The following is a 56331-nucleotide window of genomic DNA, read 5'->3' as shown; positions in this document are numbered from 1 at the left end:
TGAAGTGTACGTATTCGAAGCATGCCCTCAGCCTTTGACAGTCGACGCGAGCGGAAACCAGACGCAGACTTCGAATCCTTCCGCTCGACCTGATGCCGGCGATACCAGCCGTATTCTCGCGTTGACTCCCTGCACAATGGTTTTGGCAATCGCCAACCCCAACCCTGAACCGCTGGTTTCACTGTTGCCCCGCACAAAGCGCTCGGTGAGCCGCAGCAACACCGGCTCGGGCACCGGCGGGCCACCATTGACCACCCGCAGCAGCGCCTGGTCGGTGAGGCTGACTTCGACCGGTTGATCCGCGGCGCCATACTTGAGCGCATTCTCGATCAGGTTGCGCAACAGGATTGCAAAGGCGTCCGGATCAATCGCCGAGTACACACTCGTCTGGGTTGGCAGGTGCAACTCGATCCGGTGCCCACTGCTGTGGTTCCACTCATCGACCACATGGGCCAGCAACGGAATGAGGTCCTGGGGCGTTTCGGACAACAACCCACCCCCCTCGGCCTTGGCCAGCTGCATGAGTTTTTCCGAGAGCCGCGTCAGCTCGCGCAATGAATTTTCGATTTTAGCCGCCCGTAACCGCAACGGGCCTTCAGGCGCTTCGTGACGCAAACGCTGGATCTGCGCCAGCGTCGCGGCCAGTGGCGTGCGCAGTTCATGGGCGCTGTTGGCAGTAAAGCTGCGCTCGGTCTCCAAGGCCTTGCGCAAGCGCTCCAGCAGATGATTGACCGCCTCGGCCAGTGGGGCGACTTCCGCCGGCAATCGCGCCACGTTGATCGGCGACAGATCACCCACGCCGCGAGCCTCCACGGCACGACGATAGGCCAATACACTGCGCAGGCTGATGCGCACAAACATCCAGGTGCCAAACAGGCTGATGGGAATCAACGCCAATAACGGCAACAACAAGGCAAGCAAAGCTTCCCGCGCGGCTTCACGGCGATGCTCAAGAGGTTCGGCGATTTCGATGAACACCGTCTCACGCAGCGCACTGGCGCCGTACAGACGGTATTTTTTAGTGGTTGAAAAGCCTTCGGCCGGTTGTTGATTGAAGATCTTCGGATTGGCGTCGTGGGACTGCATCAGGATCTCGCCCTTGGCATCACGCACCAGATAGGTCAGGTATTCCTTGTGCATTTTGAGGGTGGCGACATGTTGTGCCTCACGAGGTTTTTCCCGGTTGCTGATTTCCAGCACGGCCAGGGGCAGGATGCGCTGCGCGGTCTCTTCCAGCGCACTGTCGAACGCCTCGTTCAATTCATGTTGCACCACCAGCCAGGCGCCGACGGTCGCCGCCAGCCAAAGTAAGGTCGTGCCTAACGTTAATCCCAGGCCGAGACGTTTTTGCAGGCTTGATGACGGCTTCATGCGGACATCAACCGGTAGCCCATGCCGCGCACGGTTTCAATCAGGTCGCGCCCGAGTTTTTTACGCAGACGGCTGATATAGACCTCGATGGTATTGCTCTCGATTTCGGCGCCGAAGGCATACAGCCGCTCTTCAAGCTGCGACTTGGACAGCAGCGCGCTGGGGCGCTGCACAAACGCCTCGAACAGCGCCCACTCCCGCGCCGTGAGGTCCACCGTCGCACCGGCTCGCTGCACCGTACGGGCACTCATGTCGACCTGCAAATCACCGAGCCTGATCTGCGGATTGGGGTTGCCGCTATAGCGCCGAGCCACCGCCGCCACACGGGCCGAAAGCTCAAACAGGTCGAACGGTTTGACCAGGTAGTCGTCGGCGCCCGCGTTGAGGCCAGCGATGCGTTCGGAAATCTGATCCTGGGCAGTCAGGATAATCACCGGGGTCACGTCCCCTGCCGAGCGTTGCTGACGCAAAAAATCCAGCCCGCGACCGTCCGGGAGCATCAGGTCCAGCAGGATCAGGTCGTAAGGCGTGGTGCGCACGCTGTTGCGCGCATGGTCCAGGCGCTGCACCCAATCGACTGCGTGACCATCATCGGCGATCTGTTCGCGCACCGCCTCCCCCAAGCCTGGTGCGTCCTCGACCAATAAAACCCGCATCTGGCACCTCCTGTGATGGTTGTCATGCAGCACCTTAATCGCCTTACCTGACGTGAATCTGAAGATTCAGCTGATTGTCAGGAATGCACTTTAGGGTATGCCACAGACGCCGACCTCGGCAGGAGACAGATCATGAAATCAGGTTTTATTGCCAATGCCGCGCTGTTGAGCCTGCTGCTCAGCGGTTACGCCCCGGCCGATGACGACTGCCGCGACCCGGTGAGCGACTGGCAACCGCGCGAAACCTTGCGTCAGCAGGTAGAGCGGCAATACGGCTGGAGCGTACAGCGCATCAAGGTCGACGACGGTTGTTACGAGCTCAAGGGCTTGGACCGCAAAGGCAATGCCATCGAAGCCAGCTATTCACCGGCATCGCTGCGCCTGCACACACTCGAGATCCATTTCCGGGACGACGGCGATGCCAGGGATTACCTCGGCAGCCCGCTCACCGAATGACGCCCTATCTGTCGACGCGTTTTTCCTGCCTTCAGGTTGCTGTCAGCAAGCAGGTCCAGGCTCTCGACCTAACGATCAAAAGGACACTCCCATGAAAAAGATCATCGCAGCAACCTGCCTCGCCGGCGCCATTGCCCTGCCGGGGTTGGCCCAGGCCCGTGAAGTGACCTTGACCACACAGCTCAAGGACTACAGCGGCAATGATGCCTACCTGGCGATCTACGTCACCGACGCCAATGGCCAATACCAGAAAACCCTCTGGGTGGCCGGCAAGAAGGCCAAGTACTACAAGCACCTGGGCGACTGGGCCCGTGGCAGCGCAATGAGCCAGAGCGAGTTTGACGGGGTCAGCGGCGCCAGTGTCGGCAGTGGGCGCACGCTCAAAGTCAGCGTCGAACTGGCAGACACTCTGATTGATGCCGGGTATCAGATCCGCATCGACAGCGCCGTCGAGGACAAACGTGACGCCCGCGCCGATGTCAGCGTGCCCCTGACGTCCAAGGGCGCAGGCAAGCCGGCGACCGGCAGCACCTACGTCGACTCCTTTACTTACGATCTGTAGCACCTGCCATTTCTGGAGGCTGAACATGCTTCGCCAGTTCCATTCTCTACCTGGCCTGATCGCCGCCCTGTTGGTCATGTTGTTGGCCCTCAGCGGCGCGATGCTGTCTGTCGACCCGGCCCTGGAACGCTTGCACAGCACCGCCACCATGGCCGGGCAACTCAACGCCGGCCAATTGGCCGGGCGTGTGGCCAATCACTTCCCGGGCGTGGAGCAGATCCAGCGCACAGCGTCCGGGACGATCATCGTCTACTACAACCAGAACGGTCAGGCCGGCGCCGAAAAGGTCGACCCGCTGACCGGCCAAGGCCTCACGCCCTACGAGCCATCCGCGTTCTCACGTTGGGTGAAAGACCTGCACCGCTCGCTGTTCCTTGGCACGCCCGGCCATGGGGTATCGGGTGTCGGCGCGCTGTTCATGCTGATGCTGTCAGTGTCCGGCGCGCTATTGCTGGCCCGGCGCCTGGGTGGCTGGCGCAACCTGCTGCGGCCACTGCGGGGCACCTTCAGTCAGCGCTGGCATGCTGAAGTCGGGCGACTGGCATTGCTCGGGCTGCTGCTGTCGGCATTGAGCGGGCTCTACATGTCCGCCACCACCTTTGGTTTTATCGCCGACGGCAGTCAACGTGAACCCGCCTTCCCCGCCCACGTCAGCGCCGGCCCGGCCTTGCCGGTGGCGAACCTGCAAGCCTTGCAGGCCACCGACTTGAATGACCTGCGCGAGCTGGTCTTCCCGAGCCCCGGCAACCCGCACGATGTGTTTTCCCTGCGCACGGCCCAGGGTGACGGCTACGTGGATCAGGCCAGCGGCACCTTGTTGTCCTATCAAGCTCACGACTCGATGCACAACCTCTACGAATGGATCTATCAGCTGCACACCGGCGAAGGCCTCTGGTGGCTGGGCCTGCCGCTGGGGCTCTGCGCCCTCTGCGTGCCGTTGATGAGCGTGACCGGCATCCTGTTGTGGTGGCGCCGCCGCAAGGCTGGCCCGAACATCCGCCACAACAGCCCTGCCCACTCCGCCGACAGCGTGATTCTGGTGGGCAGTGAAAACAACAGCACCTGGGGCTTTGCCAAAACCTTGCACGACGCCTTGCACCAGAGTGGCCATCAGGTGCATAGCGCGGCGATGAATGAATGGGTGGGCGATTACCGCAATGCCCAACGGGTGTTCATCCTCACCGCGACCCACGGTGACGGCGATGCACCGGCCTCGGCTTCGCAGTTCCTGGCGCGGCTGGCCAAAACCGGCCTCAAACCCGGCCTGCCCTTTGCTGTGCTGGGCTTGGGCGACCGCCAGTTTGCGCAGTTCTGTCAGTACGCCCATCAGGTGCAGGATGCGATGTTGCAGGCCGGTGGCTCGCCGTTACTGGGGCTGGAAACCGTCAACCGCCAATCCTCTCAGGAGTTTGCGCGCTGGGGCCTCGCGTTGGGCGAAGTACTGGGGCAGGACCTGACGTTGGTTCATACCCCGCAGCAGCCGTGTACGCATCAATTGGAGCTGACAGAGCGCATTGCCTATGGCGAACAGGTGAATGCGCCGACCCACGTACTGCGCTTCAAAGCACCCGGCGAGCTGCCGGGCTTTCTGGCCGGTGACCTGGTCGGGATTGTGCCACCGGGCAGCCCGATTCCACGTTTCTACTCGCTGGCCAGCGGTTCGCAGGACGGCGTGCTGGAGATCTGTGTGCGTAAACACAACGGTGGCATGTGCTCGCAATTCCTTCATGGCCTGAACATCGGCGCGCAGATCGAAGCTTTTATCCAGCCCAACCCGCAATTTCGTCCGGCATCGGGCACGCACCCAGTGATCCTGATCGGCGCCGGTACCGGCATCGGTCCTCTGGCCGGTTTTATTCGCAACAACAAGGCCCGACACCCGATGCACTTGTATTGGGGCGGGCGCAACCCGGCCTCGGACTTTCTCTATGAACCGGAGCTCAACCAATACTTGTCGGACCGACGCCTCACGGCATTGCGCGCCGCCTTCTCTCAGGTTCAGGACCGCAGCTACGTGCAAGACCGGCTGATCGGCGATGCCCTGGCCTTGCGCCGGCTGATTGAAAAAGGTGCTCAGGTGCTGGTGTGTGGCAGCCGCGAAATGGCCAAAGGCGTGATGCAGGCCCTCGATGAAGTGTTGGCGCCTCTCAACCTGAGTGTGCTGACCCTCAAAGCACAAGGACGCTACCGTGAAGACGTCTACTGAGTTGCAGCGCTACAGCCTGAACGGCGAAACCATGGGCACCCGCTACACCGCCCTGTTTTATGCCGGGGCCGGGATCGATACCGACGAAGTTGGCCATCGCCTGGCGCGCGCCGTGGCCCGGGTGGACCAGCAAATGTCCACCTGGAAACCCGACTCGGACCTCAACCACCTCAACGCCGCCCCAGAGCAGGAATGGGTGTCAGTGCCCAAGGAACTGGCCGTGGTGCTGTCTGCTGCACTGCGTGTCAGTCAGCAATCCGGCGGCGCCTTCGACATCGCTGTCGGTGACCTGGTTAACGCCTGGGGGTTCGGCCCTGGCGAGCAGACGGTCACAGAGCAGTCGATCAGTACGATTTTGCCGCGCGCCCGACTGTTAGCCAGCGCCGCGTTGGTGGTTGACCCGCAACGCAATCAGGTGCGCAAGTGCGTGCCGTTGAACCTTGATTTGAGTGGCATCGCCAAAGGTTTTGGCGTGGATGAACTGGCGCGTTGCCTGGAGGGTTTGGGCATCACCCGCTACCTGGTTGGCATCGATGGCGAGATGCGCGCCCGGGGCGTCAAACCTGACGGCCAGTGCTGGGCCGTGGCCTTGGAAAAGCCCAACCGGGGCGTGCGTGAAGTCATGGGCGTGATGGAACTTAGCGATGCCGCCATTGCGACCTCCGGGGACTATCGACATTGGGTCGACGTGGCCGGTCAGTCCTATGCTCATACCATGAACCCGGCCACCGGCGCACCGCTGTGCAACCCGCTCGCCGCCGTCACTGTGGTGGCGGCCTCGTGCATGCTCGCCGATGCCTGGACCACGGCGCTGATGGTCTTGGGCGAAACCGAGGGCCCACGTCTGGCTCAGGAGCGCGGGATGGACGCGTTGTTCGTGCTGCGCGAGGGTGAGCAGTTCAAAGAAATATCCATTGTCGGCGGCCAGTTGCAGGCGCAGATTGAAACCCGTCCGATGTGAACCGGCTAATGACAGTGAGTCCCGTTAAACAATGAAGTTCATGCACAGGCACACCGAGGCACACCGAAGCGATCGTATCGGCTGGCTGCGCGCCGCCGTCCTGGGCGCCAACGACGGGATTGTCTCTACCGCCAGTCTGCTGATCGGTGTCGCGGCAGCCAACGCCAGCCACGCCACGTTGCTGGTTACCGGTATGGCGGGGCTGATGGCCGGCGCCATGTCCATGGCCGCAGGCGAGTACATTTCCGTACACTCCCAGGCCGATACCGAGCGGGCCGATCTGTCCCGCGAACGGGCAGAACTGGCGAGCGACCCGAAAGCCGAACACATCGAACTCGCCAACATCTACATGCATCGCGGCGTATCACCCGAACTGGCGCATCAAGTGGCCGATCAATTGATGGCCCATGACGCATTGGGCTCTCACGCCCGGGACGAGCTGGGCATCAGCGCCACCCTCACCGCCAAACCCTTGCAGGCCGCCCTAGCCTCCGCCGCCAGCTTCGTGGTGGGTGCCGCGTTGCCTCTGGCCGTGACTTTTTTCGCGCCGCAGCACAGCGTCGGGCCCTGGATATCGGTCATGTCATTGGTGTTTCTTGGAACACTGGGCGCCACTGCCGCCAAGGCAGGCGGGGCCAAGGTCCTGACCGGCGCCTGGCGGGTGACATTCTGGGGCGCACTGGCAATGGGTATTACAGCGCTGGTGGGATCGCTGTTCGGCGCGGTGGTTTAGTTCGCCGCACGCTCTCGATCGAGTAGGAGGCGGCTTCACAGCCGCCGTCCTCTCACACCACCGTACGTACGGATCCGTATACGGCGGTTCAAGTTATGCGATTAAGCCGAGTTATCGTATCCAGTATTGAGACCAGTCCAAGCCGATCCCACAGCTTCTTCGGTAGCGCGTGATTCAAATGTGCAGCTCCTGAGCTCCACCATGGACCACGACCGTTGAACGCGGATATGCAGGCGCGGTGCCTGCTGAGCCCCAGACGTATCAAGTTCCGAGCCCTTGTTGAGGGCCGTTTCCATTGACGCAATACGGCACAGCGCAGCTTACGACGCACCCAGCCATCCAACTCCTCAAGTGGCCGCTTGCTCTGACTTAGCTTGAAATAGCCTGCCCAACCCCGCAGCACGGGGTTTAATCGCACGATGACGGTTGCCATCTTGCAACCCCGCGCTCCGCGCAGCAGGTCTCTGACTCGGTCGCGCAAGCGCCCCAGGCTCATCGCCGCCACTCTTAGCCTCGGCTGTTGATGCCAGCTCATCCCATAACCCAGATAATCACAGACCCAAGGCCGTACCACACGGCTCTTTTCCCGGTTGAGCGTCAGTTTCAGACGCTGGGTCAGGAAACGCTCAACACTGACCATCACTCGTTCACCCGCGCGACGACTGCGCACATAAATATTCGCGTCGTCGGCATAGCGCACGAAGCGATGACCCCGCCGCTCCAGTTCGCGGTCGAGTTCGTTGAGCAGGATATTCGACAGCAACGACGAGAGCGGGCCGCCTTGCGGCGTCCCTTCTTGCCGTCGGCTGACGAGTCCGCCTGACATCGTTCCCGCTTCGAGATAGCGACGGATCAGTCTGAGCACCCGCTTGTCTTCGATTTGACGCGCCACGCAAGCCATCAGGACATCGTGATTGACCCGATCAAAGAACTTCTCGAGGTCGAGTTGCCTAGTGCGTCTGCACCTTAGGAGTAGTGGGCATGGACGAAATGATTATGCGTTGGCTTGAGCGAATATGTCGTGAGTGCCTCCTAACTCCACCTGTTTTGGGCCTCCCGATAGCACGACGCTGACGTGAAGAGCCGAGGTCGAGTTCAAAAATGAAACTGCCTCCGGATAGTCAGTAATCCGCTTTTGCTGTATCAAAAGCCGCTTTTAACACTGACCGTTAGAAGATCCTCCGCTTCTGGTGCAGGACGGCTTTTCCCTGATGCAAACGCATACCCAGCTTGCGCAACTCGCTAAACCAGAAGACTGCGCTAGCCATTGCCAAACACAGTCCCCACTGGCTCAGCGTCAATGCACTCGTGTCGAAAGCCTTGTTGAGTGGTGACCAGTGCACCACTGCAATCTGCAATCTGCAATCCGCAAGACCAATGCCAGCGCGATTGCGCCCCACAGCCATCGGTTAGCGAACAACCCGATGAACGCACTGGCCGACTCCGAGCGGGCACTCAGTGCATTGAATAGTTGCGCCAATACAAGGACCGTAAAACCGGCAGTGCGTGCCTGAAGCGATACAACGCTTGCCACGCTCATCGGTCTTACTCATTTCATCCCCTTTTGCCGGACTTAATTTTCTAGCGCCAATCCAGATAACGAAACAGTTCCTCCTCCTGATCAAAGTGCAGTCGCACGAGGGTATCCAGACGAATCAGCTGATGCTGAATCTCATCAGCAGGTGCCGTTGCGGGGTCGGAACTGAAGTCGCTACTCATGCGCGTCAGTAAATGGATAAGGCGAAAAATCTCCCGGTGAGCGTGGCTCATAGCCGACATCGGGTCCTCGCCCGGCATGCTTCGCGTCAGCAGCGGGTACAGTGTGTTTTCATCTTCCCGCTCATGCTGCGCCAGTGATGTTTGCAGCTTGTTGACCAGTTGCACCAAGTCGGTCTGTGCTTGCGCAAGTGGGCGCTGGGCAAAGTCATTGGCCAGTTGGTGCAGATCGCTCAGTACGGTGGAGAGTTGCTGGTGCTCATCTTGCAGGCGATCGATATGCTCTGCGGCAAGCTTTCGTTTCCTCAGCTCCCACGATGACCCCAGTGCCCGCAAGGCGTTAAGGATGATCACCACGTCGATGCCCTCCTGCACCACGGCGCCAATCAGCGGCGGCAGGTAACCGAGGGCCGCCACCGCCATGGCCAGCAACGACATCCCCATGCCGACCAGCACACCCTGGCGGGCGATGTAGCGGGTGCGTCGGGCAATGTCCAGCGCCTCGACCAGACGATCCAGACGATCCACCAGCAGCACAACACCAGCGGCTTGTGCAGAAGCAGTGGCACCGCTGGCCCCCATGGCCACGCCGACATTCGCCGCTGCCAGCGCGGGGGCGTCGTTGATGCCATCGCCAACCATCAATGTGCTAGTGCGCAGGCAACCTTGCTGTACCGCACGCACTTTATCCTCAGGGGTCAACCCGGCATGCAGCTCGTCAATCCCGGCAGACAGCGCAATCATCTCGGCGGTTTCCAGGCGGTCCCCGGTTAGCATGACGATCTTTTCGATACCTCTATTGCGCAGTCGACGCAGAGTCTGCGGAGTTTCGCGCCGAACGTTGTCCGAGAAAATCAGCAGGCCCGCGAGTTTCCCATCCACGTCGATGAAGCTTCCACTGCACGCCAGGTAATCCATGTGCCGTAGCATGGCGGCGACCCAGTCAGTTCCAGGGGCGACTTTGTGAGCAAAAGACAACGTGCCGAAACGCACCTGCACGCCATCGACATGCCCACAAAGTCCAGAGCCTGGGCTTTCTTCTACTTCCTGCGGGACGCTGAGAGGCAATTGACGCTGATGCGCCGCTTCAACAATTGCCTGGGAGATAGGATGCGTCGAGGCCTGCGCCAGTGAAGCGGCCAGGCCAAGCAGGCGCTGCGGATCGGCCAGTCCGTTGACCTCTATCGACTGCAGACGCGCATGGCCGCTGGTCAGCGTGCCGGTCTTGTCGAGGAACACCTGCTTGATTCCGGCCAACGCTTCCAGGGTCACGCCGTCCTTGATCAGGATCCCGCGCCGCGCTGCCCTGGAAATCCCCGACATGATGGCAATCGGTACAGCCAGAATCAAAGGGCAAGGTGTGGCCACCACCAGAACCGCCAGCGCTCGCAAAGGATCACCACTCAAATGCCAGGCCAATCCGGCAATCAGCAACGTCAGTGGGATGAAGAACAATGCATAGCGGTCGGCCAGGCGCACGAAAGGTGCGCGCGAACGACGTGCTTCCTCAGCCAGCCGCACTATGCCGGCATAGGTACTCTGCGCAGCCGTTCGCGTGGCGAATAGCAGGATGGGCGCACCGACATTGGATACGCCACTGGGCAGTTGCTCGCCCTCTCGACGGGTTACGGGCAACGACTCACCACTGAGCGCCGATTCGTCGAGAATGGCCGCATGACTCAGCAGGCGACCATCGACCGGTATCACCTCTCCCAACCGCACCAGCAATGTTTGATTTAGCTGGACCTGCTCAACGGGGATCTGGCGCAAGCCACCCTCCTCCTGCAACCAGGCAAAACGTGGCGCCCGGTCGATGAGCGCACGAAGCTCGCGGTCGGCGCGTTGCTTGGTGAAAAACTCCAGGGTTCGTCCGGTCGCCAGCATCAAGGCAATCACCGCCGCCACGAGTGTCTGCTCAAAGACCAGGGCGGCAGTGATCGACAGCAGCGCGATCAGGTCCACACCGGCCTCGCGTCGGGCCAGGCGCCTGACGATCTCAATGAGCAGGACCGCGGACATCACCAGACTGCCTGCGGCCCAGCACATCGATGCCCAATCAGGTTCTTGCGCAACATACGCAACGCCGCCGGCCAGCAGCGCCAGAGCGGTGAGCAGTAATAGAACGGGGTCCAGCCATTTGCTGAGCATCGAAGTGAGTTCCTCAAAAGCGATTTGCATGCCTCGCTGTAAAAACATCTGTCGCTCATCGAGGTAGAGCTTAGGACTCGAATGTCTTTCGTGTCCGGTGAGGCGCCACAATTGAGGCGTTGGACACAACGGAGGTCATGGCTGTGCCCGGACAAACCGGGTGTTTGCCCTCTTTCTGATCTAAATCAACCAGGCCTTGGACGTTCACGTAGAAATTAGAGTCAGCAGTCGCACCATCACATTCAATGGATGCAGAAACTCTCGTTTCGTGGAGGCTCCCATGGCTACGCACCTGCAAGGCACCCAACCGGTCGTCCCGCCGACTGCCCACCCACTTGCAGGCAGTTTGCGAAAGGTGGAACCCAAGCGCCTGTCCTTGAGCCTGCTGATTGCCCTGGTGGTCGGTTCGATGATCGGCAGCGGCATTTTCAGCCTGCCGCAAAACATGGCAGTCAGTGCGGGTGCCGGGGCGATCCTGATTGGTTGGCTGATCACCGGCGTCGGCATGCTGTCGCTGGCGCTGGTCTATCAGACCTTGTCCAACCGCCAACCGGCGCTGGACAACGGCGTGTTCGCCTACGCCCGCGCCTTGGGTGGCGAATACCTCAGCTTCAACTCAGCCTGGGGCTACTGGATCAGCGCCTGGATCGGCAACGTCAGCTACCTGGTGATTTTGTTCGCTGCGCTGAGTTATTTCTTCCCCCTGTTCGGTGAAGGCAATAACAAAGCTGCGATTGCCGGGGCGTCCGTGGTGCTGTGGTCGTTGCACTGGATGATTCTCAGGGGCATGCACACGGCAGCGCGCGCCAACGCGTTGACGACGGTGGCCAAGATCGTGCCGTTGCTGCTGTTTATTGGTGTGGTGATAGCGGCTTTCCAGCGTGAAACCTTCAGTGTCGACTTCTGGGGGGCGCCCGCGCTGGGCAGCACCCTCGATCAAGTCAAAAGCACCATGTTGGTGACTGTCTGGGTGTTTATCGGGATCGAGGGCGCCAATGTGTTCTCTGCCCGCGCAGCGGAGCGGGCCAATGTCGGCCGCGCCACGGTCATCGGCTTTGTCATCACCCTGTTGCTGTTGATTGCAGTGTCGTTACTCTCGCTGGGCATTCTCAGACAACCTGAACTGGCCGCACTGAAAAATCCTTCGATGGCCGGCGTGCTTCAGGCCGCAGCCGGGCCATGGGGCGCGGTGTTGATCAGCATTGGCTTGATCATTTCGGTGGGGGGCGCCCTACTCGCCTGGACGCTGCTGGCGGCGGAATCGGTGTTCACACCGGCCAAGGAAAAGGTCATGCCGGGCGCGCTGGCCGTGGAAAACACCCAGGGTGTGCCGGCCAATGCGCTGTGGATCACCAACAGCTGCATTCAACTGTTCCTGCTACTGACGCTGTACTCGAGCGCCAGTTACCTCGCGCTGATTTCCCTGGCCACCTCGATGATTCTGCTGCCGTACCTGTTCAGCGGGCTGTATGCGCTGAAACTGACCTGGCAGGGCCAGACCTATGCCGGCCACCGCGCCCTGCAACTACGCGACATGGCCATCGCCTCGATCGCCACACTGTATTGCCTGTGGCTGCTGTATGCCGCCGGGCCTAAATACATGTTGCTCAGCGCTTTGCTCTACGCCCCCGGTTCGTTGATTTACCTGGCCACCATGAAGGCTCGTCAGGGGCAACCGCTCAGCGGCCCCGAGACGGGACTGTTGATCATTATCTGGACGGCGGCAGCCTTCGCCGGCTGGATGCTGTGGTCCGGGACACTGGCGTTGTAGGGGCAGTGTCATGTGTTTGTTCTGTCGTGGTGGACCGCCAAACGGGGTGTTTGCGATCCATCTCTATCACCCAAGAGGAGAAATCAAAATGAGCAACAGCGAAAAAAAAGTGCCGGTTCATAGCGACAACAAAGCCAGTCAGCATCCGGTGGCAACAGACCTTTGGCGCCCCCTGGAAAAACTCCGCCAGCAGGTTGATCACTTGTTCGAAGACTTCAATCGCGGCTCTGGGCTGTCGCCATTCGGTCGCGGGCTGTTCGATGTCGAGCCGCTCTGGCGTCGGGAGTTGATTGGTCACAGCCTGCCTGCCGTGGACATCACCGAGAAAGACAAAAGCTTCGAAATCACTGCCGAACTGCCCGGCATGGATCAGAAAAACATTGAGATCAAACTGTCCAACGGCAGCCTGATCATCAAAGGCGAAAAGAAAGAGGACAAGGAAGAAAAAAGGAAGGGCTATCACCTCAGCGAGCGTCACTACGGTTCCTTCGAACGGGTGTTCAACCTGCCCAAAGGAGTCGATGCCGAGAAGATCGACGCGAGTTTCAGCAAGGGCGTGCTGAGCATCTCGCTTCCGAAAAAGCCCGAAGCCATGAAAGCTGACAAGGTCGTGCCAATCAAAGGTGACTGATTCTCAGGCTGTCCTGCCCCTGCCAGGAAACTGGCGGGACAGAATTGAGAGCGTCTCGCAACCGACCATACAGGGTCGGGGTCGGCACACTCATCGTGGCGTCGCCCACCACCGACCAGTGACGTATGTGCAAAGCAGCACCACAGGAAGCCGCCAGCGTCGAGGCCAAGTCGAGATTCGCTCAGTTCCGCCAGCTCATCTTTGATTTTCTCGAACCTGGGTCCGAAGCAGGCGCCCCCCTACTTCCGTTGGCGAGAAACTACGGGGGGGCGGGTTAATAAGCGCACGCCATGTTGCTGTTCAAGGCGGCCATGGTTTGGCTAAGGATATCCGCACAACCCGCCGCGCGCATGCCGTTTAAGTTTCCTGACCCTGTAAGCCCCTCGTTGTGTAGAGGGAATGAGTTGTCATCTGGAGGATCACTGCAATGACCACGGAAAAAGTTAAGTACGGCGTACATTCCGAAGCCGGCAAACTGCGCAAAGTCATGGTTTGCTCTCCAGGCCTGGCCCATCAGCGGCTGACCCCGAACAACTGCGACGAGCTTCTTTTCGATGATGTGCTGTGGGTCGCCCAAGCCAAGCGCGACCATTTCGACTTCGTCACCAAAATGCGCGAGCGCAATGTCGACGTACTGGAAATGCACAACCTGCTGACCGACATCGTCGCCATCCCTGAAGCCCTGAACTGGATCCTGGAGCGCAAGATCACCGCCAATTCAGTGGGCTTGGGCCTGGTCAACGAAGTCAGCTCGTGGCTGCGCAGCCTGGAGTCGCGCAAGATTGCCGAGTTCCTGATTGGCGGCGTGTCGGCGGATGATCTGCCGGACAGCTTCGGCGGCAAGACCATTCAGATGTTCCGCGATTTCCTCGGCCACTCGAGCTTCATTCTGCCGCCGTTGCCCAACACCCAGTTCACCCGCGACACCACCTGCTGGATTTTCGGTGGCGTGACTCTGAATCCGATGCACTGGCCGGCGCGCCGTCAGGAAACGTTGCTGGCCAGCGCCATCTACAAATTCCACCCGGAGTTCACCAACGCTGACTTCCAGATCTGGTATGGCGATCCGGATCTGGAACACGGCAACGCCACACTCGAAGGCGGCGACGTGATGCCAATCGGCAACGGCGTGGTCTTGATCGGCATGGGCGAACGGTCGTCGCGCCAGGCCATCGGCCAACTGGCGGTGAACCTGTTCAAGCACAACGTCGTAGAGCGCGTGATCGTCGCAGGCCTGCCGAAATCCCGCGCAGCGATGCACCTGGACACCGTGTTCAGCTTCTGCGACCGCGACCTGGTGACGATTTTTCCGGAAGTGGTCAGCCAGATCGTCGCCTTCACCCTGCGCCCTGACGACAGCAAACCGGGCGGTATCGACATTCGTCGCGAAGAAACCAACTTCCTCGACACCGTGGCCAAAGCTCTCAACCTGAAAACGTTGCGCGTGGTGGAAACCGGCGGCAACAGCTTCGCCGCCGAGCGCGAGCAGTGGGACGACGGCAACAACGTGGTGGCCGTGGAACCGGGCGTGGTGATCGGCTACGACCGCAACACCTACACCAATACGCTGCTGCGCAAGGCCGGTGTGGAAGTCATCACCATCAGCGCCGGCGAACTCGGTCGCGGGCGTGGTGGTGGCCATTGCATGACCTGCCCGATCATCCGCGATCCTATCGACTATTAATTCCTGTGCCCTGCTTCGCGCTCATAAAGCGGGAGGCCGGTGGATAACCCAAACTCAAGGAGATCCCATCATGGCTTTCAATATGCGCAACCGCAGCCTGCTCTCGCTGATGCACCACACGACTCGCGAGCTGCACTACCTGCTGGACTTGTCCCGTGACCTCAAACGCGCCAAGTACACCGGTACCGAGCGTGCGCACCTGCAAGGCAAAAACATCGCACTGATCTTCGAAAAAACCTCGACCCGCACCCGTTGCGCCTTCGAAGTCGCGGCCCACGACCAAGGCGCTCACGTCACCTACATCGACCCGGTGTCGTCGCAGATCGGCCACAAGGAAAGCATGAAGGACACCGCCCGCGTGCTGGGGCGGATGTTCGACGCCATTGAGTACCGCGGCTTCGAACAGGAAATCGTCGAAGAGCTGGCCAAGTTCGCCGGCGTGCCGGTGTTCAACGGTCTGACCGCTGAATTCCATCCGACGCAAATGATCGCCGACACCCTGACCATGCGTGAACACAGCGACAAGCCGCTGCACGACATCAGCTACGCCTACCTCGGCGACGCCCGCTACAACATGGGTAATTCGCTGCTGATGATCGGCGCCAAACTGGGCATGGACGTGCGCATCGCCGCACCGAAAGCCTTGTGGCCGCACGCTGATTTCATTGCTCAATGCAAAGCCTTCGCCGAAGACAGTGGCGCACGCATCACCATCACCGAAGACCCGAAAGAAGCGGTCAAAGGCGTGGACTTCATCCACACCGACATCTGGGTGTCGATGGGTGAGCCCGTGGAAGCGTGGGACGAGCGCATCGAGCAACTGCTGCCGTATCAGGTGAACGCCGCCATGATGAAAGCCTCCGGCAATCCGCGCGTGAAATTCATGCACTGCCTGCCGGCGTTCCACAACAGCGAAACCAAGGTCGGCCAAGACATCGCCGCGCGCTATCCGTACCTGGCCAACGGTATTGAGGTGACTGAAGAGGTCTTCGAATCGCCGGCCAACATCGCCTTCGAGCAAGCGGAAAACCGCATGCACACCATCAAGGCGATTCTGGTGTCGGCGTTGGCAGATATCTAACCGTATCGATCGTCTCCACGTATCGCGCGGAGCGATATTACTAAAAGGAATGCATTATGCGTATCGTCGTTGCTTTGGGCGGTAACGCCCTGCTCCGCCGGGGTGAACCCATGACCGCGGACAACCAACGCGCCAACATCCGGATCGCCGCTGAGCAGATCGCAAAGATCCACCCTGGCAACCAACTGATAATCGCCCACGGCAATGGTCCACAAGTCGGCCTGCTGTCGTTGCAAGCGGCGGCCTACACCTCGGTGTCCCTTTACCCGTTGGACGTGCTTGGCGCCGAAACCGACGGCATGATCGGCTACATCATCGAGCAGGAACTGGGCAACCTGCTGGACTTCGAAGTGCCGTTTGCCACGCTGCTGACTCAGGTCGAAGTCGACGCCAACGACCCGGCGTTCCAGCACCCGAGCAAACCCATCGGCCCGGTCTACACCAAGGCCGAAGCGGAAAAACTCGCCGCGGAAAAAGGCTGGGCCATTGCCCCGGACGGCGACAAATACCGCCGTGTGGTCGCCAGTCCAAGACCGAAACGAATCTTCGAAATCCGCCCGATCAAATGGTTGCTGGAAAAAGGCAGCATCGTGATTTGTGCCGGCGGTGGCGGCATTCCGACGGTGTACGGCGCCGATGGCAAACTCCAGGGTGTGGAAGCGGTGATCGACAAGGACCTGTGCTCGGCGCTGCTGGCCGAACAGCTGAACAGTGATCTGTTGGTGATCGCCACCGACGTCAACGCCGCCTTCATCGACTTCGGCAAACCCACCCAGAAAACTATCGCCCATGCTCATCCTGATGAACTGGAAAAACTTGCCTTCGCGGCCGGCTCCATGGGGCCAAAGGTGCAGGCAGCCTGCCAGTTCGCTCGCAACACCGGCAAAGTGGCAGCCATCGGGTCACTGGCCGACATTGAAGACATCGTCAACGGCGCAGCAGGCACTCAAATCAGTACAACCGAGGAAGGTATCCGCTTCCGTTGACATTGCTTGTGGGTACTGAAGGGCACCCGCTGATGAGCGGTACTCTCGTCAGCGTAATGAACTTCAAGGCTGATCAATTTGGATTAGTTCGACGCTGTCGCGATACTCCGGCACCGAAACCGACCACCCCAATTCCAGGCTGATACGTCGACGCAGTACATCCGAAGCATTGGGCTCGCCGTGCACCACGTAGGTGTGTTTCGGCGGCCGCTTGAATCCGCGCAGCCATTGCATGATTTCATCGGCGTCGGCGTGCGCGGACAGGGTTTCCATCGGCACCACCTCAGCCCTTATCGGTACATCCTTGCCGTGAATGCGCACCGAAGGAGCGCCCGCAATAATTTGCGCGCCACGGGTACCGCCGGCCTGGAAACCAGGTACGAGTAACGTATTGATTGGGTTGGGGGCCAGCGCCTTGAGGTGGTGGATCACACGCCCCCCTGTGGCCATGCCGCTAGCAGCGATAATCACCGCCGGGGTGCGCTGCTGATCCAGTTTGATCGAATCCGCGGTGGTGCGCACGAACTGTGCGACGTGACACATGCCTTCGCATTCTTCGGGGGACAAACGGTGCTCGCTGCGAAAACGCTGGTACAAACTCGTGACGTCGGTGGCCATCGGGCTGTTGAGATAGATCGGCACATCGGGAATCGCGTGTCGTTGTTTCAGCCGATATAGGTGGTACATCAACAGTTGGGCGCGCCCTACTGCGAACGACGGAACCAAGGTGATGCCATGACGCAGCGTGGTGCGGGTGATGACTTCGGCCAATTGCGCCTCCGGCGACTCGACCGGATGTTTGCGATCACCATAGGTCGATTCCACCAGCAGGTAATCAGCCTGCTCGACGGTTTCTGGAGCGAACATCAATGGATCATCTGGCCGCCCCAGATCCCCTGAACAGACAAGCGTGATGCCATCGGCGATCACCTCCACCGTAGCCGCGCCCAATATATGCCCCGCGCAACGAAGCTGGATGGTCATGCCCGGGACAATTTCGACCCTGTGATGCAACTCCACTGGTCGTAACAGTTTCAGTGCCCGCTCGGCATCTTGCTCGGTATAAAGTGGCAACGCCGGTTTGTGCCGGGAGAAACCATGCCGATTGGCGAACTCGGCGGCCTCTTCCTGTAAGCGGCCGCTGTCCAATAGAAGGATCCTTACCAGCTCACAGGTGGCGGGTGTGGCATAAACCGGACCGCGATAACCGCTACGCACCAATACGGGCAGGTAGCCGCTGTGATCCAAGTGGGCATGGGTAAGGACGATGGCGCCGAGGTTGCCAACCGGGAGCTGGAACGGGTCCCAGTTATGCAACCGCAGTTGTTTATAGCCCTGGAACAGGCCGCAATCGATCAGTACGTGTTGGTCGCGATGTTCCAGCAGGTATTTGCTGCCGGTGACCGTGCCTGCTGCACCGAGAAATGTCATTCGCATGACCGTCTCCTTGAACATTCATGGGAGCGCTATTGATCGCTCCTTTTGGCGCAAGAGCAGTTGATTTTTATCAACAGCGGGTGCGACCGGGTCGTCGTTTCAGTCAAACCAAGGCAATGACTTGACGATCGTCAAGCTGCACGGGGCCCTGTTCAGTACGCTCTCGGCGGTACTGCCGATTAACCTGTCGATCCCGTGGTGATAGACCGTGCCCAGCACCACCATGTCGAATGCATTCTGTTGCGCGAAAAGTCCGATCACCTTGTGGGGAATGCCGGTCAGTAGATGTTGACATTTTTTTTCGATGCCATAGCGTTCGACAAGTACCTCAAAGGCCTCCTCCTGGGCATCGTTGACTGCGTCTCTCAAATTGTCATCCAGACTCAGTGTCGGCACACTCCTCGTAGCGTCGCCCATCACCGACCAGTTATTGACATTCAACACGTGCAAGGCGGCGCCACAGGAGGCCGCCAACGTTGAGGCCAGGTCGAGAATCCGGTCATTGAGCCCTTGGGTCAGCTCCTCCAGATGGGACAGATCGATGGTCGCTAGAATTTTCAACGGTTTGGGATTCTTAGCTTCAGTAACCAGATGCAAGGGGGCCGGACAGTTGCGCAGCAACAGCCAGTCCAGGGGCCGATGGAACGCGCGATCGAGTGCCGGTACATGCTGGGTGTCCTTGATCACCAGATCCGCATGGAAGTCATTGACGTACTCAAGCATATGCGCCGGGGTGGATTTGGCCCAGACCACCTCGGTGGTTACCTGCAACCCGATGCATCGCTGAAACCGGGCTTGCTGCTCCAGCCAGTGTCGATGCACCTGCAAGTAGCCCTCCCGTGCCTGGGCCATCGCATCGTGATCAAACAGCCCGGCCACCGCCAGCGCTTGCACATAGTCGAATGCGACGATGTGCAACAAGGCTCCGGTGGCACAGGCCAGTGCATGCGCCCGGTCAAACGCCGGGGTGCGGGTCATTTCGCTGGGGGCAATCAATAGGATACGTTTAAGTTTCAGCATCATAGACCTCGTCCTTGGAACGCGTTACCTGCCTGACTGCAAACCCGACTTCCTGTCAGGGACTCGTGCAATCGCTCATTACTTGCCAGACGCTTTATTGGTCATCCGACTGGCGCGTACCTTCTCCTCATCAGCAGTGCGTAGCGCCTGACTGGCCGTTGCCTGCGCCTGTTCCGCCTTGATGTAGGCCTCATCGGCCCTGAGTCTCGCCGTTGCGGCATTATTTCCGGCGGCCTCCAATCGGGGCGTCGAATTCCTGAGTGTGCTTATGACTGCAACCGGCAGTCGATGCCAACAAGACGCTCAGCAATACAAAGGACAAGCGCTTATTCATGACTTTTTCCCCTCGGTTTAAAGCAACTGGAAAAGCTATAGATAGTTGACCCAAGTATCTGACGTTATCGCCTGCACACTCTGATTTTTGTCAACTAATGGCCCGCTGGCGATTAGTGAGGAACTCACTGAAGCCTTGTTGATTTAACTCAATGTCTTTGCGCTGCTCAGGCGTAAAAAAAGAACCGGGCGCTGCGTCCCGTCAATACCGCATCAAAAAGAGGACACCGTCATGAGCGACTTGAGCCTGCGTAAAACTATTTTGGAAGAGCTGGAATTCGTGCCGGAAATCGATGCTGCCAACATCGGCGTTGCGGTGGACAATGGTGTCGTCACGCTCTCCGGTCACGTCAGCAGCTACACCCAGAAAATCAGTGCGGAACGCGCGGTGAAAGGCATCAAAGGCGTTCGTGCGCTAGCCGATGAAATTCAAGTCAGGCTGGCCAAAAACACTGGTACTTCGGACGACTCGATCGCCACCCGCGCCTTGAAAATCATCAATTGGAGTTCCGACGTTCCCGAAGGCGACGTCAAAGTCATCGTGCAGAGCGGACGGATCACCCTGGAAGGCCAAGTGGACTGGCAATACCAGAAAGAAACCGTGGAGCGGTCGGTGCGCAAGTTATCCGGCGTGGTTGGCGTGAGTAATCGCCTCACCTTGCGCCCTCGGTTGGATGTCTTCGATATCCAGCAACGTATCGAGGCAGCGCTAAAGCGTAGCGCCGAAGTGGATGCCCAGGAGATTCACGTCACTGTCGAGGGTGATGTGGTGAGACTCGAAGGCCGGGTTCACTTGTGGCGCGAACGCCAGATCGCGGAACGGGCTGCATGGTCGGTGCCGGGCGTAAGCAAAGTGGAAGACCATTTACTGCTTGCGTGAGCTAATACCCCTGGGGAGCCGGTGGTTTTCCAGGCGGATTACGGGCTGCCCGGCCCGTGTTTTTTGTCGAGTCATCGCCATGAAAAAGAACCACCAATGGAACCTGTCCTACTTCGCGATCGCGTTTGTCGTGCTCACCCTCGTTCAATTTCTGTTTATTGATCGTCGTGTCGTGCAGAGCATTCCATACAGTCAGTTTTTGCAACTGCTGAACGAGCAAAAGGTCAGCGATTTACGGGTCGAGAAGGATCAGATCAGCGGCAAACTGCAGGAGCCCATTGACGGGCACAACCTGTTCTCCACCGTGCGGGTCGATCCGGCGCTGGCGACGGAACTCGCGCAATCGGGTGTCGGCTTTACCGGGGTAAACGAAAACACCTTTTTGAATGGACTGCTGGGCTGGCTGCTGCCGTTTTTCCTGATCATGGTGATCTGGCATTTTCTGTTTCGCGCCATGGCGGAAAAACAAGGCATGGGCGGGTTGATGAACATCGGCAAGTCCCGGGCCAAGGTGTTCGTCCAGCGCGATACCGGGGTGACCTTCGCCGATGTCGCGGGTATCGATGAAGCCAAGGCCGAATTGGTAGAAATCGTCTCTTTTCTCAAGGACAAGGCCAAATACGCACGCTTGGGGGCGCACATTCCCAAGGGCACGTTGTTGGTCGGTCCGCCGGGAACCGGCAAAACCCTGGTGGCCAAAGCCATTGCGGGTGAAGCCGGTGTGCCGTTTTTCTCGATCTCGGGGTCGGAATTTGTCGAAATGTTCGTTGGAGTGGGTGCCGCCCGTGTGCACGACTTATTCGAGCAAGCGCGGCAGGCGGCGCCCTGCATCATCTTCATCGACGAACTGGATGCGCTGGGCAAAATGCGAGGCGTTGGCGCATTTGGCGGCAATGACGAAAAGGAGCAAACCCTCAACCAGCTACTGGCAGAACTGGACGGATTCGATCCTCGTGAGGGCGTTGTATTACTGGCTGCGACTAATCGGCCAGAGATCCTGGACCCGGCGCTGCTGCGAGCCGGCCGGATCGACCGCCAGGTACTGATTGATCGCCCGGACCGTAAAGGCCGGCAAGCGATTCTCAAGGTCCATCTGCAAAAAATCACTGTGGAGCCGGGCCTGGATGGCGAGCGTATTGCCGACATCACCACGGGCTTCACGGGCGCTGATCTGGCCAATCTGGTCAACGAAGCGGCGATCGTGGCCACTCGTCGTGGCGCCGAAGCAGTCAGCCTGGATGACTTCACGGCGGCAGTAGAACGTATCGTCGCGGGGGTTGAACGCAAGAGCAGCGTGCTACACCCCGACGAGCGCCAGGTGGTGGCGTATCACGAAATGGGGCATGCCCTGGCTGCCAGTAGCCTGCCGGCCATGGACCCCGTTCACAAAGTCTCAATTGTGCCCCGCGCCATCGGCTCGCTGGGCTATACGCTGCAGCGACCGACCGAGGATCACTTCCTCATCAGTTGCCAAATGCTCAAGGACCGGATTGTTGTTCTGATGGCCGGACGCGCCGCCGAATACCTTGCTTATGGCCAGATTTCTACCGGGGCTGCCGATGATTTGGCTCGCGCCACTGATATCGCCCGACAATTGATCACCCGGTTTGGCATGAGCACCGAACTCGGACAGTCGGTGCTGGAGCGGCAAAGCGCGACCTATCTGGGCGAACGTATGCAGGGTGTTGGTGAGAAAGACTATTCGGAACAAACGGCCAGGGAAGTTGACCTGGGTATTCGTGCCCTGCTCGATGAAGCCTATGGGCGGGCAAAAGCCCTGCTTGACAGTCGTCGGGGTGATCTGGACGCCGGTGCACACTTGTTGCTGGAAAAAGAAACCCTGACGCCCGAAGAGTTTCCACCGCTCATGCCGATCAAACCCGCCCCGCCATCCACCCAGCGGACCGTGACGCCACCCTGAGGAACGTGTCTTGATGACACCCCTTAGTGCGGACCGCTACGCATCCGCTACCGTTGGAGGTTCGCCATGCTGGCAGTCACGTTGATCAATACTCTGGTGGTCATCATCGTCGTGGTGATCCACTACGAGTGCCTGTTACGTCTGAACGATTGGCTGCCCCGGCTCAAGCTTTGGAGCCGTTTCAGAATTGTCGTCGGGGTGTTCGGCGCCCTGCTGGCCCACGCGTCAGAAGTCTGGTGCTTCGCGCTGGTCTATTACCTAATGGTGCGTTCCGGCGAATGGGGCGGCCTGACGGGCAACTTCGATGGTTCGCTGCTGGACTGTGTCTATTTTTCCTTCACTACCTATACGACGATCGGTTTCGGCGATATTTCACCCGTCGGCAATCTCAAGTACCTGACCGGCCTGCAGGCGTTGACCGGTCTGGTACTCATTTCCTGGACGGCCTCGTTTCTATTTCTCGAAATGCAGAAATACTGGAAGAGCAAATAACAAGCGCAGGCATACGCTCTGCCAGACCCGTCTGTCGGTCTGGCATAAACGGCCTGTGTCTCTTCAGGCTCAGACCGCCAGGACGCTGCAAGGCACTTGATACAAAATATGCTCGGTCGTACTGCCCAACAGCTTGTCCACCCCATGGGATTGGACTCTACCCATCACGATCACATCCACTTGATGCTCGTTAGCGAACTCGCTCAGCGCTGTGACGGGGTGTCCTAGAATGAAGTGTCGACGATCAGAGGGCACACCATACCGACCGGCCAACTTGAGGAAAGATTTTTCCAGGTCTCTGCGCAGCGCTTTGGTGAGGTCAGCCAGCGTCAGACCGCCCATGTCCGCCAGAAAGGCGGCGGAAATATTGCAGGCGTACAGCAAATGCAACTCGGCATCACACTGCATGGCGAGGCCTCTTGCTTGCTGGATGATCCGGTCATTGAGTTCGTCGTCGGGAGACTCGGCATCCGACACCTCGACCGCCGCCACAACCTTGCGTGGCAAGACGAAGCCGCTCCCGCCCACCAGGTAAACCGGTATCGAACAGTGACGCAGCAAATGCCAATCCAGAGGCGTGAAAAAGGCACGCTTGAGCGCTGATTCATGCTGAACTTCCTTGATCAACAGGTCGGGCTGCATTTCCGAGACGTGATCCAGGATGTCTTGCTTCATGTCATCGGCCCAGGCCACCTCGGTGGTCACATCGATCCCCCTGCCCCGCAGATTTTTTGCCTGGTCCTTTAGCCAGTCATGATGGTCTTGCAGGTAACGCTCCCGAGCCTTTTCCCGGTCGCCTTCTTCGAGCAGCGACAACATTTTCAACGAAGGAATCAAGGCGGCAATATGCAAACTAGCGCTGCTGGCCTTGGCCAGCGCTGCAGCATGATTGATTGCCTGGGAATAGCGCAGGGCCGGGTTGATGATCACTAACAACCGTTGATACTCGCTCATGATCTGCCTCCAGTCAGGTGGGTATTCGACGCCGGTTGCTGCCTGTTGCCGAGGCCAGCGGTGGCGCCCTCGCTGGATCAAGCACCAGCATGGCTCCAGAGTCCTCCTCCGGCGCCTGCGTGCCCTTGATTTAAATCAGATCCCCCGCACACACAGGACCTCAGCCATCGGCCACAGGCGTCCACTGCCAGTTCAGCACCTCGGGCATGTCTTGCCCGTGCTCGATGAGGTAGAGCTTGTGTTTTTCCATCGTCGACCAGTATCGCGACCGCGCGTTTTGCAGTTGATCATGCAGGCGGGGCACCCGCTCGATGACGTCCAGTGCCAGTTGATAACGGTCCAGGTTATTGATCACGGCCATATCGAACGGCGTCGTGGTCGCGCCCTCCTCCTTGAAGCCACGGACGTGGAAATTGTCATGATTGGTGCGTTTGTACAACAGGCGGTGGATCAGCGCGGGGTACCCGTGGAAGGCGAAAATCACCGGTTTATCGACCGTGAACAGTTCATCAAACGCTGTGTCCGGCAAACCATGGGGATGCTGGAAGGATGGCTGCAGCACCATCAGGTCGACTACATTGATAACCCTGACACGCAAATCAGGAACGTACTCGCGCAACAAGGTCACGGCAGCCAGGGTTTCCAGGGTCGGCACGTCACCGGCGCAGGCCATCACCACGTCTGGGTCCTGATCATCCCGGCATGCCCAGTCCCAACGGCCGATTCCTGTCTGGCAATGTCGGATGGCGGCATCCATATCCAGCCACTGCCACTCCGGTTGTTTGCCGGCGACGATGACGTTGATGTAATCGCGGCTTCTCAGGCAGTGGTCAGACACCGACAACAAGCAATTGGCATCGGGCGGCAGGTAGATCCGCACGACGTCCGACTTTTTATTCGCCACCAGATCGATGAACCCCGGGTCCTGGTGGGAAAAACCGTTATGGTCCTGGCGCCAAACATGGGACGTCAGCAAATAATTGAGCGAAGCAACGGGTTTACGCCATGGCACCTCAGCGGCGGTTTTCAGCCATTTGGCATGCTGATTGACCATCGAATCGACGATATGGATGAATGCCTCGTAACAGGACAGCAAACCATGGCGGCCCGTCAGCAAATAGCCTTCGAGCCAACCCTCGCACACCTGCTCGCTGAGGATCTCCATGACCCGGCCATCGACCGACAGGTTCACATCGTCCGGCTCCAGCGGCTCCATCCATGCTTTGGCGCTGACCTCGTAGACCGCATCCAGTCGATTCGACGCAGTTTCATCCGGGCCGAACAGACGAAAGTTTTTCGATAGCAGATTGTTTTTCATCACATCGCGTAAAAAAGTGCCCAGTACCCGCGTGGCCTCTGCGCGCAGGCTGCCAGGCACCTCGAGCTTCACCGCATAGTCGGTGAACCGCGGCAGGTCCAGAGCCCTCAACAACAAGCCACCGTTGGCGTGGAGATTGGCACTCATGCGCCGGTGGCCGGTCGGTGCCAGTGCAGCGATTTCGGGCAGCAAGGTGCCATTGGCATCAAACAGTTCACCGGGACGGTAACTGTTAAGCCACTCCTCCAGTTGTCGCAGATGAATCGGCTGCTGGAAATCGGCCAGGGGTACCTGATGCGCGCGCCAGGTGCCTTCGACGCGATGGCCATCGACGAATTTCGGGCCGGTCCAGCCTTTGGGTGTGCGCAACACCAACATGGGCCAAAGCGGCCGTTCTGGTGCTCCGGACTGCCGAGGCTGGCGCGCTTCGCGCTGAATCTCGCGGATTTTCAGCACCATCGTATCCAGCGTCCGGGCCAGGGCCTGATGCACCTGCGTCGGATCATCGCTTTCAACGAAATACGGATCGTAGCCATAGCCATACATCAGGGCTGACAGTTCATCCTCACTGATTCTGGACAGCACCGTGGGGTTGGCGATTTTGTAGCCATTGAGGTGCAGGATCGGCAGCACAGCCCCATCACGCGCCGGGTTGAGGAACTTGTTGGAGTGCCAACTCGCCGCCAGCGTACCGGTTTCGGCCTCACCGTCACCGATCACGCAGGCGACAATCAGGTCTGGGTTATCAAAGGCGGCACCGTAGGCATGGGCCAGGCAATAGCCCAGTTCGCCGCCTTCATGGATCGACCCCGGAATCTGCGCCGACACATGGCTGGAAATCCCGTACGGCCAGGAAAACTGCCGAAACAGGCGAAGCAGACCGTTGGTATTGCGCTCCACCGATGGACAAAATTCGGTATAGGTGCCTTCCAGGTAGGTCTGCGCGACAACCGCTGGCCCGCCATGGCCGGGACCGGCGACGAAGAGCATGTTCAAGTCGTACTGGTTGATCAGCCGATTGAGGTGCGTGTAGATCAGGTTAAGGCCTGGCGTCGTGCCCCAATGGCCCAGCAACCGCGGTTTGAGGTGGGCCAGGGTCAGGGGCACCTTCAGTAAAGGGTTATCTTTGAGGTAGATCTGCCCGACAGCCAGATAATTGGAGGCCCGCCAATAGGCATCCAGCCCCTCCAGTTGCTCATCACTCAGAAAATCGCTCATGAAGTTCTCCGCCAACGGCTCGACCTACCGATAGTCATTCGTGGATTCTGGGAGCCTGAAACGCCCAGGACTTGATTTACATCAAGTCTCACCGCCGGCAATCAAGTTGAATGGCGTGGGAGTGCTCTGAACATCGGCCCGCAAGACGCGGGTTTTCCCCGTTCGTCAATTACCCCGGCGAACGCCCGAATGAGCTGCGCGCCCGAAGACTCACCATCTATGCTTAGAAAACCCCAGATGGCGTCCCTCCCATGCCTGAAACTCGTCCCCTTCAAGTTCATTACCTCAAGGCCGCGTGTTCCAACTGCAGCGTGTTGGAGTTGTGCCTGCCAATTGGCCTGAGCGGCGCGGAAGTCGAGCGACTGGATACGCTGATCGTGCAACGCTTCAAGGTTAAAAAGGGTGCCGCGTTATACCGCACGGGTGATCCGTTGCGTTCGCTTTACGCGGTCCGTATCGGCTCATTCAAGACCAGCGTGTTGTCAGTCGATGGTCGTGAACAGGTCACGGGTTTTCACATACCCGGCGAGATGCTCGGTCTGGACGCCATCAGCGCCGATGAGCACGCCTGCAATGCTTTTGCCCTCGAGGACAGCGAAGTCTGTCCCATCCACTTCGCGCAACTGGAGAAACTCGCCCAAAACCTGCCGTCGCTGCAGCACAACCTTAACAGGCTCCTGAGCCGTGAAATCGTGCGTGATCACAGCATGTTGATGCTGATGGGCAATATGAACTCGGATGAGCGACTGGCGGCTTTTCTGCTGAACCTGTCGCAACGTTTTAGTATCCGCGGCTATTCATCCAGGGACTTCGTGCTGAAAATGCGTCGCGAAGAAATCGGCTCCTACCTGGGGCTGCGGCTGGAAACCATCTGCCGGGGCATTGCGCACCTGCGGGATCAGGGACTGGTAGAAATAACGGGCCGAGACGTCAAAATCCAGAACATGGAAGGGCTCAAGCAGCTGGTCGCGGGCTGTCATCGCTCCCCACGCTGACACCCGCACGTCTGGAGGATTGTCATGCGTGCCATGGTTCTTCATATTCCCGGCCAGCCGCTGCAACGGGAAGAGCGCCCCATCCCGACACCCGGGCCACACCAACTGTTAATCAAAGTCCTGGCATGCGGCGTGTGCCGCACCGATCTGCATCTGGTGGACGGTGAGTTACCACAAGCGGTATTGCCGCGGGTACCGGGACATGAAATCGTCGGTGAAGTCACAGCGGTAGGTGCCGACGTTGCGCCCAGCTGGATAGGCCAGCGGGTGGGTGTTCCATGGCTTGGCTGGACCTGCGGTCACTGCGTGTTCTGCCGCTCGGGCCGGGAGAATCTGTGTGATCAGGCGCAGTTCACCGGTTGTCATCTGGACGGTGGTTACGCCGAGTACACCGTAGCCGACAGGCGTTTCTGTTTCCCTATTCCTGAGGTGCTCTCGGACATCGAGGCCGCACCGCTGCTGTGCGCCGGGCTGATCGGCTTTCGTGCGCTGCAAATGGCCAAAGACGCACGCCATCTGGGCCTCTATGGTTTCGGTGCAGCAGCGCATCTGGCGATTCAGGTGGCGCGGGGGCGGGGGCAGAAGGTGTATGCCTTCACCCGACCGGATGACAGCGAAGGCCAGGCCTATGCCCGATCCTTGGGGGCCGAATGGGCCGGCCCTTCGGATCAGCCTCTGCCACACTTGCTCGATGCCAGTCTGATTTTCGCCCCCGTCGGTGCGCTAGTACCGGCGGCGCTGGCGGTAACGGTCAAAGGCGGCTGCGTGGTGTGCGCCGGCATTCACATGAGCGACATCCCTTCGTTCCCTTATCGGCTGCTGTGGGGCGAGCGCAGCGTTCGTTCGGTGGCCAACCTGACCCGAGAAGACGGCACGGCGTTCTTTGCGGAGCTGCAACACACGCCCGTGCACTGCGACGTCACCCGTTTTGCCCTGGACGATGCCAATCAGGCGCTGGCGTGCGTGCGGGCCGGTCAGTTCAACGGCGCGATCGTACTCACCCCGTGACGCTCGGCCTGACCGCCAGAATACTGCCCGGCACCGAGTACAGCGCCCGTTCGGTGTTGCTGCCGATCAACCGGTCAATCCCCACCCGGTGCACCGTACCCATCACTACCACATCAGCCAGGTACTCCTCGACAAACTCACTGATCACCGGCATCGGAAGGCCCATGACGAAATGCCGCCGTTCGGGCGGGATATTGTAGCGCTCTGCCAGGGTGACAAACGCCAGATGCAAGGATTCACGCAGTTCCTCGATAACGCCCACGCCCCAGCCACCACCCGCCAGCGGTGCATCGCTGTTGAAAACGGGCGACAAGTCATAGGCGTAAAGCAGGTGCAGCGGGGCATCGCATTGCAGGGCCAACGCATTGGCGGTTTGAATAATCGTGTCATTCAGGCCACTGATTTGCGTCGACGGATCAAACGGGTCTACCGCTGCGACGACCCGGTGCGGCAACTCGTAACGGGCCTGATTGACCAGGTGTACCGAAATCGGGCATTCGCGCAGCAAGTGACAATCGAGCGGCGTGATGAACACCCGCTTGAGCGTTGGCTCGAGGGTGACATCCTTGATCAACAGGTCGGGCTTGAGCGCTTCGACCGTCTTCAAAATGTCCATCAATGGATGAGTGGTGAAGACCACCTCCACCGTGACATCCAGTCCTTGGCCGGTGAGCCGTTCGACCTCATCGGACTCCCAGCGGCGATAGCGGCGCAAATACCGCTGATACTCTGCCTCGTCAACTTTCTCTTCCCACAAATGCACGATCGGTGCGGGTTCGACGAAGACCCGCACATCCAGCACAGCCCCGCTCGCCTTGGCCAGAGCTACAGCACGCAGCATGGCGGGGGACTGATGCAAGGTTCGGTCGGCGATCAGTAACAAGCGTTGATAATGACCCATCACACACCTCGGCTCGACGCCGGTCCTGAAGCGCCGGCAGGTTTCAAGACTGCGCTCATTACCCACTCCCCCAGGTTGACTTATATCAAACACGTGCGAATGAATACTGCTTTCACGAGTCTCTGATCCAGATCAGATTCAAGCGCCGCCAACGGCGTAGAAAGAAATGAACCGCGGGGCTCATCACCCCGCGCCAACTTTTCAAACCGGATGGAGGATCACCCCATGCTCACTGTCAAAGACCACAATGATCGTGCCGCTGCCGCCTACGCTGCGGTCACCGGACAATACTGGATTGAAGCACTCAAGGACGGCCGCCATGTGCTGATCCGGCCGCTGGCGGAAAAAGATCGCGAGCGTGAATACGCCTTTATCAAACGGCTGTCTCCCGAGTCCCGGCACATGCGTTTTCTTGCGCAGATCAACGAACCTGGCGCCGCCATGCTTAACCAGTTGATGGACACCGATAACAAACAGCGCACAGCCTACATCGCGCTGGTCCACGAAAACGGCCAATTGATTGAGATCGGCGTCAGCCGCTACGCCGCCACGGGCGAGCATGAATGTGAATGCGCCGTGACAGTCGCCGATGAATGGACACATCTGGGCCTGGGTACGTTACTGATGGAGCATTTGATCAAAACCGCTCGCAAAAACAACTTTCGCCAGATGTATTCGGTGGATGCCTCCAGTAATGCACCGATGCGTGACCTGGCCAAGGCTCTAGGTTTCGAGACACGCAATGATCCCGATGACAGCCGTCAGGTCATCCATCGTCTTTTCCTGTAAAAAATCGCCCCGCGATGTTCCGGCCAACGGTTCATCACGGGGCTATCCAAGTTCTCAGAATTGCAGCATCTCGCTCGGTTTGATCGCAAGTACACTGCAAGGCGCCCGGTGCAAGAGTTGTTCGGCCGTGGTCCCCAGTAGCTTGTTCAACCCCTTGTGCTGCACCGTTCCCATTACGATGACATCGGTGCGGTGGTCAGCGGCAAATTCACAAATACTAGATACTGGTGCGCCCTCGATGAAGTGCCGACATTCCGGTGGCACGCCGTGACGCTCTGCCAGGGCCGCAAATGCCTCGTGCTGAGCCACGCCCAACGCTTCATAAATCCCGACGGCCAGCGGCAGCGCACCAAATCCCATGTCCTGCGCATACACGGCCGTCCAGTCAAAGACATGCAGCAGCTCAAGCCGGGCGTCACATTGTTCAGCCAGCTTGGTCGCAGCGTCGATAATCTGGTCGTTGAACACATGATCCTGCTCTTCGCTGCGCATCACATCGACGATGGCCAGCACGCTGCGGGGTCGTGGATTGAGGGCATTGGTCACCAGATGCACCGGCACCGGACAATCGCGCAGCAACTGCCAGTCCAGCGGCGTGAAAAACACCCGTTTCAATGCCGATTCTTCTTGGGCTTCCTTGATGATCAGCGCCAGCGGCATTTCGTTGACGAAGTGCAGAATCTCCTCATAAGGATGCTGTACCCACACCACCTCGCTGGTGACCTCGACCCCGTGTTTGCTCATCAACCCGGCTTGCTCCGCGAGCCACTGCCGATGGGTTTGCAAATACCCGTCCTGGGCCAGGCTGATTTGTTCAGGGGCGAACAGGCCGGCTACCGCCAGGGCCTGCAAATAATCGAACGCCACGATGTGCAACGGCAATTGCATGACTAACGCCAACGCGGCGGCGCGATCGAACGCCGGTGTGCGGGTCATGGCTGGGGGGGCTATTAACAGTAAACGCTGTGTCTGCGACATGGGGTACCTCGGCACGCGGCCATCTGGCTGGAGTGAATAGAAATCCAGATTGAGCGTTCCTGCCTGAGGCGACTTGATCTTTATCAGAAACGACGTCCTGTATGACGTTGATTACGGCAGATAAGATTGATCTTGATCAACGGATTCCCTCCTCCATCGCCCTAGCCTGAATCAAGGCTTAACGTGTCAATGGCAATGTCGGAGGGGCAATGATCGAATATGACCAGCAGTTGTTGGTAAGAGCATTGGATGCTGCGACAAATCCGGTATTGATCACAGAGCGGACGGGGTGCATCGTCTGGATCAATAAAGCGTTCTGCCTCTTGAGTGGCTATTCCAAACCGGAGCTGGTGGGAAAAACCCCGCATCTGCTCTCGTCGGGACGACAAAGTACTACCTTCTATCGGGACCTATGGCTGACGCTCCTGGCGGGCCTGACCTGGCAGGGAGAAATGGTCGAGCGACGCAGGATGGCGCTAGCTGTACCGTCAATCAGGTCATCCCCCCTGTGCTCGATCATCAAGGTGTGGTGACGCACTTCATCGCCATCTTGCACAATTTCAAGTTGATGGATGACGAGCGCGCCAACATGCAGCAGTTGGCGTTTCACGACACCCTGACCGGGTTGCCTAACCGCAGGTTATTTCTGACTCTGCTCGATCAGGCGATTGACCACGCCACGAAACATCAACAGTCGTTGGCGTTGATGTTTATCGATCTGGATCGCTTCAAGTCGGTCAACGACACGTTAGGACACGCCTGTGGGGACAAGCTGCTGGTAGCGGTGGCCGAACGCTTGGGCCAGTCCGTGCGCAGATCCGACGTTGTCTCTCGTTTAAGCGGGGACGAGTTCGCGATTCTGATCACGTGCATGGATCAAGTCGACCAGCTTGAGGCCTTGGCCAATAAGCTTATCGCCGCGATCAATCAGCCCTTCATGATCGAGGGACAAAGTATCGAAATGCGCATAAGCGTCGGTATCAGCCTGTTCCCCGCGGATGGAGTCATCGCCGAAGACTTGCTCGGGCAAGCTGACGGCGCGATGTACCAGGCAAAAAAGGCCGGTGGCAATACCTGCCGGTTCAGCCTCCTGACGCCACCCTCTGATTGAGAACTCAATACACGGGCCTCAGTGCAACAAGGTGCCCACCCACATCGCCAGTGTCAGCAACACCTGGCCGGGGATCACATAAGCGGCGAACCGTCGTCCGCCGCTGACCCAGGCCACCAGGCATTTGCTCAGCGAGTTACTGCTGACAGCAATCAGCGCGGGGTCGGCAATGGCATCGAAAGGCAACAGCCCGGCCTTGGCCAGGGAGGCAATGGACGCCGTCGAGGAATGCGCATCGGCAAAACCGGTAAGGGTCGCGGTCAACATCACCCCTACCTCGCCAAAGTGGCTGAGCATCACTGACGACAGAAAAGTGATACCGGTCATGGTCAACGTGACGACCAGGGCCAGCTTGAGATTGAACGCACCACCCACCTTGATCGGCTGGTTGGCGTCGGTCGTAGGCGTGGGAAACATTAAGCCCAGGCCATAACGCCGTGGCAGCAGCACCGCATAACAGCGGACCCCACATGTGACGCAACAGGCCGGTATCGACCGCCCCCAGGATCAGGCCGACCTGGGTGACGGTAGCCAGATTGGACAGTATCGCTGCCGCGCTCAGAATTTTGATGTGCTCTGGCTCTTTGGTAACGAGATGCCCCATGGCGGCGATGGTCATGGTACTGGAAGCAAACCCGGAAGCTATGGCGCTGATCGCATAGCCATAACGGCTGCCCAAGGTACGCACAGCGATATGCCCCATCGCACCCACCGCCATCAGCAATACGGTCAGGGTGCAAATGGTGCGCAGGTTGATGGCGGCGTAGGGGCCGATGAAACGGTCCGGTGCCAATGGCAGCACCACCAGTGCAGCAATCAGTAACACCAACCCGTCGCGCATTTCCGCTTCGGTCAGTTGGCTGCGGGCAAAGTGGTGCACCTTCTGCCGGTACATCAGCAGCCCGGCAATCACCACACCAATGACAATGGCCAGCTCAGGCGCGGTGCTACATAACGCACCCAATACCAACACCGTGAGCAACGCCACTTCGCTGGTCACACCCGGGTCGTTACTCAAGCTTCGCCAATACGCCACGCAGACCAGCATTGCCAGTCCGAAAGCCATGATCCCCACCAGCAGACCACCACCGACCAACATTGCCCCGTAACCCAACAACGCGGTAATCGCAAACGTACGCAAGCCAGCACAGGCACGGCTGTCCCCTCGCCCCTTGTGCCGTTCGCGTTCAAGACCGATGAGCATGCCGATCCCCAGCGCAGCGGCCACTCCCGCCAAGCCCAAGGTTTCGATCATGGATGCCCCGCTCTCATGCTCGCCATGGCGATCCCTCCAATCCTATTCTTGCGCTTGAGTTCAGCACGCCCTGAAGACTGCGCCGCAATGACGGACGGGAGGTTGATAATGGTCAACCATTTCATGATGGACTCGGTGCGACTAACCGCACGTCGGACGGAATTTTTCGTCCCTCGCCAGTTTGACAAAAATCAATCTCCCCTCCCCGGCAAGCGGCAGGATGAGCCTAAGGCTTCACTGCCCAGACGCACCGTTGCCATTGAGCACAGGCGTTTCTGGATTACCTACGGGAGATTTGTCATGTCTGAGCAATCACGTTTCATGCTGGTCGTCTCGCCCCTGATGGAAAACAGCCCCGCTTTCGACCGGGCCGCAGCGTTGGCCAAGGCTTCGGGTGCGGCATTGCATATTGTGGCGTTCGATTACCTGGAAGGGCTGGCGACGGCCGGGATGGTCAACGAACAAGCGCTGGAGCAGATGCGACTCGGGTATGTCGAGCGTCATCGCCAATGGCTGGAAGAGCAGGCCCGTCCCTTACGCAAAATCGGAGTGCACGTCACCACTGAAGTGGTCTGGGTGGAAAGACCCTTGCAGGAAATCCTCATTCACCTCAAAGAACAGCCGATGGCCGCACTGATCAAGGCTCTTGAGTACGAATCGCTGCTGTCACGCCTGATGTTCACGCCCCTTGATATTCATTTACTGCGTGAATGCCCCGTGCCTTTGCATTTTGTCAGTCACGTGGAGCACGCCCTGCCACGCAAGATTGTCGCCGCAGTTGATCCTTTCCATCGCGATGGCCAATACGAAGGTTTCAACGACCGGATTCTGCGCGAGGCCTCAAAACTGGCGAGCACCTGTAATGCGACGCTCGATGTGATCTATGCCCATGACCTGTCCTCCATCAGCGCCGACGAATTCGGCTTCGACAACGCCTCTGCATTCTTTTCCTCAGGTACTGCCAAGACTCTGTTCGATGCACAGGCCGATGCCTTCCGCGAGCTGGCCGAGCGCAACGGGATCCCGCCGGAGCGCCAGCACATGATCATGGGCAATCCGGCCAAGGTTCTTTCCAGCTACGCTGATGCCTATGACATCGACGTAATCGTCATGGGCCGTATAGGCCATCGTGGCATGGGCCGATTGGTCGGCAGTACGGTGGAACATCTGCTGTACAAAATGCCGTGCAGCGTGTGGGTTGTTTCACCAGAAGAACTGGCTGACTGAAAGAAGCACACGAATCAGAAAGTGGGAGAACGGGGTATGAACGCACCACTGAACAATGCCGCCAACCTGATGCTTGCCTGCGTCATCACGCTGATACCGGTAATAGCAAATGCCAGTACCCTTGAGCGCGTGCAGACCGGGCAATCGCTCACCCTGGGCTTTTTTCCTGACTTCGCTCCGTTCAGCACCCAGGAAGGTGACAAGGCCAGCGGCTATGGGATCGACCTGTGCCTGAAGGTGGTCGACAAGGTCAAGAACGAACTTGGGCTACCCTCTTTGCAAGTACGCTATCAGCCTCTCAAGATTAACGAAGAAGTCGATGCCATCAGCACCGGAAAAGTTGACATCGTTTGCACGCCGACACTGGCAACACTGGAGCGACGCAAAACAGTCAACTTCTCGATTCCTATCTACACCGCCGGTCTTTCGGTCGTGGTACGCAAGAATGCGCCTGCCGGGTTGCTCAAAGTGCTGAATGGCCAGGTGGACAAGACCGGCCCGGCCTGGCGCGCGTCTGTCAATCGCGGTCTGGCCAACATGACTTATGCGACAGTCGCTGGCAGCGTCATTGACCAGTGGGTCCGCGACCAACTGCGCGCGCTGGGCGTAACGGTGACGCGGGTCACAGTCGAAGACGCGAATGCAGGGCTCAAACTGGTTGCCAATGGCAAAGCTGATGCTTTCTTCGCTGAGCGCATGGTGCTGACACACATCCTCGACAACACATATCCTGACAAGAATCTTGTATTGCTGGACCGCATCTTTGACTACTCACCGACCGCAATGATGGTCGAGCGGGACGATGAACGCTTCCGCTTGCTGGTGGATACCGCGCTGAGTGAAATGTACCGTTCGGGTGAGATCGAGCTGGCATACGACAGGCACTTGGGAGGCGTCAGCGACACAACCAGGAAGCTGTTCAAGCTCTATGCGCTGCCTTAAGCGATAGCGTCGGCGGTGTGCCGTTCATCCTCGATCAAGGCGATCCAAAAATCGACTTTGGGTGACTTAAAAGACCGGAACCCGATCAATGTGGGAGCAAACTTGCTCGCGAAGGCGGCTCACCATTCGATATTGATGCTCGGTGCCACACCGCTCTCGCGAGCAAGCCCGCATTCACACCCGCACGGTTCAGCCAGATGCTGCGATTGGGAACGGCGCAGGAAAGTGCCGCAGCAGTGATATTCCTCGCCTCGGAGAAAGCCAGTTTCATAACCGGGCAGATACAGGGTGTCAATGGCGGTGGCGTAATGAACGGCTGATTCCTACGTTCAAGGTGGCCAGGCTATGAACATTTCCGCAAACGATATCAACATTGCTGACACTCTAAAGGCGCTGGCCGCCTGCACAGTCTGTGCACCCAGACTATCAAGAGGCATGGCGTCTGATAACTAAATGTTTTCATATAACACGTAAACGTAAGGATCCATCGTCAGCCCTCTTGATTGGTCCCACCGGAGTGGGGAAAACCAGATTGAGCCATGGTCCAGGGCGAAATCCCTGAGCACCTGCTGGCTGCGGTTTAAGTGCCGATGATCAACCTGATCCTGCAAGGCAGCAAATCAATGACCATCGGAGACCGCACGCGTCTCTATGACCCGGCGACTTATTTCGTCATGTCCATCGAGTTGCCTGCGGTCGGTCAAGTACACCCTGCTGCTTCCGGTGAGCCTTATCTGGCGGTCAGCCTGACACTTGATCCGACGGTCCTGGCAACGCTGCTGGCGGACCTGCGAAAGCCCATCGGGCATTACGACAAGGAAGCAGGTTTTTCGGTAGCCGCTGTCACGCCCGACCTGATGGACGCCTGGGTTCGCTTGCTGCGATTGATGGGCCGACCTGAGGAAATTGCGGCCTGGCACCTGCCTACGAACGGGAGATTCTGTACCGTGTTTTGCAAGGTCCCAAGGCTGGATGCTGCGCGATATTGCGGCACCCGATAGCGCCATGGCTCGGGTCAGCCTGGCCATCCAGTACATTCGTCGCGACTTCACCAAGCCCATCCGTGTGGAGACACTGGCGCAACAAGCGGCGATGAGCGTGTCGGCCTTTCACCGGCACTTCAAAGCCGTCACCGCGCTGAGCCCGTTGCAGTATCAAAAAAGGGTTCGTTTGCTTCAGGCGCGGACGCTGCTGGTGGCCAACGCCAAAAGTGTCACGAGTGCAGTGTTCGAGGTCGGTTATGAAAGCGCGACACAATTCAGCCGCGATTACGCACGGGTATTCGGCATGCCGCCCTCACGAGATGCCGCGCGGATTGTTGGGGAAACCCGAGGCGAGAAAAGACAGGAAATAATGTCTTTTAACCAGTCCAGATAATGAGTGTCCCTTGATGAGATACAGCAATCAGCTGTGGATTCAAACGGTCAATCAAAACATGAATGGCCGGGTCATAAACGACAAATCTCTAACGTTACGCACAACCCTACAGGCATCCGATTCTCTAACCTGACTTGACCACCCAAACGAACAGCAATGGCCTGAACGATGGTCAGCCCCAATCCTGCGCCCTGGTCGTTTCCGCGACTGTAAAAAAGCTCGAAAAGCCGCTCGCGATCCTCCTCGTTGATTCCCGGCCCCTCGTCTTCGACGGATAGTTCGTAGCGATTGTCTTTTTTGCTCAACCTTACAGTGATCACTCCATGCAGCGGGGAGAAATTCGCCGCATTGGTTACCAGGTTGTTCAAGGCAATATCAATGGCAGCGGGGTCTACTCTCACAGGGCTGATGTCGGCGGTGACATCGAAGACCAGTTCGAGATCCTTGCTCAACAACCAGGGAGTTAACTGACCCAGGCTGTCGCGAACGGTGGCTGCCAGATCAATCGGTGCAGGCGTTTGAGTTCCTGCTTGAGGTTCGATGCGGGCCATCGTGAGCAATTGGTTAACCAGCCGACTGGTACGGTCCACGCCGGCGATGAGGTGTTCAAGTGAGGCGCGACGATCATCTTCACTCCCCGCCTCCATAAGATTTTGGGCGTGCACCCTGAGCACGGCGAGTGGTGTGCGCATCTCGTGGGCGGCGTCAGCGATAAATCGTCGCTCACGCCCCATCACCTCCTGAATCTGTGCGAGCATTCGGTTGAGGGCTGCCTGCATGGGCTCAAGCTCAATGGGTAGCGGTGTCAACTGCAAGGGATCGAGTGAGCCAGGATGCCTCGCCCGTAATGTCGCAGCCATATTGACCAGAGGCTTCAACCCCCAGCCGATAGCTAACCAGATCATTGCGGCCAGCATCAAACTTCCCAGAATATTGGGCCACAATGTATGGCGCACAATCCGGTCCACCAGGTCCGAGCGGACGTCGTCTCGTTCCCCCACCCAGATGCGCAAACCGTTTTGCTTGTCTTCTAGCAGAAAGGCACGCCAGTGGCGATTGCTCAGGTCGACGACATCACTGAAGCCTGGCGTTCTTGGCGGTGTATTGAAGGACGGCGCGCTAGCCGTGTGTACCAGCACTTCGTTCTTGGGGTTCCAGACTTGAAAGGCAATCTTCGTCTCGTAGGGATGGCCGTCGACCCTTGGCTCCGCTTCACTCAGGGCCTGATTGAAGGCCCGATACAGATCAGCATGTTCTTTGCCGGACATGGGCATGCGCATGACGCCTTGTAGCAGGCGGGCGTTCTGGGCCAGTTGTGCGTCATAGACTTCGGCGATTTCGTGGTTGCTGTCGTGCAGATTGAGTAGGCTGATCACGGCCAGACCGGCCAGCATCAGGCCGATGATAAGCGTCAGGGTGCGCCGCCTGATCGAGGTCATCCACGTTCCTCCACCAGATAACCGACACCACGGATGGTGCGGATCAGGTCAGTGGAGAATTTCTTGCGCAAATGATGGATGTGTACTTCCAGAGTGTTGCTTTCGGCTTCCTCGCTCCAGCCGTACAGCAGTTGCATCAAATGATCGCGGGTCATCACCCGCCCGGGTGGCGAAAGCAGTTCGTGGAGCAGTTGGTATTCCTTGGGCGTCAGGGCCACGGGCTGGCCCTTATAGCTGACTTGCTGAGTGCCGGGATTCAAGCTGATACCCGCGTGCTCGATCAACGATTGTGCGCGCCCGGCACTTCTACGCAGGAGCGCACGTATGCGGGCTTTCAATTCCGCCAGGTCAAAAGGTTTGATCAGGTAATCATCGGCCCCGGCATCCAGCCCGGCAATGCGGTCTTCGGTGGCATCCCGCGCTGTAAGGATCAGCACCGGCAGATTGGAGCCACTGTCACGCAAACGCCGCAGTACTTCGAGACCGTCCATGCGTGGAAGGCCAAGGTCGAGCACCGCCAGATCAAAGGTTTCACTGAGCAGTGAATGCAAAGCGCTGCTGCCGTCCTGCAACCAGTCGACGGTGTAACCTTCGCGACCCAGGGCCTGATGTATGCCTTCGCCGAGGGCCACGTCATCCTCTATCAGTAATAAGCGCACACGGACTCCTGTCAACTGAGTTTCTTGTTCACGTCCACCAACAGTGCTTCGATCTCCTTACGACGACCGGCATCGGCGGTTTCGCGTCCGGGTCTAGGCGCCGCAAGCAGTGCTTTTTGTAGCGCAGCCTTGGCTTCAACGTAACGCTTTTGACGGTAGAGGTGATCGCCCCAGAAGTACAGGCTATCGATGCCACTGGGGTTCATACGCAGGGCGAGTTCGAGTAACTGCTCGGCCTTGTCCGAGTCGCCAAAACCGATGGGCCAACCCGGTACACGGTCATACAGCGCGCCGAGGCTAGTGTAGGCCGAGCCTTGCAGCGCCTTGGGGTCAATAGCCAGAGCTTTTTCCAGATCGGCCTTGGCCTCCTTGACCTTGCTCAGCGCCCCCAGTCCTCCCTGGGCACCGGCCCAACTGCTGGTGACGATGCCGGACCAAATCCACGCTTCAGCAACCGTTTGACGCTCTTGGGTGAAGCTTGAAGCTTGTGCAGCCAGCTTTTCAAATGCGGCGGTTCGCTGCCCCTCCGGCAATTCGTACTGAATATGCGCCCAGCTTTGCTGGATACCGTTCAGGCGCTGCTGATCGGCAGCGTCCAGCGCCCAGACACTCTGGCTCAAGGCTCCAAATAGCAGGCAAGCGATGATATTTTTCATGGTTTGAGATTCTCCTGGTCTGTTTTCTGGCTCAGGCGGCGGATCAGCGGCAATTGCTTGCGCAGGCCTCGGTCCACCAGATGCGGCAGCAGGCTATTGAGGCGTACGAAAAAGCGTTCCGGCCATCCCAGGTACAAGTCGCGACGATCACCGGCAATGGCGTGAATCACAGCGGTCGCCACGGTTTGCGGATCGTCGACGTTGGCCTTGAGCGCATCGTTCAGCGCCTGGGCTGCCGGGCTATTCATGCTGGTGTGGGTGGCTCGCGGGGCGACGTAGAGCACGCTGACTCGCGTGTCTGCCAGCTCCCGGCGCAGGGCTTCGGAAAATCCGCGCAGGGCAAATTTGGTGGCGCAATAACTGGCGTACCCGGCGTAGCCAATGGAGCCATATGTCGAACCGACGTTTACCACCATGGCGCTGTCGGCCTGCTTGAGCAGCGGCAGCAGGATTTTGGTCAGGCAGATCGGCGCGCTGATGTTCACCGCCAGCATCGCGTTGATCTCGTTGTCATCCAGTTGTTCGAGCATGGCGAAATGATTAACGCCGGCGGCATTGATTAGCAGGTTAATGCGCCCCATGCTTTCGGCCTCTGCCAGCACCTCCCGGCGCTCGGCGAGGACGGTCAGATCGGCGCCCACCCAGCACACGTTTTTTGGGTAGCGCTTGAGCAAAGGCTCCAACGGTACCCTATGTCGAGCCACTGCCAACACATGTGCACCACTGGCGCACAGGGCCGTGGCGATGGCCAGACCGATGCCACCGCTGGCACCGGTCAACACGACACGAGCTTCAGACAGGCGCATGCAGGTTCTCCCCGTCGCGCGGCAAGCCACGGAACATGTCGGCGTACAGCGCGTAAACCACTTTTGAAGCATGAATGACGGCGGCTTGGTCATCCGGATCGTCCAGCGTGTTCATCAATCGCCGGTAGGTCTGCATGTGCTCAATATCCAAAGAGCCGTGGGAACTGAGGTAGCTGAAGGCGCTTTCCGGCAGGTCCAGGCGTTCGCGAATGCTGCTGGCGGCGTGGGTGGCCAGGGCGATGCTGGTGCCTTCGAGCACATTGACCATGCCGAACAGCCCCACCGGGTTGTCTCGGGCAATCAGGTCGTAAAGGAAACTGACCATCAATTCGATAGGCAAGGACGGGCGCCCGTCGCACACGGCGTCCCTATTGCCACCGCAAGCCTCGATGTCATTGAGTACCCATTTTTCATGACCGTATTCATCCTCGATGTATTCGCACACCGCTTCACGCAGCCATTCCAGGCGCAATGGCAGGCGCGCACCGCAGGCCATCATCAACGGCACGGTATGGCGCACGTGGTAATAGGCCTGCGTCAGAAATGCCCGGTAGCTTTCCAGACTGACGTTGCCCTCCAACGCATCCCGGATAATCGGCAGGTTGAACAACGTCATGCGTTCTTGTTGAGTGGCTTCTTGCAGCGTTTCGAAAAAACTCATGGTGCGGATTCCTCGGAAAATGCCGATTCGGTCAGTTGCGCCCGGTAGCGCTCGACGATGGCATCTCGGCGTGGTCGACCATTGGCTGTCAGCAAGCCATTGGTGGAGGTGAAGGGTTGGCTAAGACGAGTCCAGTGATGGACTTGGGCGTAATCGGGCAAAGCCTCGTTGGCCTGGGCCACGGCGGCGGCCAGTTGCTCATGAGTGCAGTCAGGGTGATGGGGCCAGAGCAGCGCATGGTTGCGTGGCATGGCTTCGCCGTAGACGAAGGCCTGGGCGATATGGCGGCGCTGGGTCAGTTCTGCCTCGACCCATTCGGGGTTCACGTTGCGCCCGAAACTGGTGACGAATTGATGCTTCTTGCGGCCCTTGATGTAAAGAAAACCTTCAGCGTCGAATTCACCGAGATCACCGCTGGGCCACCACTCAGTGGTGTTCGGCGCGTCCCCCAGATAGCCCAGCAGGGTCGAACCCTTGATCAGCACTTCGCCGTCGTCGGCCAGGCAAATCTCCACATGGGACAGTGGCCGTCCAACACTGCCGAGGCGCCGTGCTTGCGGACGATTGAGGCACACCACCGACGCACACTCCGACAAACCGTAACCTTCGTAGACCGGAATGCCCACACGCTCAGCACGCCGCAGTAAATCTTCGGAAACCCGGGCACCACCCACGGCGGCAAAACGCAGGTGCCGAGGATCAAAGGCTTTCTGCTCGGCAGCGCTGACCAGCATTAGCAGCAACTGTGGCACTAGGATCAGACTTTGGGGACATCGGCTGGCCAGGCATCCCAGCAGTTGCGGCGCACTCACACCACTGGCGCCTTGAATGCCCAGTGTTTTCTGGCTTGGCAGACTCAATGTGGCGCCAGCGTGCAACGCCGCATAACAACCAATGTTTTCCAGCAAAATGGCCAGCGGCAGCAGGGCCAGATGGTGTTGCGGATCGGTGGTTTTGCTGGCTAGGTCCAGTTCGCGGGTGACCCGCAGAATACTGTCGGCATTCAAGCACACACCTTTTGGGGTACCTGTAGTGCCCGAGGTGAACGTCAGTTTGGCGGTGCGTTCAGGCAAGCGGCTCGGGTCGCTGAAAGCGCGGCACCAGAACTCGCCGCTCTTCTGGTAACCGGCCGCTTGCAGTTCCTCTTGCAATGAAGGCTCGGCGATCACCCGTTCGGCTTGGCTTTGTTCCAGGCAATGTTTACGTTGCGCCGGGCTGAAAAAAGGCGGCAAGGCCACACAGGTCAGGCCTTCGCACAATATCGCAAGGTCCCAGAGCATAGCTTCGACGCCATTGCCCAGCGCCAATGCGATCACTTTGACGTGTTCATCACGCAAGCGCTGCTGGCGATAAACAACTTCGGCATACAGCGTGGCGTAGTCCAGCTTTTGCTGATCGTCCCATAACGCAGTGGTATTGGTTTTACGCTCGGCATGGTTGCGCAGGGTCTGTTTGAAACGTTCCATTTCAGGCGACATGGCAGGCCCCCTCCATGGACGTTGGCAAGCCCAAACGGCTAAACAGGCCAATGTTGCTTAGATGAATGAACCCGGCGCGTATGTTGCCAACGTGGACCCAAGGCTTGCTTTCGTAGTAACTGCCCCAGGCGTGGCGGTCCTCGCCCAGCCGCGCAGGGTCGGCGGCACACAGCGTCACAGGTTTCAAACCCAAGCGATGAAAACTGTTTACCAGCCCCAGGTTTCCGGTAAAGGCCACCCACTCTAGACCGCCCATGGCCAGCAGGTAAGTCATCGCGATAATGCTCAGTCGTGCACTTCCTGTGCTGCTTGCCGCCAGATTACCCACCTCGACGATAACCGAACGGTCTATGGCCAGGTCCGCGGCGGCACTGATCAGCGGATCAATCGCTTCGTCCAGATAACCCTCAAGAAACAGCGGTCCGGCGCTTGCCAGACGTACACCCACCACCGCATACAGCACGCCGAGCGCATCGCTCATGCCAAACAACTCCGGCATGAAGTGGCGAATGTCGGCACCGTGGGCCTTGCGAAAACGTTGCTGGATAAAGGTTTCGAAGGCGCACCGTTGAGGGTCATCCGGCAGTGCTCTGACGAGATGCATCTGCCGTGTTTCGGCTTGGCCGAAATGCAGCGGCAACTGAACATTCCAGTTGAAATCGGACATTGAAAAACACCTCCCCGGAGCAATTGGGGAGAAGTATCAAACGCATTTCTTAACGAAGTCTGAAGGTGAGAAAAGTTTGGACGAAGTGGTCTTCAGATTGCCTTAAGGCTTGGCGGGCAGTGTAACGGCCGTCGGCTCGATGACTGGGCCCAGGCTGTTCGAATAAGTCGGCAGCCTATTACCTGCATGAGGCCCACAATGACTCGCGATAAAACAACTCAGCGCTACGGAAAGCTGTCGATCACTTTGCACTGGCTAATGCTGGCGCTGTTCGTCGGCGTATACGTTTGCATCGAAATCAAGGAACTGTCGCCACGCGGCGATACTTTGAGAGGCTTGTTTCTCGGTTTACACGGGCTGTTCGGTCTTAGCATCTTTGCCCTGGTCTGGGTCCGTCTGCTTGGACGACTGACACCACGCCCGCACATCACGCCAACGTTGCCCGCCTGGCAGATCGGCACCTCTCACTTGATGCATCTGGCGCTGTATGTACTGATGATCGCCACGCCATTACTGGCCTGGCTGATGCTGGCAGCAGGAGGTAAACCGATGCCTTATTTCGGTTTTTTCCTGCCAGCGCCGGTGGCGGTCGATCCTGACTTGGCCAAGCAATTCAAGTATTGGCACGAACTGCTCGGCAGCGCCGGTTATTGGCTGATCGGTCTACATGCGGCGGCGGGGTTGTTCCATCATTACTACGTGGGCGACAACACCTTAACCCGTATGCTGCCAAGGCGTTGATAGCCCTTGCGTTGAGATACTGGCTGCGTGTGTCCGAGGGTGTTTCAGTGGGGATTGGTGGTCACTTAAGAATAAACGGTACGTCGTCAAAGCTTCAGAAAAAAGAGCTGCTCTCTCAGTGGTCCTCTAGACACTCTCGACCCAGACCAGGGGAAGCCTACTTCCACTCAAAGTAAGGCGTTATCGCACAGAGGCGGATGACCGCTATGGGTCCAGGCTGTGTGAAAACGCACTGAATACGTCGAAAGCTGAGAGCTACGGGCGTTGCTTGTGAAACCAGCAGACGGAAGCGCGAATTGCCCTAGTCAGCGACATAGGCGTTCGTAAATGTTGTTTGGGCCGCGTCAGCGGCCCAAACAACCACTCACGGGCGAGCAAGCGGCTGGATTCACGCCCTGATCACTTCAAGCAATCCTGCGATGCCGAAGATGCTCATCATTCGTTTGAGGTTGTAGGCGAGCACGTGAAGGCTCATCTCGGTGCTTACCCTCGGCAGGGTTTTGGTCAGGAAGTGGGTACTTCCCATCCAGTATTTGAGCGTTCCAAAAGGATGTTTAACGGTCTGTCGGCGACGCCTCATCATCGTTGGATCATTTTCCAGCCGTACCTGCATCGCGTCGATTACCGCCTCATGTTCCCAGCGCTTTACCCAGCGCTCCTCACCCGTCGTACATTGCTTGTGCATTGCGCAGGACTGGCAGCCCGAGAACCAATAACAGTGCAGTAGCATGCCGTCTTCCACCGAAGAATGCCGCCGGGTCAGTAACTGTCCCGCAGGGCATCGATACTCGTCCGATGCAGCAACGTAGATGAAGTCCTGCTTGCCAAATCGGCCTTCGGCTTTGCTGCCCGATGTCAGGGGTTTCGGTACGAAGGTGGTTATGCCCGCCTGCTCGCACGCAAGGATTTCCAGACCCTTGTAATAACCTCGGTCGGCCACCACCGTCCCAGCGACTCAGCGCCGATCTCTTCACGCGCCTGGTTCGCCATATTACTGAGTTGCCCACGGTCATTACCAACGTTGGTCACCTCGTGGGCAATGATCAGGTGGTGTTTGTCGTCGACGGCTGTTTGGACGTTGTAGCCAACCGTTCCGGTGCCTCGGCCGCTCGTGGCCATTGAGCGTGCATCTGGGTCTGTGAGGGAGATTTGTTGGTCTGGACTGTCGTGGAGTTGCGTCTCAATGTCCTTGAGTTTTTGCATCTGCTGTTTCAGCGTTTCGATCTTTTCTTTCAGCCGCTCGGCCTTGGCCTCGGCCACTTCGGGCATTGCCCGATCCGCCGAATCCATCGCCGCTAGATATCGATCAATGCTCTGCTCGATCTGCTGCATGCGCGCCTTCACTTTGCCCTGGGTGAAGTTGCGGTCGCGGTTGTTGACGGCTTTGAATTTGCTGCCGTCGATGGCGATGATCGATTGAGAGAAGAGATTGAGGTTACGGCAAAGCACTACGAACTGGCGGCAGACGCTGCGAATGGCTTTGCCGTTGTCCTTGCGAAAATCGGCGATGGTTTTGAAGTCAGGAGTCAAACGCCCGGTCAGCCACATCAACTCGACGTTGCGCTCGGCCTCGCGCTCAAGCCGGCGGCTGGACTGAATCCGATTGAGGTAGCCGTAAATATAGATCTTCAGCAAGATCGCGGGATGGTAGGCCGGACGCCCCGTTGCAGCAGGATCGACACCCTCAAACCCAAGTGCGCCCAAGTCGAGTTCATCGACGAAAACGTCGACCACGCGCACTGGGTTTTCTTCGGCTACGTAATCGTCCAGGCACTCCGGCAGCAACGTGACTTGCGTCCGAGCCTCACCTTCAATGAATCGTTTCATGATCGTCCCCGCCACGATCTAGACGATCAGAAGATTAGACAATCGCAGGCGTTTTCACACAGCCTAGGTCCATTACAACCCTTCGTGACAGACTGCAATCGGCCGATTGTGACGTAAAAGTCGGCCGGGCCTGGCTAGCAATGCATTGAACGATGAAAGCTTCTTTTTTTGCACGCGGCCACATCAAATCTGGTCCTGAATCTTCTTCGCAAGTCTCGGACTTTAATCTCAAACGCGTACTTTTCAGCCATGACAACCGAAGTCGAGTTTTTCAACAGAATTGGCTCAATGTGAAGTCTCCCTGGTCATTGCTCGAATCAAAAGTACCGTCATGACTCCGTGCAGGATGACCACGGGCCACAAGAGAACCCCACTCGAATTGCCCGAGATGCCAACGTAGGTGAGATACACCGTCACGGCTGCGTTATAGATCAACATGCCGAACAAGGGTGAGCCGGGCCAGCAGGCGACGGCCAATGCGATGAGGGCGATGCCGGCCACGGGGACGATGACGCCCGTCAGTTCGATGCCAAGCAGAAGTTGCCCTACCAGCGACGGGACAAGTATCAGCGCCACGCCAGTGGCTGCCTCGATGATCGCGGCGAAAACAAGCAGTCCTTTCGTCATATGGGCGCTCCATCCCGGGCTGCATGGGTGCAAGACTGTACAGTCCTGAGGAATTGGTTAATCCGATTGCGACTAAGTCTTAGTGCTTATCGTGATTAGCCTTGGTGGAAAGTTCCAATCCAACAGCAATACTCCACTGTGTTCGAAAACCATTCGAGTATAGCGTGGGGCAATAAGTCATGAACTTAAGCGTCTGCGAAGCGAAAGAATCTCGACTTTCGTTAATCAAGCGATGCATTCGCCAGCCGCTTTTTCATTTTCTAATTGCCGGTTTTTCACTCTTTGTGCTGTACGGAGGTTTACACCGCTCAACCCTTGATCAAGATCCGCAACGCATCGAAATCACCCCTGAAGTTGTTCAGCGGATCGCGATTTCCTGGCTGGCGCGATGGCAACGACCCGCATCGGAGCAACAGTTGCAGGGCCTGATTGATGAATATGTTAAAGAGGAAATCCTCTATCGCGAAGCACTGAAACTTGGCCTGGATAAAGACGACACTATTATTCGCCGTCGACTGGCGCAAAAAATGGATTTCCTCGCCGAGGATGTAGCGTCACTTCGCGAGCCGACACCCGGTGTACTGGAGGCCTGGTACAACCAGCATCAGGACCAATATGCCCCGCCGCCACTTTTGACCTTCCATCATTTGTTTTTCGCTTTGGACAAACGTGGTGCGGATGCGCAAGTGCAGGCTCAGGCTGCCTTGAGTGGCCTGACAGACAAAAACAGTGGTGAAGGCGATGCCTTCATGTTTAAAAACGCCTACTCAGAACAATCCCAGGATCAGGTGGCGCGGGTCTTTGGTTCATCGTTCGCCATTTCATTGTTCAAGCAAACGTCGGGTAGCTGGGTGGGGCCTGTGGAGTCGGGTTTTGGCTGGCACCTGGTGTGGATTGACGCGTTGGCCAAATCACCTCCTCCGCCCTTAGAAGCCGTGGCCCAGCAGGTCAAGTCCGATTGGTTGTCCGAACAACGCAGCGCATCGAAACGCGCGAATTTCGATGCATTGAAAGCACGCTATGAGGTCGTGGTGATGATACCGGCTTCCGCCGGTGCGATTGCCGCCACACACAAGGAGCGGCCGTGATGCGGTGCACGGTATGGCTGCCGTTGGTGCTCTGGTTCGTGGGGCTAACGGCCATCGCCCATGAGTCGCGCCCTGCTTACCTGGCACTCAACGAAACGGCCGCCGGGCGCTATGACGTACTGTGGCGCACGCCGGTGCTTTCAGGCATGCGGCTACCGATTACGCTCCGGTTTGCCGAAGGTGTGCGTACTGTCGTTGAGCCCGTGGAAAGCGAACTGAACGATTCACTGATCGAGCGTCGCGTCATTGATGCCGGTCCCGCAGGACTGGTCGGGCAACGTATTGAATTCATCGGCCTGCAAGCGAGCATCACCGATGTGCTGGTGCGTGTCTCACGCCTGGATGGCAGCCTGACGACCACCCTGGTCCACCCTGCGCAACCCTGGATAGAGATCACTGCCACGCCGGGAGCGTTTTCGATGGCCGGTGCATTTCTGGTCCATGGCATCCAACACATCCTGGGGGGCCTCGATCACCTGCTGTTCGTCTTCGGTCTCCTGCTGCTGGTGGGTAATGGCTGGATGCTGGTGAAGACCATCACCGCATTCACCCTCGCCCATTCCATCACTCTGGCACTCGCGACACTGGGTGCGGTGCGGCTGCCCGGCCCTCCTGTGGAAGCGACGATAGCGCTGAGCATTCTGTTGCTGGCAGTGGAAATCGCCCGCAAGAACCGTGACGAAACCAGTTTCACTCTCCAGTGGCCATGGGTGGTGGCGTTCTGTTTTGGCTTGTTGCATGGCTTCGGTTTTGCCGGTGCGCTGGCAGAAATCGGTTTGCCGCAGCGTGATCTGCCGCTGGCGCTGCTCACCTTCAATGTCGGCGTCGAGATCGGCCAGCTGATGTTCGTCGCCGTCGCGTTGAGCCTGCGCGCACTGTTGCTGCGTTGTCGGCTGCCACGGCCCGCAGTCCTGTATGCCCGACCGATTGCTTCTTACGGGTTGGGTACGCTGGCTGCCTTCTGGTTTTTCCAAAGAGTCTTGAGTTTCTTGTCCTGAGTTGCACCCTGTCATTGCCGTATTCCGGAGACGTGGAATATGAAAAACCCTACACACTTCACCGCGCCAACACTGCTCGGTTGCGCCGTGTTAACTGTCAGCGCGCTGGCATTGGCAGAGAGCAACCCGGATCGCCAGGTTTACTTTGGCCAGACGCACTCGCACAGCTCCTGGTCGATTGATGCCTACCTGATCGGCAACCACCAGGTCGATCCCGAGCAGACGTACCAATACTCACTTGGGATGCCGATCAAGCATCCAATGGGGTTTGAAGTGCAACTCAAGGGTCGCCCGCTGGATTTCCATGGCGTGACCGACCACTCGGAATACGTGGGCGTGATCGCCCTGGCCAACGATCCGAAGTCAGACTTCAGCAAGCTGCCCATCGCGCAAAAGCTGATTGTCAAAACCCCGGAAGATTTCAACCGGGTGTTCAAATGGATCGCCGGCAGTTTGAGCCACCCGATCAAGGAGCTGATTGATCCGAAGGTTGCCGGCAGTATCTGGCAGCAGAACATCGCCATCGCCGACAAGTACTACAAACCCGGCAAGTTCACCACGTTTGTCGCCTATGAATGGACCTCAGCCCCCAACAATCAAAACATGCACCGCAATGTGTTTTTCCGCGACTCGAAGAAGGTGCCGGACCTGCCCTTCACGGCCCTCGATTCGGGCAAACCGGAGGATTTGTGGGGCTGGATGGACGATCAACGCAAAAAAGGCAACGAGGTGCTGGCGATCTCCCACAATGCCAACCTCAGCAACGGCCTGATGTTTCCGGTGGACGTAGATGAGCGTGGCCGCCCCATCGATGCCGCCTGGGCCGAGACGCGGATGCGCAATGAATCCCTCACCGAAATTCACCAGGTAAAGGGCACCTCGGAAACCCACCCCGAACTGTCGCCGACAGACGAATTTGCCAACTATGAAATCATGAATTTCCTACTCGGCATCGACAACAGCACGTCGAAACTCAATGGCAGTTACATCAGGCAAGCCTGGCAAAACGGCATGGCTTTGCAGCAAACTCGTGGATACAACCCTTACAAAATGGGCGTGGTCGGCGCCAGCGACTCGCACAACGGGGTGATTCCTTATTCACAGAGCTACAACTTCGGCTCCCACGGTTTTACCGACAGCACCCCGGCGGCGCGTCTTTCCGGCAAACAGAACTCGGGGATGATTGCCTTGCAAACCAGCACCTCCGGTTTGGCCGGTGTCTGGGCCGAAGAGAACACCCGTGAGTCGATCTTCGATGCCATGAAGCGCAAAGAGGTCTATGGCACCAGCGGCGTGCGCATCCCCGTGCGCATGTTTGGTGGCTGGGGTTTCGACAGCAGTGTGTGGAATGAAAAGGACTGGGTGCATGCTGCCTACGCCAAGGGCGTTCCCATGGGCGGCGACTTGCCGGCAAAACAGGGTAAACAGGGTAAACAGGCGCCGTCCTTCGTGGTGTGGGCGGTCAAGGATGCCGACGATGGCAACCTCGACCGAATCCAGATCATCAAGGGCTGGACCAAAAACGGCCAGACCTTCGAGAAGATCTACGACGTCGCCTGGTCCGGTGATCGCCAACCGGACCAGGCCACCGGCAAAATCCCATCGGTGGGCTCCACGGTCGATGTTTCCAAGGCGACTTACACCAATACCATTGGTGCCACCGAGCTGAAAAAAGTCTGGGTCGATCCGGATTTCGATCCGGCCCAGCACGCGTTCTACTACGCTCGCGTGCTACAGATTCCGACCCCGCGCTGGAGCACCTATGACGCGTCCAAGTTGCAAGTGCCACCACCGGCCGATGTCTCGGCCACCGTCCAGGAACGTGCGTGGACTTCGCCGATCTGGTACACGCCGACAGTTGAGGACAGCAAGCTTGTCGCTGCTGGAAAAACCATCGACCAGCTGAAAACCGAAGGCGCCAAAGCGCTCACTGACGAGCAGTTGCAAGCCTACGTGGTGGGTAAAACCATCAAGGTACGCAATACCGTCACCGGCCAGACGTTCGAGATCGTCTATGGCACCGAAGGCCAACGCCTGGTCACCAGCGTCGATGGCAAGCCGTCTATGCAAGGGGAATACCTGAACATGCTGCATGACGGCCAGTTTGGCGTGCCGGCCAAATATGAAATCAAGGACGGACATCTAGTGACAACACTCGGCGGCACCCCCTTCGAGGCCACAGTCTTCGAGCAAAACGGCAAATACATGGCCGCTCGCAGCAACGAGTTCGGCTATGTGAATTATGAGGTTGAGGAGGTCAAGTAGCGCCGAAGCCAGTACCGATGTTCTGCATACATCGGTACTGGCAGATTGAAGCGGACCGATATTGCCGTAGCTCAGAAGGAAAGCCGTTCGCGAATCGGCCCCAATGGACTTATCCAGACATTGATACTTGAATGGGCACTGTTCCGAAGGCAATCTTCGATGGAAGACCGCTTTGGGCAGATGACGCCTGTCGCCACCGGCATATTGGGTCGTTTGCCGTCCTTCCCGACAGGCAAAAAACGGCCAAAAGCAGTCGGTCAATTGAACTGCTACGACTCAGCGCTTGTCATCCGTACAGAGGCTAAGAAACTCGACAAACTCGTGTTGTTCCCAGAGAGCGTTACTCCAATGACACCGGCCGAAAAACTTCTGGAATGGAATGCAAACTGGACGATTTCCCACGGCGTCGTCAGCTGCAAGACTTGCCATGCGGAGCAGTCTGAACTCGATAGGGACAAAGCATTTCTTCATGGGACAGGCTGCGTGAGGGCACCTTTAGGAATCCTCCCATGGCAGGCCTTAGACGACGTCCAACAGACTCTCTCAATTGGTAAAAAGCACGACTGATCCTAACGGCTAGGCCAGCCAACGAGTCTGTCGTCGTTTTCAGGGTATTTCCAGGTAAAGCGTGCGTTGTGGAAGTTCACGACAGGCACCTGTCCCAGAGTGCGCCAGCGTTCAAGCTCCTCTCTCATTTTCTGGACGTCGAAACTCTTGCCCAGATTCTCCTTCAAAAAACTCCTGCTGATTCTGTACCGGCCACACCCCAGGCATACCAGTTCGTCCGAGTCACCGTAAATGCCTTTACGCCAAGCATCACCCCAGCAAATCCAGCACGCGCATTTCATGATTCCCCCTTCTACTCGGGTAGATACAGCGCTAGCGGGTCGCTATAGGTTGATCCGACGGCACTCAGCTTCAGCTTCGTCTCGACTGGGATGGCTTTTGTTCAGCCTTCGCTTTTTCTCATTGTCATAAATGTCGAAACCTATCGGATCGGTTTGGCAGTAGAAGCGAGCCCCATGGCGTATTGCGCCCGCCTCCTTCGGTACTGCGGGAACAACAACAAATCTTGGGGGCATCCTGGCATCCTCATCGGGTTACGTTTAAGTACTAGCGGCTATGGGCTACCACAGCAAGCTCCCTCCGAAGACTCCGATGAAAAGATCGATACAACTTGTGGCCCCGAGCCTTCGAATGAAAGGCATGCAAAAGAGGGATCGCCCTTTAAAACCTTTCCAATATCTTCTATTGGCCAAACTCTGCCGTTGCTCACCGGCAGCTATGGGTCGACAGTAGCCTGTCCTTGGAAGCTTCGTTTGAGGTGACAGGCCCGACATATGCTTTGGCGAAGCTGTGCGTTGCCAGGACGGTTCAAAGTCTTGGCGCGAGCTAAGTGAGATCGCTGTTACATCGACTTGACCGAAATCACTTCCACATACGTGAACTTTTTCCTCGCAGCCTTGGTAGCTTCTTGCTCTGCCAAGAGGGTGCTCAGCGTATCGGCCTCATGGATTATCTCGTACGTTTCACCTTCGAATTCATTTCCTACCCGGAGGGTGACCCTTAGCCTCGGCGTGAAGGCTTTCGAACCCCCATTTTTTGTCGCTGCCTTTGCTGGCGTCACGGTCACGCCGGCCTGATTGGCTTCTTGCACACTGGGCGCGTTAACCGGCGTAGGTACCTCTGCGTAACCGAACAGCGCTCGGCGCATCTCTTCTTCCGTCAATTCTTTAATCATGCTCTGCCTCAGAGGGGCGCTTTGTGAAACCTGCCCAATTCTATCAGCATGGCTGGTGCTTGCAGTATCCAGGCGAGGGACGGGCTCGGAGCAATGTTGGCTCGTAAGGCCCAGCACTGGTCGATTAGCATCGATGACCGCCACCAACATGTCGGTATGCGTTCACCCGACGATCCTTGACCTCCCACAAGAAGGAGGTCCCTCCATGAAAACTGTCACACCTGTGAGTCGCTTACCTTGAAACAAGGGAAAGCTGGTTGGCCAAAAATCACCGCTGCGTTTGCGAGATATCTGGGGAATCCGGATCAGGCTTGAGCTTGCTTCAAAAGTGAGAGATCTGGCGCTTTTCGATTTGGCAATCGATAGCAAACTTCGGGCTTGCGATCTGACGAAGCTGCGTCCGAGACGTTGCGGGGGAATCACGTGTCTTCACGTGCCATCGTGATGCAGCAAAAGACGCATCGGCCCGTTCAATTTGAAATCACTACGCCGACTCGAACTGCCCTTGAAGCGGGGTTGACGGTGTGCGCACTCGAGTTCGAAGCCTGCACACCACCGATACGCCTTACCTTCGAGTTTTTATGGGCGGTTTACGTAAAAAAGTCGAAGCGGACCCTTCCCTGCCGCGACACCTCATTACCGAAACGGGTGTTGGCTATCGTTTTATTCCTTAAGCATATGAGGTCAGGAATAAGCGCCCTTGTTATTGCTACATCTCGATTTGTGTGCCACCTACCCGCTGTTCGCGCATCGAACTCTCTGCAAGCGAGTCCTTCTTCCCAGCAGTAAAATGTGTGCCTTGCTCCTTTAGCATTGTGCAATATGACTCAATACAGTCATTTGCCAAGAACATCTCTTTATCAGGCAAAAGTTTTTTAACTCCGCATATACACGTTCTAGAAAGGCGTCGATATCATTTAAATATGCCTTTCGCACAATCGCTTTGAAAGTTCAAATACTAAATCGCGGCCAAATCCAACTGAAGGAGGGCGATAAGAATTCCGATTAATGCCATTGACGCTCTGTTTCCTCCCACTGGAGGTCTGATAGCCACTTATCAGCCATCGGAAAGAAAATACTCTCCTCAGCTTCCATATGATCGTAGTACTTCCTGATGAAGTCATCGATGGTGTCAGCGATTACTCTCGCCTCCTGAGTTGAGTCCTCCAAAATCTTGAGCTGTCCAGCAATACGCTCAAATGCCAGATGATCTCGCTCGATATCCTTGACCCGTTGGTGGATCGGTGCGTCAGTCGCTAGCAAGGCCTGCCGAATAAGCTCTTCATTTTCATGATGGCGTCGCTCTGCACCACCATGCAAGGCTTCCAGCATCTTAAACAACTGCTTGAAGTCATCGGCACCAGCAGATTCATGCCTCACCCTACCCAGCAATCTTTTGATCTGGGTAATTTTGGTAGCAACTTCATGATGATAAGCGTGCAGTTCATTCAGCAAGACGTTCATATCAAATCCTCACTAACACACCAATTATTATAGGAAGACCATTATCAATCACCAACCTCCAAGAGAAGCTACAGACATCTGGTCCCACCAGACGTCGACCGGTCGCTGACCGGTCCTGTAATGTGGTTTGCAATGAGGGGTTTTGTGTCATGGAAAACCTCCTCAGGCGATCACACCTGTCGTGTTGTTACACATGGCCTTGTCCGTTCTAGACTGCCAGAACGCTGCAAGGCACCTGGTACAGAATATGTTCAGTCGTGCTGCCCAGAAGCTTGACCAGGTCGTGGTCTTGGACTCGGCCCATCACGATCACATCCACGTGATGCTTGTTGGCGAACTCGCTTAGCGCCGTAACAGGATGTCCCAGTACGAAATGCCTACGGTCAGCGGGAACACCGTACCGGCCGGCGAGCTTCAGGAACGATTTCTCCAACTCTTTGCGCCGCCATTTGGTCAGCTCCGACAGTTTCAAGCCACCGCCCAATTCCTCCAGATAGTCTTCAGAAATGTCATAGGCATAAAGCAAGTGCAATTCGGCATCACACTGTACCGCGAGACTGGAAGCCTGTTGGACGATATGGTCGTTCAGTTCGTTGTTTTCAGGGGCGCCCGCCGACGCATCAACCGCCGCCACAACCTTGCGCGGCAAGGCATGACGAACCCCGCCCACCAGATATACCGGTATCGGACAGTGGCGCAGCAAGTGCCAGTCCAGAGGAGTGAAGAACGCGCGTTTGAGTGATGAGTCGTGTTGGATTTCCTTAATCAACAAGTTGGGCTGCAATTTCCTGACGTGATCAAGGATGTCTTGCTCCATGTCATCAGCCCAAGCCAACTCGGTGGTCACCTCGATCCCTCTGCCATGGAGTTTTCTGGCCTGGTCCTTCAACCAGTCGCGATGGTCCTGCAGGTAACGCTCCCGAGCTGTTTCCCGATCGCCTTCTTCGAGCAGCGACAACAGTTTTAACGAAGGAATCAACGCCGTGATATGCAACTTTGCACCACTGGCCCTGGCCAGCGCAGCTGCATGGTCGATCGCCGGAGAATGGCGCAGGGCCAGGTGGGTGATGAGTAACAACCGTTGATACTGGATCATGATCTGACTCCAGGCAGAGGGACTTCAACGCCTACCGCTGCTCATCGCAGGGATCAGCCGTTGCGTCCACGCCGGATCAAGCACCAGCGTTAACTTAGGTTGCTCCGCTGGAATGTGACTGGCGTTGATAAATATCAAATACCGGCGTGAGGCCTGTAAAACGCGCAGCCTTTCATTTCACCCTGCTTGATCAATATCAACGGGCGGTACTTCCCTTCTTCACACGGCCGAATCGTCCGCAGACGGCGTGGAGGCGAGAATGAACAACCTGCAAGATTAGGTGATTGCCTTTATTTCCAGGCCGTCCAGTTACGACACATCCAACCATCCGGTGGAACGTGTCGAGACCCATGGTTCGGTGGTGTTTCTGCATGCCGATCATGCCTACAAACTCAAACGCGCAGTGGCTTTTGCCTAGCTGGATTTCTTTAGCCTGGAATGCCGCAAAACGCCTGTCAGGCAGAGTTACTACTCAATCGACGGACAGCGCCACGCATGACATCTATTGGTTGCAGCGGTGAGGGTTCAGCCATCCGCCTGCAGTGTGACGCCGGTCTATCAAGCCGGTAACTGGACCTGGAAACATCCTGAAAACACGGTCATTCATGAGGCGCAAACAGTGACGTGCCCAGCCTGCCGATGCATCGATGACAACATGCCGCGGATTGTTGCCGCGCCAGTGCGGCGTCCTGACGCGCCAGATCTTCCACCGCCGCCACCCGCTCGCGCTCGGTGGCCAGCACATGGCGTTGTTCGGCCAGCGCTTGCTCGGCGACGCCCTGCGCCAGATTAATCGCCTGTTGCCAGACCATGACAAACGCCTGCGACACTTCGCCCGGCAGTGCCGGCAGCCGGGTCTCGCCGTTCAGCCGCTCGGCCAGCCGTGCCCACCATTGGTCGAGCAGGCCGCCGACCCGCGCGGGGCTGCCGCGGCCCAGTTGCAGGCGTACGCGCTCCACGGTCGGCCGTTCGCCACGGGCCAACACCGCGTCCGCCGCGG

The 56331-nt window shown here is 58.0% G+C and carries 51 protein-coding genes and 6 pseudogenes (1 of these 57 running past the window's edge); 30 read left to right on the top strand and 27 right to left on the bottom strand.

The features are described 5' to 3' along the window. Nucleotides 1-27 precede the first annotated feature (27 nt). Both ACSQ87_RS16830 and ACSQ87_RS16825 read right to left on the bottom strand, forming a co-directional pair. On the bottom strand, nt 28-1371 hold the full coding sequence (locus ACSQ87_RS16830) for a sensor histidine kinase (protein WP_436273852.1): 1344 nt from the start codon (nt 1369-1371) through the stop codon (nt 28-30). Further along, nucleotides 1368-2027 (bottom strand): response regulator transcription factor, encoded by a 660-nt coding sequence (locus ACSQ87_RS16825; protein ID WP_046046664.1) that lies wholly within the window; start codon nt 2025-2027, stop codon nt 1368-1370. The genes ACSQ87_RS16830 and ACSQ87_RS16825 overlap by 4 nt, the downstream gene beginning before the upstream one ends. 132 nt (nt 2028-2159) lie before the next feature. Between ACSQ87_RS16825 and ACSQ87_RS16820 the strand changes: the two genes are divergently transcribed. From ACSQ87_RS16820 to ACSQ87_RS16800, 5 genes are all read left to right on the top strand, one after another. Continuing rightward, nucleotides 2160-2483 (top strand): PepSY domain-containing protein, encoded by a 324-nt coding sequence (locus tag ACSQ87_RS16820; protein WP_436273851.1) that lies wholly within the window; start codon nt 2160-2162, stop codon nt 2481-2483. 91 nt (nt 2484-2574) lie between these two features. Next, nucleotides 2575-3045 (top strand): DUF2271 domain-containing protein, encoded by a 471-nt coding sequence (locus ACSQ87_RS16815; protein ID WP_436273850.1) that lies wholly within the window; start codon nt 2575-2577, stop codon nt 3043-3045. A gap of 25 nt (nt 3046-3070) precedes the next feature. Beyond that, a complete protein-coding gene (locus ACSQ87_RS16810) occupies nt 3071-5251 on the top strand; it encodes a PepSY domain-containing protein (RefSeq protein ID WP_436273849.1) in 2181 nt (726 codons plus the stop codon). Then, the gene (locus ACSQ87_RS16805) at nt 5235-6212 is read left to right on the top strand and encodes an FAD:protein FMN transferase (RefSeq protein WP_436273848.1); all 978 of its coding nucleotides are present in this window, start codon (nt 5235-5237) and stop codon (nt 6210-6212) included. The genes ACSQ87_RS16810 and ACSQ87_RS16805 overlap by 17 nt, the downstream gene beginning before the upstream one ends. Before the next feature lie 31 nt (nt 6213-6243). Continuing rightward, a complete protein-coding gene (locus tag ACSQ87_RS16800) occupies nt 6244-6945 on the top strand; it encodes a VIT1/CCC1 transporter family protein (protein ID WP_436273847.1) in 702 nt (233 codons plus the stop codon). A gap of 88 nt (nt 6946-7033) precedes the next feature. Here the strand turns inward: ACSQ87_RS16800 and ACSQ87_RS16795 are convergent. The 4 genes and pseudogenes from ACSQ87_RS16795 to ACSQ87_RS16780 all read right to left on the bottom strand — a co-directional run. Then, nucleotides 7034-7894 (bottom strand): annotated as a pseudogene (locus ACSQ87_RS16795) (reverse transcriptase domain-containing protein); the annotation flags it as partial. 220 nt (nt 7895-8114) lie between these two features. After that, a complete protein-coding gene (locus tag ACSQ87_RS16790) occupies nt 8115-8351 on the bottom strand; it encodes a cation transporting ATPase C-terminal domain-containing protein (RefSeq protein WP_436273846.1) in 237 nt (78 codons plus the stop codon). Further along, entirely contained in the window at nt 8243-8485 is a 243-nt protein-coding gene (locus ACSQ87_RS16785; protein ID WP_436273845.1) for a cation transporting ATPase C-terminal domain-containing protein, read from the bottom strand. The genes ACSQ87_RS16790 and ACSQ87_RS16785 overlap by 109 nt, the downstream gene beginning before the upstream one ends. A 41-nt stretch (nt 8486-8526) precedes the next feature. Further along, nucleotides 8527-10809: a heavy metal translocating P-type ATPase gene (locus ACSQ87_RS16780; protein ID WP_436273844.1), complete on the bottom strand. Its 2283-nt coding sequence runs from the start codon at nt 10807-10809 to the stop codon at nt 8527-8529. Nucleotides 10810-11089: 280 nt separating this feature from the next. Between ACSQ87_RS16780 and arcD the strand changes: the two genes are divergently transcribed. The 5 genes from arcD to arcC all read left to right on the top strand — a co-directional run bounded on the left by arcD (nt 11090) and on the right by arcC (nt 16962). Further along, nucleotides 11090-12580 carry an arginine-ornithine antiporter gene (arcD, locus tag ACSQ87_RS16775; RefSeq protein WP_436273843.1) on the top strand — a complete coding sequence of 497 codons (1491 nt, stop codon included), beginning with the start codon at nt 11090-11092 and terminating at the stop codon, nt 12578-12580. An 88-nt stretch (nt 12581-12668) separates the two neighbouring features. Next, nucleotides 12669-13211, top strand: coding sequence for an Hsp20/alpha crystallin family protein (locus ACSQ87_RS16770; RefSeq protein WP_095128422.1), 543 nt, complete (start codon nt 12669-12671; stop codon nt 13209-13211). Nucleotides 13212-13638: 427 nt separating this feature from the next. Further along, on the top strand, nt 13639-14895 hold the full coding sequence (gene arcA, locus ACSQ87_RS16765; RefSeq protein ID WP_436273842.1) for an arginine deiminase: 1257 nt from the start codon (nt 13639-13641) through the stop codon (nt 14893-14895). Between the two features lie 70 nt (nt 14896-14965). Beyond that, nucleotides 14966-15976 carry an ornithine carbamoyltransferase gene (locus ACSQ87_RS16760; RefSeq protein WP_436273841.1) on the top strand — a complete coding sequence of 337 codons (1011 nt, stop codon included), beginning with the start codon at nt 14966-14968 and terminating at the stop codon, nt 15974-15976. A 56-nt stretch (nt 15977-16032) separates the two neighbouring features. Continuing rightward, entirely contained in the window at nt 16033-16962 is a 930-nt protein-coding gene (gene arcC / locus ACSQ87_RS16755; RefSeq protein WP_436273840.1) for a carbamate kinase, read from the top strand. A 63-nt stretch (nt 16963-17025) separates the two neighbouring features. Here the strand turns inward: arcC and ACSQ87_RS16750 are convergent, their stop codons facing one another. From ACSQ87_RS16750 to ACSQ87_RS16740, 3 genes are all read right to left on the bottom strand, one after another. Next, nucleotides 17026-18399, bottom strand: coding sequence for an MBL fold metallo-hydrolase RNA specificity domain-containing protein (locus tag ACSQ87_RS16750; protein ID WP_436273839.1), 1374 nt, complete (start codon nt 18397-18399; stop codon nt 17026-17028). A gap of 99 nt (nt 18400-18498) precedes the next feature. After that, nucleotides 18499-19419 (bottom strand): universal stress protein, encoded by a 921-nt coding sequence (locus ACSQ87_RS16745; RefSeq protein ID WP_095128510.1) that lies wholly within the window; start codon nt 19417-19419, stop codon nt 18499-18501. Nucleotides 19420-19497: 78 nt separating this feature from the next. Continuing rightward, nucleotides 19498-19659: an alanine-zipper protein gene (locus ACSQ87_RS16740; RefSeq protein WP_436273838.1), complete on the bottom strand. Its 162-nt coding sequence runs from the start codon at nt 19657-19659 to the stop codon at nt 19498-19500. Between the two features lie 325 nt (nt 19660-19984). Between ACSQ87_RS16740 and ACSQ87_RS16735 the strand changes: the two genes are divergently transcribed. The 3 genes from ACSQ87_RS16735 to ACSQ87_RS16725 all read left to right on the top strand — a co-directional run bounded on the left by ACSQ87_RS16735 (nt 19985) and on the right by ACSQ87_RS16725 (nt 23045). Beyond that, on the top strand, nt 19985-20632 hold the full coding sequence (locus tag ACSQ87_RS16735; protein ID WP_095128428.1) for a BON domain-containing protein: 648 nt from the start codon (nt 19985-19987) through the stop codon (nt 20630-20632). Nucleotides 20633-20711: 79 nt separating this feature from the next. Next, on the top strand, nt 20712-22553 hold the full coding sequence (gene ftsH, locus ACSQ87_RS16730) for an ATP-dependent zinc metalloprotease FtsH (RefSeq protein WP_436273837.1): 1842 nt from the start codon (nt 20712-20714) through the stop codon (nt 22551-22553). A gap of 66 nt (nt 22554-22619) precedes the next feature. Continuing rightward, nucleotides 22620-23045 (top strand): potassium channel family protein, encoded by a 426-nt coding sequence (locus ACSQ87_RS16725; RefSeq protein ID WP_095128430.1) that lies wholly within the window; start codon nt 22620-22622, stop codon nt 23043-23045. Nucleotides 23046-23114: 69 nt separating this feature from the next. On the opposite strand, the gene ACSQ87_RS16720 is transcribed toward ACSQ87_RS16725, so the two are convergent. Beyond that, entirely contained in the window at nt 23115-23999 is an 885-nt protein-coding gene (locus tag ACSQ87_RS16720) for a universal stress protein (RefSeq protein ID WP_436273836.1), read from the bottom strand. A gap of 160 nt (nt 24000-24159) precedes the next feature. Next, a complete protein-coding gene (locus ACSQ87_RS16715; RefSeq protein WP_436273835.1) occupies nt 24160-26535 on the bottom strand; it encodes a phosphoketolase family protein in 2376 nt (791 codons plus the stop codon). 251 nt (nt 26536-26786) lie between these two features. Between ACSQ87_RS16715 and fnr the strand changes: the two genes are divergently transcribed. After that, entirely contained in the window at nt 26787-27530 is a 744-nt protein-coding gene (fnr, locus tag ACSQ87_RS16710; protein WP_095128433.1) for a fumarate/nitrate reduction transcriptional regulator Fnr, read from the top strand. Nucleotides 27531-27554: 24 nt separating this feature from the next. Continuing rightward, nucleotides 27555-28538 carry a zinc-dependent alcohol dehydrogenase family protein gene (locus tag ACSQ87_RS16705; protein WP_436273834.1) on the top strand — a complete coding sequence of 328 codons (984 nt, stop codon included), beginning with the start codon at nt 27555-27557 and terminating at the stop codon, nt 28536-28538. Here the strand turns inward: ACSQ87_RS16705 and ACSQ87_RS16700 are convergent. Then, nucleotides 28528-29439, bottom strand: coding sequence for a universal stress protein (locus ACSQ87_RS16700; RefSeq protein WP_436273833.1), 912 nt, complete (start codon nt 29437-29439; stop codon nt 28528-28530). The two genes, ACSQ87_RS16705 and ACSQ87_RS16700, sit on opposite strands and share 11 nt — an antisense overlap. Before the next feature lie 225 nt (nt 29440-29664). Here ACSQ87_RS16700 and ACSQ87_RS16695 point away from each other — a divergent pair, with 225 nt between their 5' ends. Further along, on the top strand, nt 29665-30228 hold the full coding sequence (locus ACSQ87_RS16695; RefSeq protein ID WP_436273832.1) for an N-acetyltransferase family protein: 564 nt from the start codon (nt 29665-29667) through the stop codon (nt 30226-30228). A 54-nt stretch (nt 30229-30282) separates the two neighbouring features. Here ACSQ87_RS16695 and ACSQ87_RS16690 read toward each other — a convergent pair whose 3' ends face one another. Beyond that, on the bottom strand, nt 30283-31206 hold the full coding sequence (locus tag ACSQ87_RS16690; protein ID WP_436273831.1) for a universal stress protein: 924 nt from the start codon (nt 31204-31206) through the stop codon (nt 30283-30285). Between the two features lie 209 nt (nt 31207-31415). On the opposite strand from ACSQ87_RS16690, the gene ACSQ87_RS16685 reads away from it, so the two are divergent. Together ACSQ87_RS16685 and ACSQ87_RS16680 are read left to right on the top strand one after the other, a co-directional pair. Then, entirely contained in the window at nt 31416-31739 is a 324-nt protein-coding gene (locus tag ACSQ87_RS16685; RefSeq protein ID WP_436273830.1) for a PAS domain-containing protein, read from the top strand. Beyond that, nucleotides 31715-32317, top strand: a complete 603-nt coding sequence (locus ACSQ87_RS16680) for a diguanylate cyclase domain-containing protein (RefSeq protein WP_436273829.1) — start codon at nt 31715-31717, stop codon at nt 32315-32317. The genes ACSQ87_RS16685 and ACSQ87_RS16680 overlap by 25 nt, the downstream gene beginning before the upstream one ends. A gap of 18 nt (nt 32318-32335) precedes the next feature. On the opposite strand, the pseudogene ACSQ87_RS16675 reads toward ACSQ87_RS16680, so the two are convergent. Next, nucleotides 32336-33521 (bottom strand): annotated as a pseudogene (locus ACSQ87_RS16675) (MgtC/SapB family protein). A gap of 351 nt (nt 33522-33872) precedes the next feature. On the opposite strand from ACSQ87_RS16675, the gene ACSQ87_RS16670 reads away from it, so the two are divergent. The 4 genes and pseudogenes from ACSQ87_RS16670 (at nt 33873) to ACSQ87_RS16655 (ending at nt 37118) form a co-directional block, all read left to right on the top strand. Then, nucleotides 33873-34799: a universal stress protein gene (locus ACSQ87_RS16670; RefSeq protein ID WP_436273828.1), complete on the top strand. Its 927-nt coding sequence runs from the start codon at nt 33873-33875 to the stop codon at nt 34797-34799. Nucleotides 34800-34835: 36 nt separating this feature from the next. Beyond that, entirely contained in the window at nt 34836-35741 is a 906-nt protein-coding gene (locus tag ACSQ87_RS16665; protein WP_436273827.1) for an amino acid ABC transporter substrate-binding protein, read from the top strand. 197 nt (nt 35742-35938) lie between these two features. After that, on the top strand, nt 35939-36061 hold the full coding sequence (locus ACSQ87_RS16660; protein WP_436273826.1) for an SDR family oxidoreductase: 123 nt from the start codon (nt 35939-35941) through the stop codon (nt 36059-36061). Between the two features lie 219 nt (nt 36062-36280). Continuing rightward, nucleotides 36281-37118, top strand: a pseudogene (locus tag ACSQ87_RS16655) (AraC family transcriptional regulator). Between the two features lie 71 nt (nt 37119-37189). Here the strand turns inward: ACSQ87_RS16655 and ACSQ87_RS16650 are convergent. From ACSQ87_RS16650 to ACSQ87_RS16620, 7 genes are read right to left on the bottom strand one after another with little or no spacing between them, the layout of a single operon-like run. Next, nucleotides 37190-38557, bottom strand: coding sequence for an ATP-binding protein (locus ACSQ87_RS16650; RefSeq protein ID WP_436273825.1), 1368 nt, complete (start codon nt 38555-38557; stop codon nt 37190-37192). Continuing rightward, the gene (locus ACSQ87_RS16645) at nt 38554-39216 is read right to left on the bottom strand and encodes a response regulator (protein ID WP_095128450.1); all 663 of its coding nucleotides are present in this window, start codon (nt 39214-39216) and stop codon (nt 38554-38556) included. The genes ACSQ87_RS16650 and ACSQ87_RS16645 overlap by 4 nt, the downstream gene beginning before the upstream one ends. Nucleotides 39217-39227: 11 nt before the next feature. Continuing rightward, nucleotides 39228-39872 (bottom strand): hypothetical protein, encoded by a 645-nt coding sequence (locus ACSQ87_RS16640; RefSeq protein ID WP_436273824.1) that lies wholly within the window; start codon nt 39870-39872, stop codon nt 39228-39230. Beyond that, nucleotides 39869-40678 (bottom strand): SDR family oxidoreductase, encoded by an 810-nt coding sequence (locus ACSQ87_RS16635; protein WP_436273823.1) that lies wholly within the window; start codon nt 40676-40678, stop codon nt 39869-39871. Before ACSQ87_RS16635 ends, ACSQ87_RS16640 begins: the two co-directional genes overlap by 4 nt. After that, complete coding sequence (locus ACSQ87_RS16630) at nt 40665-41339, bottom strand: TenA family transcriptional regulator (RefSeq protein ID WP_436273822.1); 675 nt, start codon at nt 41337-41339, stop codon at nt 40665-40667. Before ACSQ87_RS16630 ends, ACSQ87_RS16635 begins: the two co-directional genes overlap by 14 nt. After that, nucleotides 41336-42817 (bottom strand): AMP-binding protein, encoded by a 1482-nt coding sequence (locus ACSQ87_RS16625; protein ID WP_436273821.1) that lies wholly within the window; start codon nt 42815-42817, stop codon nt 41336-41338. Before ACSQ87_RS16625 ends, ACSQ87_RS16630 begins: the two co-directional genes overlap by 4 nt. Then, nucleotides 42807-43484, bottom strand: a complete 678-nt coding sequence (locus ACSQ87_RS16620) for a thermostable hemolysin (protein WP_436273820.1) — start codon at nt 43482-43484, stop codon at nt 42807-42809. Before ACSQ87_RS16620 ends, ACSQ87_RS16625 begins: the two co-directional genes overlap by 11 nt. A 198-nt stretch (nt 43485-43682) precedes the next feature. On the opposite strand from ACSQ87_RS16620, the gene ACSQ87_RS16615 reads away from it, so the two are divergent. Beyond that, nucleotides 43683-44225: a cytochrome b gene (locus ACSQ87_RS16615; RefSeq protein ID WP_436273819.1), complete on the top strand. Its 543-nt coding sequence runs from the start codon at nt 43683-43685 to the stop codon at nt 44223-44225. A 388-nt stretch (nt 44226-44613) separates the two neighbouring features. Here the strand turns inward: ACSQ87_RS16615 and ACSQ87_RS16610 are convergent. Beyond that, nucleotides 44614-46052, bottom strand: a pseudogene (locus tag ACSQ87_RS16610) (IS1182 family transposase). A gap of 285 nt (nt 46053-46337) precedes the next feature. Then, nucleotides 46338-46679 carry a hypothetical protein gene (locus tag ACSQ87_RS16605; protein ID WP_436273818.1) on the bottom strand — a complete coding sequence of 114 codons (342 nt, stop codon included), beginning with the start codon at nt 46677-46679 and terminating at the stop codon, nt 46338-46340. Between the two features lie 179 nt (nt 46680-46858). Here ACSQ87_RS16605 and ACSQ87_RS16600 point away from each other — a divergent pair, with 179 nt between their 5' ends. The 4 genes from ACSQ87_RS16600 to ACSQ87_RS16585 all read left to right on the top strand — a co-directional run bounded on the left by ACSQ87_RS16600 (nt 46859) and on the right by ACSQ87_RS16585 (nt 51597). Beyond that, entirely contained in the window at nt 46859-47767 is a 909-nt protein-coding gene (locus tag ACSQ87_RS16600) for a peptidyl-prolyl cis-trans isomerase (protein WP_436273817.1), read from the top strand. Further along, nucleotides 47767-48765 (top strand): HupE/UreJ family protein, encoded by a 999-nt coding sequence (locus tag ACSQ87_RS16595; RefSeq protein ID WP_436273816.1) that lies wholly within the window; start codon nt 47767-47769, stop codon nt 48763-48765. Before ACSQ87_RS16600 ends, ACSQ87_RS16595 begins: the two co-directional genes overlap by 1 nt. A gap of 39 nt (nt 48766-48804) precedes the next feature. Next, nucleotides 48805-51030, top strand: coding sequence for a DUF3604 domain-containing protein (locus ACSQ87_RS16590; protein WP_436273815.1), 2226 nt, complete (start codon nt 48805-48807; stop codon nt 51028-51030). Nucleotides 51031-51189: 159 nt separating this feature from the next. After that, on the top strand, nt 51190-51597 hold the full coding sequence (locus tag ACSQ87_RS16585; RefSeq protein WP_436273814.1) for a hypothetical protein: 408 nt from the start codon (nt 51190-51192) through the stop codon (nt 51595-51597). Nucleotides 51598-52438: 841 nt separating this feature from the next. Here ACSQ87_RS16585 and ACSQ87_RS16580 read toward each other — a convergent pair. Continuing rightward, entirely contained in the window at nt 52439-52771 is a 333-nt protein-coding gene (locus tag ACSQ87_RS16580) for a hypothetical protein (RefSeq protein WP_436273813.1), read from the bottom strand. A gap of 253 nt (nt 52772-53024) precedes the next feature. Here ACSQ87_RS16580 and ACSQ87_RS16575 point away from each other — a divergent pair. Further along, nucleotides 53025-53338 (top strand): annotated as a pseudogene (locus ACSQ87_RS16575) (integrase); the annotation flags it as partial. A gap of 14 nt (nt 53339-53352) precedes the next feature. Continuing rightward, nucleotides 53353-53445, top strand: coding sequence for a hypothetical protein (locus ACSQ87_RS16570; RefSeq protein WP_436273812.1), 93 nt, complete (start codon nt 53353-53355; stop codon nt 53443-53445). 331 nt (nt 53446-53776) lie between these two features. Here the strand turns inward: ACSQ87_RS16570 and ACSQ87_RS16565 are convergent, their stop codons facing one another. Together ACSQ87_RS16565 and ACSQ87_RS16560 are read right to left on the bottom strand one after the other, a co-directional pair. Further along, on the bottom strand, nt 53777-54235 hold the full coding sequence (locus ACSQ87_RS16565) for a hemerythrin domain-containing protein (RefSeq protein WP_436273811.1): 459 nt from the start codon (nt 54233-54235) through the stop codon (nt 53777-53779). Between the two features lie 208 nt (nt 54236-54443). Continuing rightward, a complete protein-coding gene (locus tag ACSQ87_RS16560; RefSeq protein ID WP_436273810.1) occupies nt 54444-55331 on the bottom strand; it encodes a universal stress protein in 888 nt (295 codons plus the stop codon). Between the two features lie 280 nt (nt 55332-55611). Between ACSQ87_RS16560 and ACSQ87_RS16555 the strand changes: the two genes are divergently transcribed. Further along, a complete protein-coding gene (locus ACSQ87_RS16555) occupies nt 55612-55749 on the top strand; it encodes a hypothetical protein (RefSeq protein ID WP_436273809.1) in 138 nt (45 codons plus the stop codon). Between the two features lie 244 nt (nt 55750-55993). Here the strand turns inward: ACSQ87_RS16555 and ACSQ87_RS16550 are convergent. Beyond that, nucleotides 55994-56331, bottom strand: a pseudogene (locus ACSQ87_RS16550) (DNA-binding protein) (its annotated part continues 34 nt past the right edge of the window); the annotation flags it as partial.

The sequence above is a fragment of the Pseudomonas sp. LjRoot277 genome (assembly GCF_964253845.1).
In the GTDB taxonomy this organism is placed as follows: domain Bacteria; phylum Pseudomonadota; class Gammaproteobacteria; order Pseudomonadales; family Pseudomonadaceae; genus Aquipseudomonas.
Note: the sequence above shows the minus strand (reverse complement) of the source record. Positions and strands in the feature narration are given on the sequence as shown.

Bases quoted from the DNA above. Each gene is read 5' to 3' on its own strand.
- ACSQ87_RS16580 (WP_436273813.1), bottom strand. From the start codon at position 52,771: ATGATTAAAGAATTGACGGAAGAAGAGATGCGCCGAGCGCTGTTCGGT.
- ACSQ87_RS16785 (WP_436273845.1), bottom strand. From the start codon at position 8,485: ATGAGCGTGGCAAGCGTTGTATCGCTTCAGGCACGCACTGCCGGTTTT.
- ACSQ87_RS16590 (WP_436273815.1), top strand. From the start codon at position 48,805: ATGAAAAACCCTACACACTTCACCGCGCCAACACTGCTCGGTTGCGCC.
- ACSQ87_RS16660 (WP_436273826.1), top strand. From the start codon at position 35,939: ATGCTGCGATTGGGAACGGCGCAGGAAAGTGCCGCAGCAGTGATATTC.
- ACSQ87_RS16595 (WP_436273816.1), top strand. From the start codon at position 47,767: ATGCGGTGCACGGTATGGCTGCCGTTGGTGCTCTGGTTCGTGGGGCTA.
- ACSQ87_RS16625 (WP_436273821.1), bottom strand. From the start codon at position 42,817: ATGTCGCCTGAAATGGAACGTTTCAAACAGACCCTGCGCAACCATGCC.
- ACSQ87_RS16810 (WP_436273849.1), top strand. From the start codon at position 3,071: ATGCTTCGCCAGTTCCATTCTCTACCTGGCCTGATCGCCGCCCTGTTG.
- ACSQ87_RS16745 (WP_095128510.1), bottom strand. From the start codon at position 19,419: ATGCTGAAACTTAAACGTATCCTATTGATTGCCCCCAGCGAAATGACC.
- fnr (WP_095128433.1), top strand. From the start codon at position 26,787: ATGCCTGAAACTCGTCCCCTTCAAGTTCATTACCTCAAGGCCGCGTGT.
- ACSQ87_RS16585 (WP_436273814.1), top strand. From the start codon at position 51,190: ATGGAAGACCGCTTTGGGCAGATGACGCCTGTCGCCACCGGCATATTG.
- ACSQ87_RS16825 (WP_046046664.1), bottom strand. From the start codon at position 2,027: ATGCGGGTTTTATTGGTCGAGGACGCACCAGGCTTGGGGGAGGCGGTG.
- ACSQ87_RS16815 (WP_436273850.1), top strand. From the start codon at position 2,575: ATGAAAAAGATCATCGCAGCAACCTGCCTCGCCGGCGCCATTGCCCTG.
- ACSQ87_RS16820 (WP_436273851.1), top strand. From the start codon at position 2,160: ATGAAATCAGGTTTTATTGCCAATGCCGCGCTGTTGAGCCTGCTGCTC.
- ACSQ87_RS16635 (WP_436273823.1), bottom strand. From the start codon at position 40,678: ATGCGCCTGTCTGAAGCTCGTGTCGTGTTGACCGGTGCCAGCGGTGGC.
- ACSQ87_RS16695 (WP_436273832.1), top strand. From the start codon at position 29,665: ATGCTCACTGTCAAAGACCACAATGATCGTGCCGCTGCCGCCTACGCT.
- ACSQ87_RS16650 (WP_436273825.1), bottom strand. From the start codon at position 38,557: ATGACCTCGATCAGGCGGCGCACCCTGACGCTTATCATCGGCCTGATG.
- ACSQ87_RS16600 (WP_436273817.1), top strand. From the start codon at position 46,859: ATGAACTTAAGCGTCTGCGAAGCGAAAGAATCTCGACTTTCGTTAATC.
- ACSQ87_RS16570 (WP_436273812.1), top strand. From the start codon at position 53,353: ATGGGCGGTTTACGTAAAAAAGTCGAAGCGGACCCTTCCCTGCCGCGA.
- ACSQ87_RS16605 (WP_436273818.1), bottom strand. From the start codon at position 46,679: ATGACGAAAGGACTGCTTGTTTTCGCCGCGATCATCGAGGCAGCCACT.
- arcC (WP_436273840.1), top strand. From the start codon at position 16,033: ATGCGTATCGTCGTTGCTTTGGGCGGTAACGCCCTGCTCCGCCGGGGT.
- ACSQ87_RS16705 (WP_436273834.1), top strand. From the start codon at position 27,555: ATGCGTGCCATGGTTCTTCATATTCCCGGCCAGCCGCTGCAACGGGAA.
- ACSQ87_RS16780 (WP_436273844.1), bottom strand. From the start codon at position 10,809: ATGCTCAGCAAATGGCTGGACCCCGTTCTATTACTGCTCACCGCTCTG.
- ACSQ87_RS16560 (WP_436273810.1), bottom strand. From the start codon at position 55,331: ATGATCCAGTATCAACGGTTGTTACTCATCACCCACCTGGCCCTGCGC.
- ACSQ87_RS16565 (WP_436273811.1), bottom strand. From the start codon at position 54,235: ATGAACGTCTTGCTGAATGAACTGCACGCTTATCATCATGAAGTTGCT.
- ACSQ87_RS16725 (WP_095128430.1), top strand. From the start codon at position 22,620: ATGCTGGCAGTCACGTTGATCAATACTCTGGTGGTCATCATCGTCGTG.
- ACSQ87_RS16640 (WP_436273824.1), bottom strand. From the start codon at position 39,872: ATGAAAAATATCATCGCTTGCCTGCTATTTGGAGCCTTGAGCCAGAGT.
- ACSQ87_RS16760 (WP_436273841.1), top strand. From the start codon at position 14,966: ATGGCTTTCAATATGCGCAACCGCAGCCTGCTCTCGCTGATGCACCAC.
- ACSQ87_RS16790 (WP_436273846.1), bottom strand. From the start codon at position 8,351: ATGGCTGTGGGGCGCAATCGCGCTGGCATTGGTCTTGCGGATTGCAGA.
- arcD (WP_436273843.1), top strand. From the start codon at position 11,090: ATGGCTACGCACCTGCAAGGCACCCAACCGGTCGTCCCGCCGACTGCC.
- ACSQ87_RS16670 (WP_436273828.1), top strand. From the start codon at position 33,873: ATGTCTGAGCAATCACGTTTCATGCTGGTCGTCTCGCCCCTGATGGAA.
- ACSQ87_RS16735 (WP_095128428.1), top strand. From the start codon at position 19,985: ATGAGCGACTTGAGCCTGCGTAAAACTATTTTGGAAGAGCTGGAATTC.
- ACSQ87_RS16665 (WP_436273827.1), top strand. From the start codon at position 34,836: ATGAACGCACCACTGAACAATGCCGCCAACCTGATGCTTGCCTGCGTC.
- ACSQ87_RS16620 (WP_436273820.1), bottom strand. From the start codon at position 43,484: ATGTCCGATTTCAACTGGAATGTTCAGTTGCCGCTGCATTTCGGCCAA.
- ACSQ87_RS16770 (WP_095128422.1), top strand. From the start codon at position 12,669: ATGAGCAACAGCGAAAAAAAAGTGCCGGTTCATAGCGACAACAAAGCC.
- arcA (WP_436273842.1), top strand. From the start codon at position 13,639: ATGACCACGGAAAAAGTTAAGTACGGCGTACATTCCGAAGCCGGCAAA.
- ACSQ87_RS16800 (WP_436273847.1), top strand. From the start codon at position 6,244: ATGAAGTTCATGCACAGGCACACCGAGGCACACCGAAGCGATCGTATC.
- ACSQ87_RS16830 (WP_436273852.1), bottom strand. From the start codon at position 1,371: ATGAAGCCGTCATCAAGCCTGCAAAAACGTCTCGGCCTGGGATTAACG.
- ACSQ87_RS16615 (WP_436273819.1), top strand. From the start codon at position 43,683: ATGACTCGCGATAAAACAACTCAGCGCTACGGAAAGCTGTCGATCACT.
- ACSQ87_RS16750 (WP_436273839.1), bottom strand. From the start codon at position 18,399: ATGCGAATGACATTTCTCGGTGCAGCAGGCACGGTCACCGGCAGCAAA.
- ACSQ87_RS16630 (WP_436273822.1), bottom strand. From the start codon at position 41,339: ATGAGTTTTTTCGAAACGCTGCAAGAAGCCACTCAACAAGAACGCATG.
- ftsH (WP_436273837.1), top strand. From the start codon at position 20,712: ATGAAAAAGAACCACCAATGGAACCTGTCCTACTTCGCGATCGCGTTT.
- ACSQ87_RS16700 (WP_436273833.1), bottom strand. From the start codon at position 29,439: ATGGGTCATTATCAACGCTTGTTACTGATCGCCGACCGAACCTTGCAT.
- ACSQ87_RS16685 (WP_436273830.1), top strand. From the start codon at position 31,416: ATGATCGAATATGACCAGCAGTTGTTGGTAAGAGCATTGGATGCTGCG.
- ACSQ87_RS16715 (WP_436273835.1), bottom strand. From the start codon at position 26,535: ATGAGCGATTTTCTGAGTGATGAGCAACTGGAGGGGCTGGATGCCTAT.
- ACSQ87_RS16720 (WP_436273836.1), bottom strand. From the start codon at position 23,999: ATGAGCGAGTATCAACGGTTGTTAGTGATCATCAACCCGGCCCTGCGC.
- ACSQ87_RS16690 (WP_436273831.1), bottom strand. From the start codon at position 31,206: ATGTCGCAGACACAGCGTTTACTGTTAATAGCCCCCCCAGCCATGACC.